The organism is Sphingomonas kaistensis (assembly GCF_011927725.1).
In the GTDB taxonomy this organism is placed as follows: Bacteria; Pseudomonadota; Alphaproteobacteria; order Sphingomonadales; family Sphingomonadaceae; genus Sphingomicrobium; species Sphingomicrobium kaistense.
This window is the reverse complement of sequence record NZ_JAATJC010000001.1, coordinates 1,783,520-1,839,397: the sequence shown is the minus strand read 5'-3', so window position 1 is coordinate 1,839,397 and position 55,878 is coordinate 1,783,520. Positions and strand designations below refer to the sequence as shown.

The following is a 55,878-nucleotide window of genomic DNA, read 5'->3' as shown; positions in this document are numbered from 1 at the left end:
TCGCCGCGCATCGCCGCAAGCTTGTCCCCGCGGTGCCCGCGGTCGATCTGCCCGAAGGCGTAATAAGCGAGTGCCCGCGCGCCCATGGTCAGCGCCTTCATCCGCAACAGCATGCGGCGGACGTCGGGATGTTCGTGGATCGCCACGGCCTCGCGGCTCGCCGCACCCGCGCGCGCCGACTGGACCCGGCCGAGCGCATACGCCACCGCGCGCTGGGTCGCCGCTTCCGCGATCCCGACCCCCTGCAGGCCGACATTGAGGCGGGCATTGTTCATCATCGTGAACATCGCCCGCATGCCGCCATGCTCCGGCCCGATCAGCCAGCCGGTCGCGCCGCCCTCATCCCCGAACGCCATGGTGCAGGTCGGCGAAGCGTGGATGCCAAGCTTGTGTTCGATCGACGCGCAGCGAAGGTCGTTGCGGCGGCCGTCGGGCAGCACCTTGGGGACCAGGAACAGCGAGATCCCGCGCGTCCCCGCCGGCGCGTCCGGGGTCCGCGCCAGCACCAGGTGGATGATGTTGTCGGCAAGGTCGTGCTCGCCATAGGTGATGTAGATCTTGGACCCGGTGATCGCATAGCTGCCGTCGCCGTTCGGCACCGCTTTGGTCCGCAGCGCGCCGACATCGGAGCCCGCCTGCGGTTCGGTCAGGTTCATCGTCGCCGGCCATTCGCCTGACACGATCCTGGGCAGATAGTCGCGCTTCTGCTCGTCGCTGCCATGCGCGCCGATCGCCTCGATCGCACCCATGGTCAGCATCGGGCACAGGGCGAAGGCAAGATTTGCGGCGTTGAGGTCTTCCATCACCGCCGCGCCGAGCGTCAGCGGAAGCCCCTGCCCGCCCGCTTCCTCCGGCGCGCTGATGGTGCCCCAGCCGCCCTCGACGAACAGGCGATAGGCTTCGTGAAAGCCCTTCGGCATTGCGACGCCCTCGGGCGACCACTTCGCACCCACCGTGTCGCCGATGCGGTTGAGCGGTTCGATCTCGCCCTCGGCATATTGCGCGGCGCCTTCCAGGACCGCGTCTACGATGTCGTGGTCGTTGGTGAGCTCATGGATGCGGGCCACGTGCTCGAGCACGAAGCGCTGTTCCTCGACCGGGCAGCGAAGCGGCATGACGATCCGTCCATTCTCTTGTGATGACCTGCGCTTTGCCATAGCGGCGGCACCATGGCGGGCAAGAGGACCGAGATACGGCCATTCGGGCCGCAAGCGATCGCCGACGCAGCCGCGCTGATCCGCGCAGGACAGACGGTCGCGGTTCCGACCGAGACGGTCTACGGCCTCGCCGCCGATGCGACCAATGCCCGTGCGGTTGCCCGCATCTACGAGGCCAAGGGCCGGCCCAGCTTCAATCCGCTGATCGTGCATGTCCCCGACCTCGCCGCTGCCGCCCGCCTCGGCCAATTGAGCGAGGAGGCCCGCGCTCTCGCCGAGCAACACTGGCCGGGGCCGCTCACCCTGGTCGTTCCGCTTGCACCCGACAGTCCGGTCGCCAGCCTCGTCACCGCCGGCCTGCCGACCATCGCCCTGCGGGTTCCGGCCCATCCCGCGATGCGCGCCTTGCTGGAGGCCAGCGGCCGTCCGCTGGCGGCACCGAGCGCCAACGCCAGCGGCCGGATCAGTCCGACCCGGGCCGAGCATGTCCTCGCCTCGCTCGAAGGGCGGATCGCGCTGGTGATCGACGGCGGTCCGTCCGCCCATGGCCTGGAAAGCACCATCGTCGCCTTTACCGGCGGCGCGCCGCGCCTGCTTCGGCCGGGACCGATCGAGATTCCCGAAGCGGCCCTGGTCGAGGCTTCACTGGTCGAGGCGCCCGGCATGCTCGCAAGCCATTATGCCCCGGCCAAGCCGCTTCGCCTGAACGCAACGGATCGCAGGCAGGGCGAATGGCTGATCGGCTTCGGGGAGGTTGGGGGCGACGTCAGCCTCAGCCCCTCGGGCAATCTTGGCGAAGCTGCAGCACGCCTGTTCGACCTGCTCCACCAGGCCGACGCCGGACCTCGCCCGGCAATCGCAGTTGCACCCGTTCCCGACATCGGCGTCGGCCGCGCGATCAACGACCGCCTCGCCCGCGCCGCAGCCCCCCGCCCCTAGGCGGCCTGGCGGTTGGACCTCAGCCGGCTGCGCCAGAACGGCAAGGCATCGTCTTCGGTCAGCGGCTTGGCAAAGAAGAACCCCTGTCCCGACACACAGCCGAGCGCCGCCAGCGTGGTTGCCAGCTCGCGGCTTTCCACGCCCTCGGCGGTGGTCGACATGCCAAGCGCCTCGGCAAGGCTCAGCACTGCCCGCACGATGGCGACGCTGTCGGGATCGATCATCATCCCGCTGACGAAGCTGCGATCGATCTTGAGCACGTCGATCGGCAGTCGCTGGAGATAGGCCAGGCTTGAGTAGCCGGTGCCGAAATCGTCCATCGCGACTCTCGCTTCCAGCGCCTTCAGGGCGTCGAACACGCGGGTCGCGCGGCGCGGATCCTGGACGATCGCGCTTTCGGTCAGCTCCAGCATCAGCCGGTCGCCGGTCAGACCGCTGTTGCGCAGCGCGCCGCCGACCATGGCCGTGATGTCGTCGCGCGCAACCTGGATGGCGGACAGGTTGACCGCGACATTGACCGGCAGCTTCTGCCCCGCTTCGGCATCCCATCCCGCAAGGGTCATGGTCGCCTTGTCCATCGCCCAGCGGCCGAGGTGAAGGATCAGTCCGCTTTCCTCCGCCACCGGGATGAATTCGGTTGGGCTGATCTCGCCGCGGTCGGGATGCTGCCAGCGGGCGAGCGCCTCGAAGCCCGAGACTTCGCCGGTCTTGAGGTTCACCAGCGGCTGATACGACATGCTCAGCTGGTCGGTTTCGAGCGCGCGGCGAAGCTCGGTTTCGATCGAGAAGCGGCGCCGGGCAAGGCTCGCCTCCTTCGGTTCGTACACTTCGGGGCGGCCGCTGGCCTTGGCCTGCTTGACCGCGAACTGGGCGCTTCGGAACAGCTCCTCGGCATCCTGGTCCGGCCCCATCAGCGCAAGCCCGATGGCGCAATCGACCTTGATCTCGAGCTCGCTCAGCCGGAACGGCGTCTGCATCGCATCGAGGATCCGGGTCGCGGCCTTGAGCGCGTCGCCGGTCCCGCGCCGAAGCGCGACCACGATCCCGAACTCGTTGCCGCCGGTCCGCGCCAGGCTGTCGCCCGCACGCAGGGCCGAAATCAGCCGCCGCGCGAAGGTGATCAGCAATTCGTCGCCGGCAAGGCTGCCCATGCTTTCGTTGATGCGGCTGAAGCGCAGCATGTCGACCACCAGCACCGCGTGGCCCACGCAGTCGCTCGCCGCGCCGCGCCCAGCCGCCTCGATCACCTCGGTAAAGGCAAGGCGATTGGGCAGCCCGGTCAGGCTGTCCCGCAGCATCTCCGCACGGAGCGTCCGTTCAGCCTGCACCTCGGCGGTGCGGTCGACCACCGACAGCAAGGCGCGCCGGGACCTGCCGACGGTCGGAAGCGGCGCCAGTTTTAAGGAATAGAATCGTGCCGCCACACCCGAACCGTCACGCATTTCGAGGTCAGCCACAGAATCATCGCCGCCGTCGAACCAGGCGGTGAGATAGCTTGCGACGAGGCCGTCGCCCGACAGGCATTGCTCGCTCAGCCCGTCGAGCGAGCCCGCGGTGGAGATCGCCACGGCGTCGCCGAAGCGCGAATTATGCGCGGAAATCCGCAATTCGCCGGCATCGCTTTCGATGATCGCGGCGGGGATCGGCAAGGCATCGAGCAGCAGCACGCCGTCGGCCCACGGAGCAGGTAATCGCTGAAGCGCGCTGCGGGTGGAGGCCGGCATGGCCCAAGCCTATGACAGGCAAGGCGTTAAACATCTGTTTCCTTGCCCGCCCGTGACGGGCTTTTGGCCGGGACGCTTGCGGCGCTTGCGCAAGGCGGCAAGAAAGGCGCCAGCCCTTTTCCTTTGTCGGAGACCCGAACACATGCGCCCATCCCTTCTGCTCGCGGCCGGCGTCGCCGTCCTCGCCACCGCTGCGACAGCCATGCAGAGTCGCGCACCGGCCCTTCCGGCGGCCGAGAAGCGCGCCCTTGCAGCGGCGGTCGCCAATCCCGCCCGAAGCGAGGCGAACCGCGCCCGCGACCAGTATCGCAAGCCGGCCGCCACCCTCGAATTCTTCGGCGTCCGCCCGCGCCAGACCGTGGTCGAACTGTTCCCCGGCGGCGGCTGGTACAGCGAGATCGTCGCGCCGTACGTCCTGAACGGCGGCGGCACTTACTATGTCGCGGCACCCAACGACCGCGGCCTCGGCGGCTTCAAGCGCCTGGTCGAGAAGGATCAGCCCCTCTACGGCCGCGCCCGCCAGGTCGTTTTCCCGGTGCGCGAAGCGGGCCAGACCGGCGTTCCCGCGGGCAGCGCCGACGTCGTCCTCACCTTCCGCAACGTCCACAATTGGGCGATGGGCGACCAGCCTTATGCCGATCTCGCGTTCAAGCAGATCTTCGCCATGCTGAAGCCCGGCGGGGTCCTCGGCATCGAGGAGCATCGCCTTCCCGAAAGCGCCGACGCCGCGCGCGAGAAGTCGAGCGGCTACCTCAAGGTTTCGACCGTCCGCCGCCTCGCCGAGCAGGCCGGCTTCCGTTACGCCGGGTCGAGCGAGATCAACGCCAACCGCAAGGACACCGCCAACTGGCCCGACGGTGTTTGGACCCTGCCCCCGACGCTTCGCCTCGGCGACAAGGACCGCGCCAAATATGTCGCGATCGGTGAGAGCGACCGGATGACCCTGCGCTTCGTCAAGCCGCGCTGAGCCGCATCGGCAAGGGGATCAGTTGCCGCTGATCCTCTTGCCGTCCGGCACCTTGGGATTGGTCTGCAGCCAGGCTTCGAGCGAGTCGAGGTCGAGCCCGCCGTCGCGCGCATCCCGGCCCTCGGCCAGCACGGTGTACCCATCGCCGCCGCTGGCGAGGAAGTTGTTGACGGTGATTCGATAATCCCGCGCCGGGTCGATCGGGCGACCGTCCAGCATCATCGCCAGGATCCGCTGACCGGCCGGCCGGTTGCGGTCGAAGCGATAGGTAAAGCCTTCGGAGGGGATCAGGATCGACGAGGTCTGGACCTTGCCGTTCACCTCGCGGAACCCCTGCTCCAGCAGCGCCTTCAGCTGCGCACCGGTCAGCGTCTTCACCACCAGGCTGTTGCCGAACGGCTGGGTCGCGAAGATCTGGCCGAAGGTGACGCTTCCGTTCGCCTGCGGCACCAGGTCGGTGCGCACCCCTCCCGAATTCAGGAAGGCGATCACCGACCCGCCCTTGTCCGCGGCGCGGGTCGCGGCAAGCTGCGCATCGGCAATCAATTCGCCCGCCGGGCTGTCGCCATCGTCGGCGTCCTTGAGCGCGGGGCCCGACAACCGGCCGACTACCCGCTCGGCCGCGGGGCGTGCGGCGGCGACATAGCGATCGACCAGTGCCTGCACCTCGGGGTCGCGCTCGGCCAGCACCGGCAGATTCTCCGCCTTGGCGCTCACCAGTTGACGGGTGGCGGGATCGAAGCGGAGCCGGATGTCGGTGACCAGGTAACCGTTCTTCCCGGCACTGGTCAGCAGCCGCGGGGCGCCGCCGGCGGCGACCTCGCAGGCATAGGCGTGGTGGGTGTGGCCGCTCACCACCACCCGGATCGCGGGGTCGAGCTTGGCGAGGATCGGCACGATGTCACCCGACAGCCCGTCGCAGCCCAACGCATCATAGACCGGCGGGACGTAGCCACCCTGATGGATCAGCAGCACGATCAGGTCCGCGCCCTCGGCCTTGAGCCTGGGCACCAGTGCGTTGGCGGTGGCGGCCTCGTCGTTGAAGGTCAGTCCGGCAACGCCCGCCGGCGTAACCAGGGTCGCGGTGTCCTTCAGCGGCATGCCGATGAAGCCGACCTTGACCGGCCCCATCTGACGGATCGCGGTTCCCGGGAACAGCGAGCTGCCCCATTCGGTGATGACGTTGGCGGCAAGATAACGGAAGCTCGCGCCGGCATGCGGTTCGACCCGGCAGGGCACCCGCGTGGTCAGCTTGGCGCAGCCGCCGTCCTGCATGCGCTTGAGTTCGGCGCCGCCCTTGTCGAACTCGTGGTTGCCGACCGCGGCATAGTCGAGCCCGGCCATGCCCAGCGCCTTGATCGTCGGCTCGTCGAGGAAATAGGCCGACACCAAGGGCGTCGCACCGATCAGGTCGCCGGCCGCCACCGTCACGCTGGTCTGCCCGGTCCGCATCCGCTTCAGGGTTGCCGCCAGCTGCGCCGCTCCGCCGGCGCGATACTTGGTGATGGTCCCATCCGGCATCGTGAGCGGTACCGCATCGCGCGGGGTCTCGAGATTGCCGTGGAAGTCGTTGAGCCCGAGGATCTGGATCTCGACCGGCCCAGCGGCGGCGACAGGAGCAACCGGCCGATCCACCGTCGCGCAGGCTGCGAGTCCAGCGCTAGACGCGAGCAGCAAAAGGCGTGAAATTCGTCCGTTCATCAAATACATCCAGTCCTTCGCGACGCTTCAGCGCCCCTACCACGAGGTACGTGACAGGCGTGAGAATCGCCTCCCACGCCACTTTCAGCGCCCATTGCGTCAGAAGCACCTTCAAGACGAGATCATTCGTCCACCCGGCCGCTCCCCAGAAGGCGAGCGGATAGAAGATCAGGCTGTCCACACCCTGACCGGCGATCGTGCTGCCGATGGTCCGCGTCCACAGGTGCCGGCCGCCGGTCCAGAGCTTCATCCGGGCCAGCACTGCCGCGTTGACGAACTCGCCCGCCCAGAAGGCGACGATGGAGGCCATGACAATCCGTGGCACCTGCCCAAAGACCTGCTCGTAGGCGCCCTGCCCGGACCAACCGGCGGCCGGCGGAAGCGAGACCACGACCCAGCTCATGAACGCCATGAACAGGAGGGCCGCGGTGCCGACCCAGATGCAGCGCCGCGCCCGGGCATAGCCATAGACCTCGGTCAGCACGTCGCCGATCACGTAGGCGACCGGAAAGAACAGGATGCCCGCCCCGAACGGCCACAGCCCGATCACCGGCAGGGTGATCTCGCTCACCTTGCCCGCGCCGAGGATGTTGGACAGCAGGAGGATCACGACGAAAGCGGCCATGACGAGGTCGAAATAGCGCAGGGGTCGCCCCTTCAGCGCGGATGCCTCGACCTTTTGCACCTCGTCCATGATCGGCCCCTTCCCCTGCGCGAGGAAGAACAAGGTGGCGCGCAGGTCAAGATCGGGGTGACGAAGGACGAGGTTGGGACTAGTCAGCGGCCATGACCGACGCCGACCTCATCGCCGCCGCCCGCGCCGCCGCGCTCAAGGCCTATGCCCCCTATTCCGGCTATTCGGTCGGCTGCGCGATCCTCAGCACCGACGGCGAACTGGTGACCGGCGCCAACATGGAAAACGCCTGCTACCGGCTCGGCATCTGTGCCGAACAGAGCGCGCTCACCACTGCCCAGCATGCGTTCGGCCTGCGGAATGTCGCTCGTATCGCGGTTGCCGGTGGCAATGGCGCAGGCGACGCGCTGACCGGCGCGCAAAGCGTCACGCCCTGCGGCGGCTGCCGCCAGGCCCTGCTCGAGGCAAGTCACCTTGCGGGCCGGGATTTCGAGATCCTTTGTGCCAGTGGCGATGGGCAGAAGGTCGAGCGGCTGAGCCTTTCGACCCTCATTCCCCACGGCTTCGGCCCGGCCAGCCTGGCGGACGCCGGCTAGGCAGGCCCGGCGGCCGCCCGCCTCGTCCTACTCGAGGTCGAGAAACACGCCCCCGACCTCATTCCCGTTGGTCCACGAAATGCGGACCATCACGAAACCCGATCGTCCAAGCTCCAGCTCCACGGTTTCGCCAACGATCAGGGCCTCGGAAACGCGGAGCCGGACCCCGCGATGCGAGATGTCGAGCACGGTCGCCGTGAGGTGCTCGCCGGCGATGACCAAAGACGCTTCCAGCCCCAGCGCTATGCGGGTCGGCCGTTGCTCGAAGTCGCCCTCGGGCGCGACCCCACTCTTTTCCGAAATCATCACACGGTCCACTGCTGCGCCATCGTCGATGACCGCCGATTTGACCCTCCCGACCGCGGCAATCTTTCCCGCAATTCTGAAAAGTGATGAAATTCGAGCCTTACCGCCCTCAGCGGTCGGCGGTGCGACCAAGCACGCGGGCCATGACCTTTGCCCGGACCTCCGCCGGCGTCAGCGCGAGATCGGCGGCACCCGACCGCGCGACCAGCTCCTTTTGCGCCCGCTGCCGCTCGGGCTCGCTTGGCCGGACCGTGTAGATCATCACCGGCGCCGCCATTCCCTGCTCGCTCATCGCCCGTGTCATCTTGAGCCCGGCCAGCCGGTCGTCACCGCGCCCGAGGTCGCTGACCACCAATCGGTAATCGTTGATCCTCAGCAGGTTCAACGCATCTTCGGTAGTGGTGGCCTGATGCACCGCGACCTTCTGCTGCTTCAGATATTCGATCTCGCGCTCGTTATTGGCCGGATGATCGTCGACCCACAGGATGGTCGCCTGCGCGTCAGGCGCGTCATGCGTGATCGGGGCGGTCTCGCGGAAGGCGACCTGCCGATTGGCGATGCCGATAGCGACGACCCCGGCGAGGGCGAGCAGCACGACAAGCAGGCTGGCCAGGAGCCACTTGCGCCCTGCTGGCCAGTCGGATTCGGCGGGCAACGGCGTGGCATCAGGTGCCACATCGCCTTCCGCTTCCGGCACGCCGCGAAGAAGATAGCCGACCCCGTAGGAGGCGACGATTTCCACCCCCGACCCATCGAGCGCCCGCCTCAGCCGACTGATCGCCTTGGCCAGCGAATTCTCGTGGACGACCTGATTGGGCCACGCAGCGGCGAGCAGCGCATCCTTGCCGACGCGCTGGCCGAACCGCTCGGCAAGCGCCTGCAGGATGGCGAAGGAGCGACTGTCGAGCTCGATCCTGCGACCTTCGACGAGCAAGGATCGGCCATCCGCGTCAAGCGCGATGCCCCGACTTTCAAGCCCCTCGACTACGCTGACGCCACCCATGGATGGCTGCGCATTCTAGGCGGGGATCGGCGCGAGTCCATGCACCCGCCAATGATGGCAGCGCAGGAAGCGTCACCTGCTCAGGCGAGCTTGATCTCGCGCAGCCGCTCCATGAGGTAGTCATGGCTGCTGATCGGCGGCCACTTGGGCTCTTCGCCCGCCGGCACGGTGCCAGGCAGCGCCTCGATGGTGAAGTCGGGGCGGAAATGCAGGAAGAAGGGCATCGAATAGCGCGCGTTGCTGGCCCTGTCGGGCGCCGGATTGACCACCCGGTGCGGGGTCGAGCGGAGCTTACCGTTGGTCAGCCGCTGCAGCATGTCGCCGATGTTGATCACGAGCTCGCCCGGCTTCGGGCTGACCGGGATCCACCGCCCGTCGCGGGTCTTGAGCTCGAGGCCTGCTTCCTCGGCACCCAGCAGCAGGGTGATGGTATTGATGTCCTCGTGCGCGCCGGCGCGGATATGCTCGCCGGTCGCTTCCTTCTGCGGCGGGTAGTGCAGCAGACGCAGCACCGAATTGCCGTCGCGGACGGTGTCGGTGAAATAATCCTCGTCGATCTCGAGGTAGCGGGCGATCGCCTTCAGCACAGTCACCCCGGTGCGGTCGAAGGTGTCGTACAGCTCGAGGAAGGTTTCCTTGAAGCCCGGCACTTCGGACGGCCAGACATTGTCGGCCATCACGTCGCGGAAGTTGTGCCCTTCCGACAGCTCGCGTCCGACGTGCCAGAATTCCTTCAGGTCGTGAGCCTTGGCGCCCTTGGCCGTCTCGATCCCGAACGGGGTGTAGCCGCGCGCGCCGCCGCTCCCCAGCGCATAGCTGCGCTTGGTTTCCTCGGGCAGCGCGAAGAACTCCTTCGCCTTCTGCTCGGCCCGGGCGATCAGTTCGTCGGGAATGCCGTGGTCGGCGAGAACGGCGAAGCCATATTCCTCGAAGCTTCGGCCCAGGTGCTGGGCGAAGGCGTCGCGGTCGACGTCGGCCTCCTTGAGGCTGACGGAGGCAATGTTGTCGGCGGTGAGCGTATCGGTCGTCATGACCCCGCCTCTACGCCGAAGCGACTGTTCCGCCAAGACTTCAGGGCAGCATGATCCCCGCCAGCGCCGCGCTCATCAGGTTGGCGAGGCTGCCTGCCAGCAGCGCCTTGAGGCCAAGCCGCGCGATCACCGGCCGCTGGTTGGGTGCAAGCCCGCCGGTCACCGCCATCTGGATCGCGATGGACGAGAAATTGGCAAAGCCGCACAACGCGAAGGTGACAATGGCGCGGCTGCGATCGCTGAGGCCCGCGGCGGCGCCCTGCGCATTGCCGAGGTCGATGAAGGCGACGAATTCGTTGAGGACGATCTTGGTCCCGAACAGGCCGCCGGCGATCCCCGCCTCGTTCCACGGCACACCGATCAAGTACATGATTGGCTGGAAGACGTAGCCGACCAGCTGCTGGAAGCTCAGGCCCTGCAAGCCGAACCAGCCGCCAACCCCGCCGAGGATGCCGTTGGCGAGCGCGACCAAGGCGACGAAGGCCAGCACCATGGCGCCGACCGCGACCGCCAGCTTGACGCCGGTCTGCGCGCCCTGGGCGGCGGCCATGATGATGTTGGCGGGCTTCTCGCCCTCTTCAAAGGTTTCGGCGATCTGCACCGTCTCGGCCGGCGGTCCGGCTTCGGCCAGCGCTTCGCCGGTGGTCGGCGAGGCGACCGGCTCGACCGGATCGGGCATCAGGAGCTTGGCCATGAGAATCCCGCCCGGCGCGCTCATGAAGGCGGCAGCGAGGAGGAACGGCAGGTAGCGGTCGCCAAGCAGGCTGGCGTAGGCCGCAAGGATGGTGCCCGCGACACCCGCCATGCCGACCACCATCAGGGTGAACAGCTTGGCCGGCGGCAGCGCGGCGAGATAGGGCCGCACGACCAGCGGGCTTTCCGACTGGCCGACGAAGATGTTGGCGGCCGAGCCCAGAGCCTCGACGCGCCCGATTCCGGTCGCCCAGCCGATCGCCCCGCCGACCCAGCGCACCACCCGCTGCATGATTCCGAGGTAGTAGAGGATCGACACCAGCGCGGCGAAGAAGATGATCACCGGCAGCGCTCCAAGCGCGAAGGTGTTGTAAAGCGCCGGATTCTTGTCCTTCGGGCCGAACAGGAATGCCGTCCCCTCCCCCGCATAGCCGAGCAGGTTGGACACGCCCGCCGCCATGCCCTGGATGACCGCCCGGCCGACGCTGTTGTTGAGCACCAGATAGGCGATCACCGCCTGCAGCGCGAACGAGGCGATCACCACGCGGGGCCGGATCGCCCGCTTGTCGCTCGACAGCAGGAAAGCAAACAGGAGAATGGCGGCGATGCCGAGCAGCCCGAAAAACTGATGCATATGTAAGCTTTCCCGCCCCCCGGCGATTTACCAGACCATGCCTTGCGTAGCGTTTGCGGCGGCTTCGTCCAGCCTGTCGATGGCTTGCGCGGGACTGTCGGCCATCAGCAGCTGCGCGCGGCGCCCCTGGCTGAGGAAGCCCGACGCGGAGACATGATCCATGAAGTCGGCGAGGCCGGTCCAGAACCCCTGGACGTTGAGCAGGCAAAAAGGCTTGGCGTGATAGCCGAGCGCATTCCAGGTCCACGCCTCGAACAATTCGTCCAGCGTGCCGATTCCGCCCGGCAGGCAGACGAAGGCGTCGCACAGCTGGGTCATGCGCGCCTTGCGCTCGTGCATGCCGGCAACCTGATGCAATTCGGTGAGGCCCAGATGCGCCACTTCCTTGTCGACCAGCGCGGCGGGAATGACGCCATGCACCTCGCCGCCAGCCTCCAGCATGGTGTCGGCGATCAGGCCCATCAGGCCGAGCCGGCCACCGCCGTAGACGAGGTCGATCTTGCGGTCGGCCATTTCGCGGATCAGCGCGACCGCGGCGTCGGCGAACACCGGATCATTGCCCGGCGCGGATCCGCAATAAACGGCGATTCGGCGGATGGTCACAGCTTCACCAGGTCGGCGAGATCGGCGACCGGCCGCGCCCCGAAGTGACTGATGATCTCGGCCGCGGCGATCCCGCCGGTCATCAGCTGGCGATCGATCGGATGGCCCTTGCACCGCGCGGCAAGGAAACCGGCTGCGAACAGGTCGCCGGCGCCGGTGGTGTCGATCACCTGCGGCACCGAAATCGCCGGGACTTCGGTAGTGAGGCCGTTCTCGAAGGCGAGTGCGCCGGCCGGCCCACGCGTGAACACCAAAGTTCGGACCTGCGTCGACAGCCGCCCGATCGCCTCGTCGAGGTCGGCGGCGCCGGCCAGTTGCAGCGCCTCGCTTTCGTTGGCGAAGATGAGGTCGATCCCGCCCGCCGCGATAAGCTTCTGGAGCGGCTCCCTGCGGCCCGGCAGGCAGACGCTTTCCGAGAGGGTGAAGGCCACCGTCCGCTCGGCGGCGTGCGCGATGTCGATCGCCCGGAACATCGCCTGGCGCGACAGCTCGGGCCCGAACAGATAGCCCTCGAGATAGAGGATCGAGGCCGCGCGCACGGCGGCTTCGTCGACGGCATCGCGCGACAGGCAATGCGCCGCGCCCGGGCAGGTGTTCATGGTCCGCTCGCCATCGGGCGTGACCAGGATCAGGCAGCGTCCGGTCGACGGCCCCTCGGTTAGCGGCGGCGTGTCGAACTTGACGCCCAGCGCCCGCATGTCGTGGGTGAAGATGGTGCCGAGCTGGTCGTCCGCGACTTGGCCGACGAACGCGACGTCCGCCCCCATCGCTGCCGCGCCGGCCATCGAATTGGCCGCCGAGCCTCCGCTCATCTCGCGCGCCGAGCCCATCGCGTCATACAACGCCAGCGCCTGCGGCTCGTCGAGCAGCTGCATGGCGCCCCGCGGCAGGTCGAAGCGGGTGAGGAAGTCGTCGTCGCAGGTCGCGATGACGTCGACCAGGGCGTCCCCCATCGCAAGGATGTCGGTCGCATGGCGCGATGATGCCGGATTCTGGGAAGGGTCCACGGAGGCGGGCGGTTAGGGGCGCGGGCGGGCGGGGTCAACCTTCCCGCCGACGCCCGCGCCCCGGCGCTCATGGCAGTTGCGCCAGCGCCGTGCGGGAATGTTCGGTCAATCCGGCGAGCACCTGATCGTGCGTACCGTCGCGTTCGGCATGGCGAAGCGGCTGGACGTTTCTGACCAAAATCTCCGCCGGGGTCGGATCGGTCGCGAAGAGTGCCATCACCTCGTCGGCAAAATCGTTCAGCGGCTGATAACCGGGGCGGGTCGACTGGCCCGGAGTCAGGTCGGTCTGCACGCCGGGCGGCGCGAGTTCGATCACCTCGACCCGCCCGCGCAGCGATTCGCGCAGCGCGACCGTGTAGCTGTGGATCGCCGCCTTGGTCGCGCCGTAGGTCGGGGTCGACATCAGGGGCACGAAGGCAAGGCCCGACGTCACGTTGACGATCGCGGCATCCGGCTTGCCGGTGAGATGATCGATCAGCGCGTTGGTCAGCCGGATCGGGCCGAGCAGGTTGGTTGCGATGGTCGATTCGGCGTCGGCCAGGTCGCGCTTCGAATCGAGCCGCTCGAACCGCATGATGCCGGCATTATTGACCAGCACGTTGATGTCGGGATGGCGGGCGAGGATCGCGGCGACGTTTGCTGCAAGGCCGTCCACGTCGTCGACGTCGAGCCGCTCGACCGCGATTCCGTCACGCCCGGCAGCCGTCTCCTGAAGCGTGTCGGTACGGCGCCCGGCGACCACCACCTTGTTCCCGGCATCATGCCAGCGCTGGGCCAGCGCGCGCCCGATCCCGGAACCACCGCCTGTGAGAAGAATGGTGTTGCCGCTGGTCTTCATGGTCGACGTTCCTTGTGCTGACGAGCGGCGGAGGTGGCCAGGCGCCCGTGAGGGTACAAGTGCGTGGCGGTTGCACTTCCCGCGCCGTTCGCTACCCCTCCCGCCCCATGAGCACCGAGAACACGCCGCTGCGTACCCTGATCAGCCCTTCCCTGTTCGCCTTTGGAATCTTCTACGGCGGCATGGTCTGCATCGCCGGCGTGCTTGGCAACAAGCAGGTCGCGCTCGGGCCGCTCGCGGTAGAGGCCGGCATCTTCGCCTTCCTGCTGCTGGTCGTCACGTCGAGCGCGATTGCCGAGCTGCATGGCCGCACCGTCGCCAACAAGCTGGTGCTGTGGGGCTTCGTGCCGCTGCTGATGTCCGCCGCGCTGACCGTGCTGGTGCTTGCGCTTCCCGCCTCGGACAAGATGGAAGCGGCGCGCCTCTCCTCCTTCGAGACGATCATGGGATCGAACCTGCGAATCTGGCTCGCCGGCCTGATCGCCTATGGCACCAGCCAGGTCCTCAACGTGACGATCTTCTCCGCGCTCAAGGGCCGCGAGGGCGGGCGCCTGCTGTATTTCCGCTCGGCGGTCGCTTCGGCCCTGAGCCAGATCGTTGACACCCTGATCTTCATCACCGTCGCCTTCTACGGCGTGTTCCCGATCGGCGCCCTGCTTGCCGGGCAGATGCTATCCAAGGTGGTGTTGTCGATTGTGTTCGTTCCGCCACTCATCCTGATGTTCGTGAAGCTCGGACGCTCAATGGACAGCCGCACGGCTTGAAAATTTGGCGTTAACCTGCTCATGCCTCGGCCGAGTCGCGGGGGTGGCGACGGGCAGATGTTGCATTGCAACAACACGGATCAGGCAAGTTGGTGGCATCCTCCGGGAGGTCACCTTTTTGTCTTAATCCAGCCCTAGCGGCCCCGGTGAACTGAACGAACACGCGTCAGTCATTCACACCATTACGGGGTATCCCACGTGAAGAAGCTTCTCCTGCTGTCGACTGCGGTCGCCTTTGTGCCGACCGCCGCCTTTGCCCAGTCCACGGGTACTCAAGAAACCGAGCGCGACACCATTGTCGTCACCGGCACCCGCAGCCAGCCCGGCACCGCCGGCGTGGTGGTCCAGGACTCGACCAAGGCCAAGGGCCTGATCACGCAGGAACTGATCGCCAAGGGCAATCCGGGCCAGTCGGTCCTGAACTCGATCAACATCATCCCGGGCGTCAACTTCACCCAGAGCGATCCCTACGGCAGCTCGGGCGGCAACATCCGTATCCGCGGCTTCGACGGCAACCGCATCAGCCTGACGCTGAACGGCGTGCAGCTGAACGACAGCGGCAACTATGCCGTCTACTCGAACCAGCAGGTCGATCCCGAACTGATCGAGCAGATCAACGTCAACCTCGGCGCGACCGACGTCGACAGCCCCACCGCCTCGGCGGCCGGCGGCACCATCAACCTGCGTACCGCCCTTCCGACCCGCGACATGCAGGTCCGCGCTGCAGTCTCGGGCGGCACCTTCAACTTCCGCCGCGCTTTCGTGCAGATCAACACCGGCGACATCACCAGCGGCGGCCTGCGCGCCTGGGTGTCGGGCAGCCGCACCAACTACGATCACTGGCGCGGTGAAGGCGAGATCCAGAAGACCCAGTTCAACACGCGCATCTATCAGCCGCTGTCGAACGGCGACTTCATCTCGCTGGTCGGTCACTACAACGAGAACCGCAACAACAACTACAACAACCCGACGCTCGCCGACCTGCGAACCATCTTCAACCTCAATGGTCAGACGGTGATCCCGACCACCTACACCGGCACGCCGGTGGTGGTTGGCGACTTCAACAAGACGCAGTGGGATCGCATCGACGACCTCGCCTTCTTCAAGGACTGCCTGTCGTCGACCGGCGCCGTGCTGTCGCGTCCGACCCCGGTTGCCGGCACCGCGCAGAGCGACCCGTCGACCTGCTTCACGCCGGGCGGCCCGCTCGCCAGCCAGGGCATCGCCAACAAGCTGACCGGTCAGATCAACCCGTCGAACACCGGCAACGTCGGCCTGCAGTCGCGTTTCACCCTCAACGACATGCTGGTCCTGACGGTCGACCCGACCTATCAGTACACGCTTGCCAACGGCGGCAGCCAGACCGCGCTGATTGCCGAGAACAGCTACCTGCTCAGCCAGGGCGTTCCGGGTTCGACCGGTGTCGACCTCAACGGCGACGGTGACCGCCTCGACACCGTCCTGCTCGGCCGTCCGTCGATCACCAACACCAACCGCGCCACCCTGGTGAGCTCGCTGGTGTTCCGTCCCAGCCGTGAGCACACTTTCCGCGTCGCCTACACCTATGATCGCGCGCATCACCGTCAGACCGGTGAGTACAGCTTCACCGGCAACGACTTCTCGGTCCTGAATCCCTTCTTCGGCCGCAACGGGCCGCCGGTGATCACCGCCGCCGGTACCGTTCTGCAGAACCGCGATCGCGTCTCGATCGCTCTGCTGAACCAGCTGTCGGGTCAGTATATCGGCCGCTTCGTCGATAACCGTCTGCGGGTTGAAGTCGGCCTGCGTTCGCCGTGGTTCGAGCGTCAGCTCGACCAGCGCTGCTTCACTCCGGCGGCCGGTGGCGGCTTCCCGGACTGCGTCCAGCCTTCGGCGATCAGCCTGACCGGTCCTAACAGCGGCCGATACCTGGTCCCGAACAGCTTCGTTCCGCCGGTCGCCGGCCTGCTCGGCACGCCGGAATATGCTCCGTTCAAGGCGACCTACAAGTATCACAAGCTGCTTCCGAACGTCGGCGCGACCTTCGCGGTCACCGACGCGATCAGCATCTTCTCGAGCTACTCGAAGGGCTTTTCGGCTCCGCGTACCGACAACCTCTATCGTCAGCCGTTCATCGGCGTGACTCCGGAGAGCACCAACAGCTACGACCTCGGTGCACGCTACGTGACCCGTCGCCTGCAGGCCGAAGCCACCGCCTGGAAGATCGACTACAGCAACCGCATCGTGTCGAGCTTCGACCCGATCACCAACATCTCGATCGACCGTAACGTCGGCAAGGTGAAGAGCTGGGGCGTGGACGCCAACGTCGGTACCCGCGTCGCCCGCTTCCTCAACCTGATCGGCAACGTCAGCTACATCAATGCCAAGCTGCAGGACGACATCGTCATCGGTGCGTTCAACTACGTGCCGGTCGCCATTCCGGCGACGCCGACCACGGCGGCGATCAGCGCCAGCACCAACACCAGCATCGTCAACGGGCTGACCTACTTCTGCAACCCGCTTCCGACCGTTCTGCCGACCTCGGGCGTGACGACCTACAACGTGTGCGCCCGCACTGGCGGCAAGCGCGTGGTCGAGACTCCGAAGTGGCAGGTCGGTGGCCGCGCCGAGATCAACTTCTCGCCGGTCGTGGTCGGTATCCAGGGCAAGTATGTGGGCGACCGCTTCGCGACCGACGTCAATGACGTCATCAGCAAGGGCTACACCTACTTCGACCTCGACGCCCGCATCGGGCTGCCGTTCATCCAGAACAACCGCAGCTACGTGCAGCTGAACGTCAGCAACCTGTTCAACGCGCGCTATTTCGGCAACCTGTCGACCAGCATCAACGCGTTCGGCTTCAACAGCAGCCAGCCGCGCTTCACTTCGGTGGCGCCGCGGGCGATCATGGCGACCCTGAACCTCGGCCTCTAAGCCAGGGCTCATTCGCAATGGATTGGGGCGCCGCTCGCAGGAGCGGCGCCCTTTTTCTTTGCCCGAGGTCTGGGTCGCGAGGCCCTTGTCTCCGCCCCACCCCTGTGGCATTCGGCCGCTCGGCGCCGAGCGGGTATGATGTAATGGTAGCCTGAAAGCTTCCCAAGCTTTACGCGCGGGTTCGATTCCCGCTACCCGCTCCAGCCGCCTGCGGTGCTTGCTCCGCCACGCCAATCCGCTACACGGCACCATGCCTGACATCGAGACGATCCTCGACGAGCTCGAGACCATCTTCGACCGCTCCGTACTCAACCTTCGCCGCGCGCTCGCCGACTATGTCCGCGACGGGATCAAGCCCGAGCCGCAGGCCCGGGCCGACGGATGCTTCGCTTATCCCGAACTGCGCCTCGATTACGATCCGGACAGCCCGCCGCCGCTTCCGGCCAGGGCCTTCGCGCGGCTGAACCAGCCCGGCATCTACACTGCCAGCATCGCCCGCCCGAAGCTGTTCCGCGACTATCTGCGGACCCAGCTGCAGCATCTCGCCGCCGATTATGACGTGAAGATCAGCGTCGGCCGGTCGGCCAGCGAAATCCCCTACCCTTACGTCCTCGACGCGGGCGACGACCTCAAGCTCGGCGGAATCCAGTCGGCCGAGCTCGGACGCTGGTTCCCGACCACCGAGCTGGTCCACATCGGCGACGAGATCGCCGACGGTGACTGGGACATGAGCCGGCACACCGCGCGTCCGCTCGCCCTGTTCGACGGTCCGCGGACCGACTTCAGCCTGGCACGGCTGCGCCATTACACCGGTACTCCGACCGAGCATTTCCAGCGCTTCGTCCTCTTCACCAACTACGTCCGCTATGTCGATGAATTCGTTCGCTTTTCGGCCGACGCACTGCGCCAGGAAGGAAGTCAGTACCAGGCGCTGAGCGTGCCCGGCGGACGCTATGACCGCGGGATGCTGGAGAATGCCGAGGCCGAGATCGCCTCGGGCTCGTGGCGGCGTTACCAGATGCCGGCCTATCACCTGATCGGGCCGAACGGCGACGACGGCATCAGCCTCGTCAACATCGGCGTCGGTCCGTCCAACGCCAAGACGATCTGCGACCATATTGCCGTGCTGCGGCCCGAAGTGTGGCTGATGATCGGCCATTGCGGCGGCCTGCGCCCGAGCCAGACGATCGGCGATTATGTGCTCGCCCACGCCTATCTACGTGACGACCATGTGCTCGACGGGATCCTCCCCGTCGAGATTCCGATCCCCGCCATCGCCGAGGTCCAGACCGCCCTGTTCAACGCTGCGGCCAAGGTCACCGGTGAGGATGAGGACAGCCTCAAGAAGCGGCTCCGGACCGGCACCGTGGTGACCACCGACGACCGCAACTGGGAGCTTCGCTACACCGACAGCGCGCTTCGCTTCAACCAGAGCCGGGCGGTCGGGATCGACATGGAAAGCGCCACCGTCGCCGCCCAGGGCTATCGCTTCCGGGTGCCCTACGGGACCCTGCTGTGCGTGTCGGACAAGCCGCTCCACGGTGAACTGAAGCTGCCCGGACAGGCCAATGCCTTTTACGAGCGCGCGATCAGCCAGCATCTGCGGATCGGGATCGAGACCCTCAACCTCCTTCGCGAGGAAGGCGACGCGCTTCACAGTCGCAAGCTGCGCAGCTTCGACGAGCCGCCCTTCCGCTAAGCCCACGAAAAAGGGGCCCGGCATCGCTGCCGGGCCCCTTCTCGATCTGGTTTGGTCAGCGTGGCTTAGCCGCGCTCACCAGCCTGCTGCTGCTGCGGAGCCGGCGGCTGGTTGGTCGCATTGGCGAGCCAGCGGCTGGTCGCGCCGCAGCTCGACGTCGCGGTGATCGGCTGACCGGCCTGGAACGGCTGGTTGTAGGGGAAGCATTCCTGTGCACCGCCGGTGCTCAGGCACAGCTGGCCGGCATTGGCGGTCCAGCTGGCGGGAACGACATTGCCGCTCGGAGTCGAGATACGGGCGGTTCCGCCCGGCTCGAACGTCACGTTGTTGACGACGCCGTTGGTTTCGACCTGGACGGTCTGGCCGACGATTTCCGAACCCGGAACATATTGCGCCGCGGCACCGCTCGCGAACAGCGTGGCGCCGGCAATTCCTGCAATCAAAGAGAACTTGGTCATGGCGGCACTCCCCACCTGTGATGAACGCATCGGATCCGCCCCCTGTTAAGTAGACGAATGCACAGGGACAAACTCGCGACCCCGGAACGAAGTTGCAAGGCTTTTTTGTCTGTCCTGCAATGATCCTGACGCTTGCCGTTGCCACCGCTCCGCCTATGGAGCCGCCAAGAGTATATTGTCGAAAGGGTTGAAGTGCAGGATCAGCATGTCGTCGTGGTCGGACTTGGCTATGTCGGGCTGCCGCTCGCCGTGGCCTTGGCCAGCCACCTGCGCGTCACCGGTTTTGACATCGATCGTGGCCGGATCGACGAGCTTCGCCGCAACGAGGACCGCACCCGCGAGGTCGAGCCCGAGCGGCTCGAATCCTCCACGCTGGTCCTGACCGACGATCCTGCCGAAGCGCGTGGCGCCGACGTCTACATCGTCACCGTCCCGACCCCCGTCGACGAATCCAACCAGCCCGACCTTCGTCCGCTGCTGTCGGCGACCCGCAGCGTCGCGGCGATGATCGACCCTGCCCGCCCCGCCATCATCGTCTACGAAAGCACCGTCTATCCGGGCGTCACCGAAGACATTTGCGGCCCCGAACTGGAGCGCGTCTCCGGTCTCAAGCGCGGAACCCATTTCCGCCTCGGCTACAGCCCGGAGCGCATCAACCCAGGCGACCGCGAGCATACCGTCGACCGAATCACCAAGGTGGTCGCCGGCGAAGATCCGCAGACAACCGCAATCCTCGGCGACATGTACGGCAAGATGAATGGCGGGCGGATCTTCCCGGCAGCGTCGATCAAGGCGGCCGAAGCGGCCAAGGTGATCGAGAACGCCCAGCGCGACATCAACATCGCCTTCATCAACGAGATCACGCAGATCTTCTCCAAGCTCGGGCTCAGCACCTGGGACGTGCTGGAGGCGGCCCGCACCAAGTGGAACTTCCTGCCCTTCGAGCCCGGCCTGGTCGGCGGTCACTGCATCGGCGTCGACCCCTATTACCTCGCTCACCGCGCCCGCGAGCTCGGCCATGAGCCGCGCATCATCCTTGCCGGCCGCGAGACCAACGACGGCATGGGCGCGTGGGTCGCCGACCGCCTTCACGAGCGGCTCGGCAACCGTGCCGGGCGGGTGCTGGTGCTCGGCCTGACGTTCAAAGAGAATGTGCCGGACCTGCGCAACAGCCGGGTAATCGACGTGGTCAACCGCCTGCGCTGGCTCGGCCACGACGTGCTGGTCGCCGATCCGCTCGCCGACCCCGCCGAGGCCGCGCACGAATATGGTCTTCAGCTGGCCGATCCCGACGCGCTGGACGACAAGGTCGACCTGGTGCTCGGCGCGGTCGCCCATGCCGAGTTCCGCGGCTGGAGCGAGGAGCGCGTGACCGCTCTGCTCAAGGACGGCGGGCAGATCGCCGACCTCAAGCGCCTGTGGCCGTGGACCAGGGAATCGACACAGGGCGCGTGGACCCTGTAATGTCCGGTCGCGCGTTGAGCTCGAGTTGATGTTGGCTTTTACTCCCGTGACCCACGTGCGGCGCGACAGCTGGCTTGGCCGCCGGCGGGTGCAGCTGCTTGGCGCCATGCTGCTGGCGGCTTTCCTGCCGCTTGCCTTCCGCCTGGTGGTCACGCCTGAAGCCCTGTGGATCTCGAGCTTCAATGCCTTCTGGGCCAATCTCGTGGCCGTCTGCCTGGCCCTTTGGCTTCGGCTCAGCGTCGAGCCTTATCCCGGCATCCGGTCGAGCCTGGTGATCCTGCCGACCTGCGCAGCGGCCCATGCGGCGGTGCTGGCCTTCTTCTTCTTCACCCGCCTGCCCTATGACCGCGTCGCCTTTGTTGCGGGCTTCCTCCTTCACGTCGCCTGGTTCTACCTGGTCTATTTCACCGTCCAGCGCCGGACCGTGCTGCAGATCGGGGTAGTCCCGCTCGGCGAATGGAAGAGCCTGGTGGCGCTGGACGGCGTCAACTGGATCAAGCTCGACGAGCCGCGGATCGACCTCGCCTCGCGCTGCAACGCGATCGTCGCCGACTTCTCGGCCGACCTGTCGCCCAAGTGGGAGGCGTTCCTTGCCGACGCGGCGCTGGCCGGAATGATCGTCTACCAAGTGAAGCCGCTGTCAGAATCGCTCACCGGCCGGGTCGAGATCGACCATCTGTCGGAAAACAGCTTTGGATCCCTGGTCCCCGCGCGCGGCTATTTCCACCTCAAGACCGTGATCGATTTCGCGGCGGTGCTCGTCGCACTGCCCGTGCTGCTTCCGATCATGCTGGTCGCCGCGGTCGCCATCGCGGTCGACGACGGCGGCCCCGTCTTCTTCCGCCAGCGCCGGATCGGCCATCGCGGCGCGCCGTTCCACGTCCTCAAGTTCCGAACCATGCGCGTCGAAAGCAAGGGCGGCCCGGTAGACGCGCGGCAGGCGGCGATGACCGGCGATCTCGATCCGCGCATTACCCGGGTCGGCAATTTCCTGCGCAAGAGCCGGATCGACGAATTGCCCCAGGTTTTCAACATCCTGATGGCGGAGATGAGCTGGATCGGCCCGCGCCCGGAGGCCGAGGTCTTGAGCCACTGGTACGTCGGGGAAATCCCCTTCTACCGCTACCGCCACGTGGTGAAGCCGGGCATCTCCGGCTGGGCGCAGACCAACCAGGGCCACGTGGCCGAGGTCGAGGACATCCACCGCAAGCTCCAGTACGACTTCTATTACATCAAGTATTTCTCGCCGTTCCTGGACCTCTTGATCCTGTTCAAGACGCTCAAGACCATGGCAACCGGCTTCGGCGCGCGCTGACCCGGCGCGCCTTCGCAAGCTGCGCCATCGCGGCTAAGGGCACGGCATGACGCAGGACATCCACATCATCGGCGGCGGGCTGGCCGGCTCGGAAGCGGCCTGGCAGCTGGCCGAAGCGGGGCTCAAGGTCCGCCTCAGCGAGATGCGCGGCGGGGGCGACATGACCCCGGCGCACGAGACCGACCGCCTGGCCGAAATGGTCTGCTCCAACAGCTTCCGATCCGACGATGCGGAGAACAATGCCGTCGGGCTGCTCCACCAGGAAATGCGCCGGCTCGGCAGCCTGGTGCTGGGCGCGGCCGATGCGACCAAGGTCCCGGCCGGTTCGGCGCTTGCCGTCGACCGCGACGAATTCGCCGCGCGGATCACGCAGGCGATCGAGGCGCACCCCAACATCACGATCGTCCGAGAACGGATCGACGCCCTGCCCGATCACCCCTGCATCATCGCCACCGGCCCGCTGACCGGCTCGGCGCTGGCCGAGGCGATCGCCGCCGAAACCGGCAAGGACGCCCTCGCCTTCTTCGACGCCATCGCGCCGATCGTGCACGGCGACAGCATCGACATGTCGGTGGCGTGGAAGGCCGCGCGCTGGGGCAAGGGCGGCGACGATTACATCAACTGCCCGCTGACCCGTGATCAATATCATGCCTTCGTCGACGCGCTGAACTCGGGCGAGAAGACCGAATTCAAGGAATGGGAAAAGGACACGCCCTACTTCGAAGGCTGCATGCCGATCGAGGTCATGGCCGAACGCGGACCCGAAACGCTGCGCTTCGGCCCGCTCAAGGGTGTTGGGCTCGACGATCCGAAGACCGGGCGCTGGCCCTATGCCTGCGTCCAGCTTCGGCAGGACAATGCCGGTGGCACCTTGTGGAACATGGTCGGCTTCCAGACCAAGCTGAAGCATGGCGCGCAGGCCGACATCTTCCGCACCATCCCGGGGCTGGAAAAGGCCGAGTTCGCCCGGCTCGGCGGGATCCACCGCAACAGCTTCATCCGCAGCCCCGACCTGCTCGACCGCCAGCTGCGCCTGAAATCACGGCCCAACATCCGTTTTGCGGGGCAGATCACCGGCTGCGAAGGCTATGTCGAAAGCGCCGCCATCGGCCTGATCGCCGCCCGCTTCGCGATTGCCGAAGCGCGGGGCGAGGAACTGGCCCCGCCGCCCAACCTTTCCGCGCTCGGTGCGCTGCTTGGCCACATCACGGGTGACGCCAATGCCGAGACGTTTCAGCCGATGAACGTCAATTTCGGGCTGATGCCGCCGCTTCCGGAACGCTTCCGGAAGGCCGACCGGAAGAAAGCCTACACCGACCGCGCGCGGGCGGCGTTAGGCGAATGGCTTGGTGAACCCGCGCCGGCCGTCGGCCAGCCCGCCGCAGTCGACGCGGTGGACGCCTAAAGCTCGACGTCTTCGCTGATCTTCTCGACCATTCCGAGGATGCGCTCGCGGACGTGGTCGGGGAGTGCAGCGGGAAGCTGCGGCACCACGTCTTCGTGGGCGAGATGGTAGCTGGAGCGGACCCGGACCAATTTCATCGACCAGCCGCCGAAGATGCGCTCGTCGGACATCCGCTCGTCGCGGATCTCGAACGCGCTGTGCCGCGGGTCGCGGCGAAGCCGCTCGACCAGATCGTCCACCGCCTCGGGCGGGCCTTCGATCCATTGCAGGAAATGCGTGCCGTTGAAGAGCAGAAGCCCACTGATCCCATCGATGCCGTTCAGTGACTGGGCGTCGTCATGGACCGAGCGCAACTGCTCGTCACTGAGGTCCAGCGCGGCAAGGCTGGTATAGGTTAAGCTCTTGAACTGCATACTTACCTTCCGGGCCGGAAGGCCCAGAACGATATAGTATCCAGCTACCTTAATGCCAACTTGCCCGCCCGTTCATGCGCCGTGGCGGAACGGGTCAGCAGCTGCACACCGCCTTGCGCTTGGGGGCCTTGGGCGCAGTCGTCGCGAACTCGGCGGCGGTCAGCCAGCCCGAACGGTCGCGATCGGCCGAGGCGAACTTGGTAACGGTCTTCACCCCCCATTCCTCGAAGCTCAGGGTGCCGTTGCCGTCCGTGTCGAGCTTGGCGAAAGCCTTGCGCCTCGGCTCGAACAATTCGGCCGAGGTGATCCGGCCGTCGTCGTCGCGGTCGGCCCGTGCGAAGCGCTTCTCCTCGCGGCTCTTGGGGCTGGCCAGCAATGGCGCTCGCGCCTCAATCGTCGGCGTGGCCGCGGCGGCGACCAGCGGGGCGGAGCGAACAACCGGCGGCGGCGCAGGTGTGGCGGACGCGGCGTCGGCCGATTTGCTGGTGTAAAGAAGAACGCCGCCCGACGTGAGAAGCAGGGCAGCAACAACGCCGGCAACAAGGCGGGTCATAGGCGACCTCCTCCTGGCAAACAGCGATCCGGCGGCGATCTTGTCCCCGTTTACGGGGCCCTCGTCAACGCCCGGTCAGGCGATGGCGGATCAGGGTCCAGCTGCGCCCCGGAGTGGCCTCGGGCTCGGGTGGCCAGAAACGCGCGGCGTCGCGCCGGCCCAGCGCGTCGAGCAGCGTCACCGGCCGCACCGGTCGGGGCGCTGGGGGTGCCGGCACCTTGCGCAGCCAGGCAGGGTCGCCCGAGCGGCGGGCGAGATCGGCCCGCGAGAAGGCCTCGCCGCCAGCGACGGCCTCGCGACCCAGCAGGCGGCCGAGCAGGACGAACAGGGCGGCACCGCGCGGTTCGGGGTCGGGCTGCTCCTCGACCACGCTCGCCCAGCCTTCCGCCAGCGCGGCGCAATCGGCACCACTCACCCCCGCGACCATCAGGTCGGAGACTACCCGCAGCAACAGGGGCTCGGGCGGCGGCGGCTGGGTGTCGAGCGCGGCCAGCTGATCGCGCCACCAGGCGAGCTTGATCGCCGCCAGCGCCGGCTGTGCCGCACCAAGCGCAACGTCAGCAAGGCGGTCGTCCAGCGCCAGGGCGGTGTCGAACGCCGAGCGACAAGATTCGGGCCAGTGCAGCCGGACGAGGTCACGATCGCGCATGGTCGCGGTCAGGCGACCGGGCGACGGGCGCGAAGCGCCTGCGCCAGCGTCCCCTCGTCGAGGTAATCGAGCTCGCCGCCGACCGGCAGGCCGTGGGCGAGCTGGGTCAGGCGGACCGGGAATTTCTCCAGCCTTTCGGCCAGGTAATGCGCTGTGGTCTGCCCCTCCAGCGTGGCATTCATCGCCAGCACCACCTCGTCGATCCCGCCGGCCGAAACCCGTCGAAGCAATTGCTCGATTCCCAAGTCCTCGGGGCGCACTCCTTCGAGCGCCGACAAGCGGCCGCCAAGCACATGGTAGCGGCCGGGAAACAGCCGCGAGCGGTCGAGCGCCCAGAGGTCCGACACTTCTTCCACGACGCACAGGCTCTTGTCGTCGCGGCGCGGGTCGGCGCAGATAGTGCAGGGATCGCGGGTGTCGACATTCCCGCAGGTCGAGCAGGTGACCAGCCGCTCCGACACGGTCTGCAGCGCGGCAAGCAAGGGCTGCAGCGCCCCCTCGCGCCGCTTCATCAGGTGAAGCACCGCGCGCCGGGCCGAACGGGGGCCAAGCCCGGGCAAGCGGGCGAGCGCATTGGCGAGAGCTTCGATTTCCTGGGAGGCCATCCTGGTTGCAGATAGGAAAAGCGGGAGCTTTCCGCCATAGGCCCGTGTCATGCGGCTCATCTTCATGGGATCACCGGCCTTCGCGGTGCCGACCCTCGACGCACTGGTCGAGGCGGGGCACGAGATCGCCGCCGTCTATTGCCAGCCGCCACGCCCGGCACAGCGCGGCAAGAAGCTGCAGCCGACCGCGGTCCAGCAACGGGCCGAAGCGCTCGGATTGCCGGTGCGGAGCCCGGAGCGGCTTCGTGCGCCGGAAGAGCAGCAAGCCTTTGCCGCGCTGGGCGCCGAAGCCGCGGTGGTCGCTGCCTATGGCCTTCTCCTGCCCCAGACGATCCTCGACGCGCCGGCGCGCGGATGCCTTAACGTCCATGCCAGCCTCCTCCCGCGCTGGCGCGGCGCGGCGCCGATCCACCGCGCGATCCTTGCGGGGGACGCGGAGACGGGGGTCACCATCATGCAGATGGAGGCCGGGCTCGACACCGGGCCGATGCTGCGGGTTGGGCGCACCCCGGTCGGCCGCAAGACCGTCGGTGGCCTGACCGATGAGCTGGCGCGGCTTGGCGCCCGCCTGATGGTCGAGGAACTGGCGCACCCCTCCCCGCCCCGAATCCAGACGCCGGAGGGCGTCACCAACGCTCCCAAGATTGCCAAGGCAGAGGCCCGCATCGACTGGACCCGCGCCGCCGCCTTCACCGAGCGGCAGGTCCGTGCCTTCGCCCCCGCGCCCGGCGCCTGGTTCGAAGCCAACGGCGAGCGGGTGAAGCTGCTCGCCGCCGACCTCATCGAAGGGGTCGGCGCGCCGCCCGGCACCATCCTCGACGATGCATTGACCATTGCCTGCGGGACCGGCGCGATCCGACCTACCGTGGTCCAGCGCGCCGGTGGGCGGGCGATGACTACGGCCGAACTGCTGCGCGGCTTTCCGCTCGGGTCCGGCACCGTCCTGCCGTGACCCGCTGGAAGCTGATCCTCGAATGGGACGGCGCGCCGTTCATGGGCTGGCAGCGCCAGGACCATGGGCCATCGGTGCAAGGCACCCTCGAAGCGGCCGCTCACCGAATGACCGGGGAAACCGTCACCGCGCAGGCCGCCGGGCGGACCGACGCCGGAGTCCACGCGCTCGCGATGGCCGTCCACGTCGACATCGCCAGGCAGGTCGACGCGCATCGCCTGGCAGAGGGCCTCAATGCGCTCCTCCGGCCGCACCCCGTAGCGGTCCTGTCCGCCGAGCCAGTGCCCGACGACTGGCACGCCCGCTTCTCCTGCCTCGGCCGCCGATACCTTTACCGCATCAGCAATCGGCGGGCACCGCTCACCCTCGACAAAGGCCGCGCGTGGCGCATCGCCAAGCCGCTCGACGAAGCCGCGATGGCCGAGGCCGCCGCACACCTCGTCGGCCTTCACGACTTCACCACCTTTCGCTCGACCCATTGCCAGTCGGACAGCCCGCTCAAGACGCTCGACCGGCTCGACGTCGAGCGCGTCGGCGAGGAAGTGCACGTCCATGCCGCCGCGCGCTCCTTCCTCCATCATCAGGTGCGCTCGATGGTCGGCTGCCTGTCGATGGTCGGCCTTGGCCAATGGACCCCCGCCGACATGAAGGCCGCGCTCGACGCCCGTGACCGCGCCGCGCTCGGCTTCAACGCCCCGGCCGAAGGCCTCTACTTCGCCGAAGCACTTTACGAGAGCCCAGCCGCTTGAGCCTGATGCCCACTTCCCCGCTGCAGATCCCGGACTTCCGCCTCTATTGGCTGGCGCGCTTCTTCGCGGTGCTCGCGACGATGGGGATGGTCGTGATCATCGGCTATCAGGTCTATGACACTGCGCGGGCCGACTATGGCATGAGCATCCGCGAGGCGTCGCTCATGCTTGGCCTCCTCGGCGCCGTGCAATTCGTGCCGCTGGCGCTGCTCACTCCCGTCGCTGGCTGGACCGCGGACCGCTTCGAGCGCCGCACCGTCGCCCGCTGCGCCAATGCGGTCGACATGCTGGTCGCGCTGACGCTTGGCCTCGTTACCTACGCCGACATCCTCACCCTCCCGCTGCTGTTCACGCTCGCGGCGCTGCACGGAGTGGCCCGGGTGTTCGTCGGCCCGTCGATGTCGGCGATCGCCCCCAACATCGTGCCGCCGGAGTTGCTGCCCAAGGCGATCGCGCTGTCGTCGATCGCCTGGCAGTCCGCCTCGGTCGCCGGGCCTGCGCTTGGCGGCTTCCTCTACGCGGTGGGTGCGCCGCTGCCCTATTGGGCGGCAACTGGCCTGATGGGCTGCGCCATCCTGCTGCTGACGCCCGTGCGCCGGATCATGCCGCCGCCGATGACCGGTCATCCTCATCCGATCCGCCAGATGATCGAGGGCCTGAGCTACGTTCGCCGCCGCCGCTTCCTGCTCGGCGCCATCACGCTCGACCTGTTCGCGGTCCTGCTCGGCGGTGCGACGGCAATGCTGCCCGTATTCGCCCGCGACATCCTGCACGTGGGAACCGAGGGGCTCGGCCTGATGCGCGGCGCGCCCGCCATCGGCGCAGCGCTGGTCGCGGGCATCTTCGCCTTTCGCCCGCTACACAACAACGTCGGGATCAAGATGTTGTGGAGCGTCGCGGCCTTTGGCGCCTTGACCGTCGCCTTCGGCCTGTCCTCCAACTTCCTCCTGAGCCTGTTCATCCTCGCCCTGCTCGGCGCGGCCGACATGCTGAGCGTCTACGTCCGCTCGAGCCTGGTCCAGCTCCACACCCCGGACATGATGCGCGGCCGGGTGTCGGCGGTCAGCGGCCTTGCGATCAGCGCCTCCAACGAGCTTGGCGAATTGCAGTCGGGACTCGCCGCCGCGCTGCTCGGCCCGGTTGGCGCAGTGGTCGCCGGCGGCGCCGCAGCCATTGGTATCGCGGGTGCGTGGTCCTATCTGTTTCCCGAACTCAGGCGGGCGAAGACCTTCGACCCGCCGCCCGAAGTGCTCGCCCAAGCAGTTGAACAGGAGAAACCTGCGTGAAGGCCGACAACATCCTCGCCACCATCGGCAACACCCCCCACGTCCGCATCAACCGGCTGTTTCCGGAAGGCGCCGAAGTGTGGATCAAGTCCGAGCGGTCCAATCCCGCCGGCTCGGTCAAGGACCGCATCGCCGTCTCGATGATCGAAGCGGCCGAGGCCGACGGCCGGCTCAAGCCCGGCGGCACCATCGTCGAGCCGACCAGCGGCAACACTGGCGTCGGCCTGGCGATGGTCGCGGCGGTCAAGGGCTACAAGCTGATCCTCGTCATGCCCGAAAGCATGAGCATCGAGCGGCGCCGCCTGATGCTTGCCTATGGCGCGACCTTCGACCTCACCCCGCGCGAGAAGGGCATGAAGGGCGCGATCGCCCGCGCCGAGGAGATCGTCGCCGAAACCCCCGGCGCCTGGATGCCGCAGCAATTCGACAACCCCGCCAACATCGACGTCCACCTGCGCACCACCGTGCCCGAGATCCTGGCCGATTTTGGTGACGATGACCGCGGCTTCGATGCGCTGATCACCGGCGTCGGCACCGGCGGGCACATCACCGCCGCCGGCCGCGAACTCAAGAAGCGCTGGCCCAAGCTCAAGGTGTTCGCGGTCGAGCCGACCTTGTCGCCGGTGATCTCCGGCGGCCAGCCCGCGCCGCACCCGATCCAGGGCATCGGCGCCGGCTTCATCCCGACCAATCTCGACATGAGCGTGCTCGACGGGGTGATCCAGGTCGCCCCGGAGGATGCCAAGGAGATGGCCCGCCGCTCGGCTCGCGAGGAAGGAATGCTGGTCGGCATTAGCTCGGGCGCGACGCTTGCCGCCATCGCGCAGAAGCTGCCGGAACTTGGTCCCAACCCGCGGGTGCTCGGGTTCAATTACGACACCGGGGAACGCTACCTATCGGTGCCCGACTTCCTGCCCGAGTGAAGTTAATTGCGGGGTAAGTCTCCGCTTTAGAGAAAGCATTAACTCGGATCGTCATAACTGGTCCTGCTCGGGAGGGGCGGCAGGAACCAGGTATGCGTCTTTCCAGGTTCAATTTTGCGGATTCGGCCGCATTGCTAACGGTTCGCGCTTCGGTGCGCGAAGCGATCACTTTTGACGTGCTTCCGCCCAAGACCGACGGCGACCGGATTCTGCAGGGCAAGCGGGTGGCGATGTGGGCCTATGCCCCGATCCTGCTTGCCGCCACGCACTTCATCGTCGGCCTGATCCTGCTCGTCCGCGAGCAAGGCAGCATGCAGGGCGACCAGCTGGCGATGGCCTTGGCGCTGGTCATCACCGCCCTGCTGTTCGACGGGTGCGCCGGCCTGCTGCTGTTCATGCGAACGCGGTTCGGACTGTCGCCGGTCGCCACGGCGCGCCTCATCCTCGGCTGGTTCAGCCTTACGGGCGTCCTGTGGATGCTGTTCGGATCGGCGGCGTATGGCGGTCTTCAGGACGCAAGCTTCCTTCCGCTTGCACTCGGCGCCGGGCTTGCCATCAAGGCGATGCTTTCGGTCGGCTGTCCGCCGGCTGCGATCATGAACGCCCTGATGGCTTCGGTCGGCGTGAACCTCTTCTCCGACGATCCCCTGATCTGCGCCGCCATTCCCCTGCTCGGCCTCCTCACTGCAGTCTATTCGATCATCATCACCCAGATGATGATCGCCAGCAGCCGCCGTCGCCTGGCAAAGGACTGGCAGGCGAAGAAGGCGCTCAATTTCGTCGAAGAGTTCGAGAACAGCGGCCGCGGCTGGTTCTGGGAAACCAATTCGTCCGGCACGCTGTCCTACGTGAGCCAGCAGCTTGCCGACGATTTCAGGACCAGTCCCGAAGCGTTGCTCGGAAGGCAGTTCACCGACCTGCTGTCGGTCGATACCGGCAAGCACGACGCCTTGCGCGAAGAGCGGACGCTGGGCTTTCACCTCCTCGCGCGCTTCCCCTTCTCGGACGTGGTGGTGCGCCCCGCCAGCGAACAGGACGTGCAATGGTCGCTGTCGGGCAATCCCGTCTTCGACGGCACCGGCCGGTTTTACGGTTTCCGCGGCATCGGCACCGATCTGACCGAGCAGCGCCGAACCGAGCATGAGATCAGCCGCCTGGCGCGTTCCGATTCGCTGACCGGGCTCCCCAACCGGGCGATGATGCGACGCACGCTCGACGAGGGCTTGCGCAACGCCAAGCACAGCCAGCGCGGCTGCGCCCTGCTGCTGATCGACCTCGACCGGTTCAAGCTCGTCAATGACACCTACGGCCATCCCTCGGGCGACGCCCTGCTCAAGCAGGTCGCGCAGCGCCTGACCCAGGTGATCGGCGAGCATGGCCGGGTCGGCCGTCTCGGCGGTGACGAGTTCAAGGCGGTGCTTCCCGGGACGACCGACGTCGACCTCCTCGAACGCATCGCTGCCGACCTCATCGAGGACGTGTCGCAGCCCTATCTGCTCGAAGGCAATCGCGTGACCATCGGCGCCTCCGTCGGAATCGCCATCGGTGATCCCGACCGGTCCTGCGCGGATTCGATGATCCGCAACGCCGACCTCGCACTCTACGCCGCCAAGGCCGCCGGGCGCGGCAGGCATCGCTTCTACGAGCCATCGATGCATTCCAACGCCGCCAACCGGCAAATGCTGGAGAACGACCTTCGCGGCGCGCTCGAACGCGACGAATTGTCGGTCGTCTATCAGCCGATCGTCCGCGCTGCCGGCGAGGAAGTGGCAGGCTTCGAGGCACTGGTCCGCTGGCAGCACAGCAAGCGCGGGCTGGTTTCCCCGACCGAGTTCATCCCGCTGGCCGAGGAATGCGGAATGATCGGCCCGCTCGGCGAATGGGTTCTGGTCGAAGCGCTGCAGGCGTTGCGATCATGGCCCGCCGACCAGCGGCTCGCGGTGAACCTTTCGCCGGTCCAGTTCAACGATCCCCGCCTCGTGGACATGGTCGCGGCGGCCCTCGCCGTTTCGGGCGTCGATCCCGCCCGGCTCGAGCTGGAAATTACCGAAGGCGTCTTCCTGACCGACTGTGACACGACCGAGGCGACGTTCACCCGCCTAAAAGAGCTCGGTGTCCGGCTGGTGCTGGACGACTTCGGCACCGGCTATTCTTCGCTCGGCTATTTAAAAAAGGCGCCGTTCGACAAGATCAAGATCGACCGCAGCTTCGTCCGCGGCGCGGGCTCGGACCAGAGCCGTAACGCCGCCATCATCCGAGCCATCGTCACCCTCGCCGAGAATCTCGGCATGGATACCGTCGCGGAGGGGGTCGAGACCGACGAGGAACTGCAACTGATGCGCGACCTCGGGGTCAGCGAGATCCAGGGCTTCATCTTCGGACATCCCGTCGCAATCGAAGAGGCGATTGCCCTCGCCCAGGGCAAGGTCGTCACCACCGACGGCAGCCTGTTCCTGCGCGATCCTCGCCAGCGGATGATGCGCCGCGCTCTGATCGGCGTTGACGGAGAAGTGGTCGAAGTCCGCCTGCGCAATATCTCTGCGATGGGCGCGCTGGTGGAATGCTCGCAGGCCGTTACACCGGGCCGCTCGATCACCATGGACATCGTCGGCGTCGGCCCGGTCAGCGGCACGATCCGCTGGGCCCAGCGCGACCGGTTCGGCATCCGTTTCAAGGAAGAGTTCGACCTCGACCGGCTGTCCGGAGGCGATCCGCTGGCGGCGCCTTCCGTGCCTTTGCCGCCGCAGGTCGGACGCAACGCGCGATGAGAGTGCTGAAAAGGCTTGGCAAAGCTGGCTCGATTCGGCATGTGGGCACGGAATCTGGGAGTTGGTTTGACATGAAGAGTTTTGCTGCACGCCTGGTCATCATGACCGGTGCTGCCACGATGTTGGTGAGCGGGCCTGCCGCTGCGGCTGTTCAGTCCCAGTCGGCTGCCTATAGCCCGTGGGCGGCGCTTTCGGCTTTTGCCGCCCCCGCTTCCAGCCAGGCGCTTTGCGGCGCGGCCGCTGCTTCTGCCGCCGGCGCGGCCATTTCGGCCCAGTCCGGCACCCCCGGTTGTGTGTTCCCGACCCTCGACGCCCCGGCGCCGGCTCCGGTCGCTGAAACCGCTCCGATCGCTACTCCAGCCGCGGTTGCGGCTGGCGGCGGCGTCGGCATCCTTCCGCTGCTGGTTGGCCTTGCCGCCCTCGGTGGCCTCGCCGCACTGCTGCTCAGCAACGGTGAAAGCCAGACGCAGATCTCGGTCAGCCCGTAATCGCGCTGGCCTTGCCAGAAACCAGATGAGCCCCGGCCTCACCGCCGGGGCTTTTCTTTTGGGTGCCGTCCCGCTCTCGCCTTCCCCTATCCGCTTGGCTAAGCGTCCGGGCATGGGGGAACCAACAAGCCAAGAACGCACACTGGCGGAAACCGCAGCCGAGGCCTGCAGCCTTGACGAGGTCCGCTCCTGGTGCGCGATCAACAGCGGTTCGACCAACCTGTCCGGGCTCGAGCGGACCGCCGCGCTGCTGGCCGACCGCCTGTCGACCCTGCCCGGCACGCTGACCTTGCGCGATCCCGATCCGGTGACAGCGCTGGATGCCGCCGGACGCGAAATCGCGCTTGCGCATGGCAAGCACCTCCATCTCGTCGTCCGACCCGGCGCTCCGCGGCAAATGCTGCTGACCGGCCACATGGACACCGTCTACGGCGCGGACCACCCGTTCCAGACCGTCCGCGATCTGCCCGACGGTCGCGTCAACGGTCCAGGAGTGGCCGACATGAAGGGCGGCCTCGCGGTGATGATCGCCGCCCTGCAGGCCTTCGAGCGGCATCCCGGCGCCGGTACGGCCGGTTACGAGGTCGTGATCAATAGCGACGAGGAAGTCGGGTCCGCCTCCTCCGCCTCGCTGATCGCGCAGGCCGCGCGCGGCAAGTTGGCGGCGCTGACCTACGAGCCTTCGGCGCTTCCCGACGGGACCCTTGCCGGAGCTCGTCCGGGCTCGGGCAATTTCTCCTTCCACATCCGCGGCCGGTCGGCCCACGCCGGTCGCAATCCCGAGGAGGGCCGCAACGCCGTGACCGCGGCGGCCGAGCTCGCCCTCGCGCTTGAAGCGCTTCGCCGCGACGGGCTCAGCGTCAACGTCGCGCGGCTCGACGGCGGGTCGCCCAACAATGTCGTGCCCGACCTTGCGATCCTCCGCGTCAACCTGCGTCCGCGCACGCCCGACCTCGAGGCCGCCGCCAGGGCCGGCATCGCCGCCGCGGTGCGCCAGGTCGCCGCGTCGCGCGACGTCGGGGTCCACGTCCACGGCGGTTTCGGCCGCCCGCCCAAGCCGCTCGATCCGCCCGCGCTCAAGCTGTTCGCACTGGTCGAGCAGGCCGGCCGCGACCTGGGGCAGACCATCGCCCGCAAGGATAGCGGCGGGGTCTGCGACGGCAACAACATCGCCGCCTGCGGCGTGCCGGTGGTCGACACCATGGGCGTGCGCGGCGGCGCCATCCACAGTGAGGAGGAATATCTGATCCCCGAAAGCCTCGGTGAGCGCGCAGCCCTGTCGGCGCTGGTCCTCGCCCGCCTCGCCGGAGGCGCGCTGTGAGCTTCCGCATCCGCCCGGCCACCCCGGACGATTTCGACGCCATCTACGAAATGGCCAAACTGACCGGCGGCGGCTTTACCAACCTCCCCGCCGACAAGGGCACCCTGGTCGCCAAGCTCTCCAAGTCCGAAGCCGCGTTCGACAAGACCGAGGAAGCGCAGGGCAACGACTGCTTCATCTTCGTGCTCGAGGATCCCGTCGCCGGGATCATCCGCGGCACCTGCCAGGTGTTCGGAATGGTCGGCACGTCACAGGCCTTTTACTCCTACCACCTCTCCACCCTCACCCAGTGGAGCCCGGAGCTCGGCAAGACATTCCGCAACCAGATGCTGACCCTGACCACCGACCTTGAAGGGTCGAGCGAGGTCGGCGGCCTGTTCCTCCACCCGCAGCTTCGTGCCGGCGGCTGGGGCATGCTGCTCGCGCGTAGCCGCTACCTGTTCATCAAGGCCCACCGCCAGCGCTTCGGCGACCGACTTCTGGCCGAGCTTCGCGGAGTGATGGACGAGGCCGGCAATTCGCCCTTCTGGGACGCGCTGGCCGGGCGCTTCTTCGACATGACCTTCCCCGAGGCCGACGGCTTCAATGCGGTGAACGGCACCCAGTTCATCGCCGACCTCATGCCCAAGACGCCGATCTACGTTTCGATGCTGCCCGACAGCGCCAAGGCCGTCATGGGCCAGCCGCACCCGACCGGCCGCGCCGCGCTTCGGATGCTGCAGGAAGAGGGCATGACCTTCGACCGTTACGTCGACATCTTTGACGGCGGCCCGACCGTCACCGCCCCGACCGACCAGGTCCGCTCGATCCGCGAATCCGCGGAGGAAACGGTGGTCGAGATCGGCGGCGAGCCCGGCAAGACCAAGGTCCTTCTTGCCGCCGGCCGCCTGCGCGACTTCCGCTGCGTCCGGGCCGAAGTGCGGCGGGTGGGCCGCAAGGGCATCGCCATCAGCCGCGAAGCCGCCGACCTGCTCGAGATCGAGACCGGCGCCAGGGTGCTGATGGTCGGCCGATGAGCGTGCGCGAGATCAATTTCGACGGGATCGTCGGTCCCAGCCATAATTACGGCGGGCTCAGCCTCGGCAACCTCGCCTCGGCCCGCAACCTCGGCAAGGTCAGCAAGCCGCGCGCCGCCGCGCTACAGGGACTGGACAAGATGCGCGCCAACCTCGCGCTCGGGCTGACGCAGGGGATCTTCCTGCCCCAGCCCCGCCCGGCCCGCGCCTGGCTGGCCGAGCTCGGCGTCACGCCCGAAGCGGCCGAGCCCGCCCTGCTCGCCAATGCGATGAGCGCCAGCGCGATGTGGGCCGCCAATGCAGCAACCGTCAGCCCCGGCCTCGACACCGGCGATGGACGCACCCACCTCACCATCGCCAACCTGCGCACCATGGTGCACCGCAGCCACGAATGGCCGGCGACCCTGGCCCAGCTTCGCCTCGCCTTTGCCGACCCGGCCTTCACCGTCCACGGGCCGGTCCCGCCGACCTTCGGCGACGAAGGGGCGGCCAACCACATGCGGCTCTGCGCATCGCACAATCGGCCGGGGGTCGAGGTTTTCGTCTACGGCCTGTCGGGAGGCCCCTTCCCTGCCCGCCAGCACCTCGAGGCGTGCCGGGCGATTGCCCGCCGCCACCGCCTCGACCCTGACCGCACCCTGTTCGTCGCCCAGTCGGAGCAGGCGATCGCTGCCGGCGCCTTCCATAACGACGTAGTCGCCGTCGCCAACGAACGGGTGCTGTTCGCGCATGAGCAGGCCTTCGCCGACCGCGACGCCTTTCTCGCCGAACTCGAAACCAAATTCCCCGATCTCGAACTGGTCGAGGTCCCCGCCGCCGACGTCAGCCTTGAGGAGGCGATCCGCTCCTACCTGTTCAACGCCCAGCTGGTCACCCGCCCCGACGGCGGCAACAGCCTGATCGTGCCCGAGGAAGTGCGCGAGACGCCGGCGGTGTGGAACTGGCTCGAACGCCACCTTGCCGGCAACGGAGCGATCCGCGACGTCAGGGTGGTGGACGTCCGCCAGTCGATGGCCAACGGCGGGGGCCCGGCCTGCCTGCGGCTGCGGGTGGTGTGCGACCCTGCCACCGTCGACCCCCGCTTCCTGGTCGACGAGCAGAAGCTCGACCGGCTCGGACAGGTCATCGCGCGCAGCTGGCCGGAGGAGATTGCGGTGGCGGATCTCGGTGCCCCGGCACTGATCGCCGCCATCGAGCAGGCGCGAGCCGAATTGCTGGGCGCCTGCGGCCTCGACGAGTTGATCTAGGCCCGGACTAAACGAGTCCCGCTGCCTTCAGGCCGGCATCGACCAGGTCGCGGGCGGCGGCATTCGCTTCCAGCAGGGGCAGGCGAAGCTCTTGCGGAAAGCCGGGCCGTACGCGCCCAAGGGCATATTTGGCTGGCCCCGGCGAGGCATCGGCGAACATCGCATCGTTCAGCAGGTAGAGCCGGTCGGCGAGGTCGCGCGCATCGTCCCAGCGGCCCTCCGCAGTCGCCTTCTGGAGGTCAGCGCACAGCCGCGGCGCGACATTGGCGGTGACCGAGATGCACCCCACCCCGCCATGGGCGTTGAAGCCCAGTGCCATGTCGTCGTTGCCCGACAGCTGGCAGAAGTCCGTCCCGCAGGCGAGCCGCTGCGCCGTCACCCGCGCCATGCTTCCGGTTGCGTCCTTGATCCCGACCACGCCCCGCAGCCGCGCCACTTCGGCCAGCGTGTCGACCGCGATGTCGGCGACGGTACGCGAGGGCACGTTGTAGACGACGATCGGCAAGTCGCATCCCTCGCTCAGCGCGCGGTAATGAGCGAGGATGCCGGCCTGGCTGGGGCGGTTGTAATAAGGCACGACCACCAGCGCCGCGTCGGCCCCGAGTTCCTTGGCGACGATCATCTTGCGCAGGCTCTCGGCGGTCGAATAGCTCCCGCAACCCGCGATCACCGGCACCCGCCCCGCCGCCGCTTCGATCGTCGTGCGGACCACTGCCGCATGCTCGTCGGCGCTCAGCGTCGGGACTTCGCCGGTCGTCCCGCACGGGACCAGGCCGCTCGACCCTTCGGCCACTTGCCACTCCACCAGGTCGCGCAGGGCGGCCAAATCGACCTCCCCTGCGGTGAACGGTGTCACGAGAGCGGGGATCGACCCGGAGAACATGCAGGCTTCCTCTATTTTACTTGGCCGCTGCGACTAGACTGGCGCGGCGTTTGTTCAGCGGTTGATAAGGACCAATAGCCGAAGATGTCCAGCATGCGACGAGTGGCTTATCTCCTTCCCCTGATACTGGTCGCTCCGGCGACCGGATCGGCCCAGCTGACACCGGTATCCCCGGCGCCGGCGCTCGCCCCGGTCAATGACGTCGGCTACGCGCTGAACGACTGGCGGCGGCTGCGGCAGGGCGGCAACTGGTCGTTTGCCGATTACGCCCGCTTCCTGGTCGCTTATCCCGGCTGGCCCGGCGAATCCGCGATGCGCCGTTCAGCCGAGCGGGCGATGCAACCGGGCGAGAATGTCGCCACCGTTGTCGCCTTCTTCCGGACCCAGCAGCCGACCACCGCCGGCGGCTTTGCCCGCCTTGCCGAGGCCTATGCGGCGCAGGGCCGGTCGGTCGAAGCGCTGCTTGCCGCGCGCCGCGCCTGGAGCGCGTCGGGACTGTCGGCGGTCGACGAAATCGCCCTTTACCAGCGGTTTGGGGGCAGCTTCACCACCGCCGACCACGACCAGCGGGTCGACCGACTGCTGATCGACCGTGATCCGACCGACGCGGCACGCCTGCTCGCGTCGACCAGTGCCGCCCGCCGCCCGGCATTCGCCGCCCGCATCGCCATGCAGCAGCGCGCGCCCGACACCGAGGCGCTGTATAATGCGGTGATGGCCCGCGTCACCGAGGACGCCGGGTTGATGCAGGACCGGGCCCGCTACCTGCGCGAAGCCAATTGGCAGGCGGCGGCGCGCCAGCTGCTGGCGCGACCGCACCGTTTCACCTCGCTCCCGGTCGATCCCGGCAAATGGTACGAACTGAAGCGGATCGTCGCGCAGGAAGCCTATGCCGACCGCCAGTACACGCTTGCCTATGATATCGCCCGACAGGTCGACGACGCGCTTCCGGTCGGCAGCGACCTCGCCGCCCAGCCGCTGCAGGTGCGCGACGAATATACCAACCTCACGTGGCTCGCCGGCACCGTCGCGATCCGTGCGCTTGGCCGCCCGGCCGATGCCGTCGCCCTGTTCGACAAGTATAGCGAAGGCGGCCGGTCGCTTCAGGTACTGACCAAGGGTGCCTATTGGGCCGGCCGCGCCGCCGCCCAGGCCGGCCAGCTGCAGAATGCGACCGCGCACTTCAGCAAGGCCGCGGCTTATCCCGACCTGTTCTACGGTCAGCTCGCGCACGAACGGCTGGGCCGCGCAATTCCCGTACCGCTCGGCTCGCCCCAGATGCTGGTCACGCCGGCGCAGCGCTCCACGTTCCAGGTGAAGCCACTGGTCCGCGCGATCCGCCTGCTCGGCTCGCAGGGCCGCCGCGACGAGCAGGCCCTGTTCGTCCGCGCCTTGTCCGAGGCCCTGGACAATGACAGCGACCGCCTGCTCGCGACCGAGTTGTCGAGCCAGGTCGGACGGCAGGACCTGTCGGTGTGGACTGCCCGTTCCTCGCGCAACGGCGGCTCGCCCTTCTACTTCCGCGCCGCTTATCCGACCCTGCCGGGCGGGATCAGCGAAGAATATCTGTGGAGCATCAGCCACGGTATCACCCGCCAGGAAAGCTCGTTCGACCGTACCGCGGTCAGCGGCGCCGGCGCACGGGGCATGATGCAGCTGATGCCGGCCACCGCACAGGAACAGTCGGGCAAGGTCGGCGTGGGCTACGACTTCGGTCGTCTGACGTCCGATCCGTCGTACAACGTGATGCTTGGTTCGTCCTACTTCCGGCGGCTGCTGAACCAGTGGGACGGCAATTACGTGCTGGCGGTGGCGAGCTACAATGCGGGCGCCGGAAACGTGCGCAAATGGGTCAATCGCAACGGCGATCCGCGCGCGCCGGGGGCCGACGTCGTTGCCTGGATCGAGGACATCCCCTTCTCCGAAACGCGCGGCTACGTGCAGCGGGTGCTGGAAAATACGGTGGTCTACGACCGGATGAACCCGCGTGCGGTAAGCCCGCGCCAGCTCAGCCACTTCCTCGGTAAGGCCCGCGTCGGCTAAGCCACCGGGATGAGTGATCGTCCCCGTTTCATCACCGCCGAAGGCTTTGCGCGGATCCGCGCCGAATATGAGCAATTGTTCGGCAGCGAGCGGCCCAAGCTGGTCGAGACGATAAGCTGGGCGGCCGGCAATGGCGATCGCTCGGAGAATGGCGACTACATCTACGGCCGCAAGCGGCTGCGTGAGATCGACCGTCGGCTGGGTTACCTGTCGAAGGTGATGAAGAACGCCAAGGTGGTCGATCCCGCCAGCCAGCCCGATCGTGACGTGATCCGCTTCGGCGCGACGGTGGAGCTGGCCGACGAGGACGATGCCCGCCGCACCCTTACTCTTGTCGGAGACGATGAAGCGGACGCCGGCGCGGGGCGAATCGCGTGGGGCAGCCCGATGGCCCGGGCGCTCGTCGGCGCGCGAGTCGGTGACGAGCGGATCGTTCGCTTGCCGGCGGGCGAAAAGAGCTGGGAAGTGATCGCGATCGCCTATCCCGAGGGTGCGATTCGCGCCACCTGAGCGCCCTCACCGCGGCGCCCCACAACAAAAAGACCGCAACCCTGGGGCTGCGGCCTTTCGATTAGCGTCGTATCGGCGGATCGATGGCGCCGGGCAGCGGCACCACCGATCCTTTCCTTCAGGCGAACTGGGGAATGACCGTCTCGCGGCGGCGGCGGCGCATGGCCCCACCGACCGCACCGAAGCCGACCAGCATCAGCGCCCAGGTGCCCGGCTCGGGAACCGCGGTGGTGACGCTCGTCGAGCGATACAGGACGGCGTTCGAATAACCCTGCGTGTCGGTCAGGCGGATCGAACCGGCCGGCACGTTGTCCCACAGGTAGAAGGCCGAAACATTGCCCTGCGGACCCGGGACGTTGCCCCAGTGGAAGCCGATCAGCACCTGCCCGCCGGCAGTCGCGAGGAGGTTGTTCAGGGCGGTCAGGTCACTGCCCGACACGACCTTGCCCGCATCCTTCAGGGCGTTCCAGTCGACGGTGTAGTTGCCGCTGCCGATCAGCAGGTTGATCGCGCTCTGCTGCAAGGCGACGTTGTCGGACTGGCCGCTGAACTGGTTGTCCGAATAGTAGCCGGCACACTTGTCGGCAGGCGGAGCGAGCGGACCGGACGCGCAACCCACGCTCGAACCGACCTCGACGGTGGCGGAGGCCGGGGTGGCGAGGGTGGCGGCGGCGATTGCAGCGATGGAGAGAGCGAGCTTTTTCATGACCGGGTTCCTTTAATCTCGGTCGCTTGTTAACTCGCCTTTAAATTTCTCGCAATTCAACAACTGTGGTTAAAAGTTCCTTCGAGTCCCGATTCAGTACATCACACGAGTTCTGCGGCATCGAAACAACAGTTGTTCAGGCCTGCGCGGATGTTCTCGTCAGCTTCTTGATCTCGTCGCGGAAGCGGAAGCGGAGTGCCGACCAGTCCTCGTCCATCGCGACCTGCGTCACGGGCAGCAGTCCAGCACGGGTGATTCGCTCCCATCCCGCGTCGCGGCTGAGGTCGGACAGGATCGACCCGCTTTTCTTGGGATAGGCGAGCCACAGGTGCCCACCGCGCCGGTAGGATGGCAGGACCTCGTCCGCCGCCTCGCCCAGTGCGGCACGATCGCGAACGAATGCGAGGAGGAATTGCGGCTCCCCTCCAACCGTGACTGGGGACAGCTGCGGGGCCCGCGAATCGGGCACCCGCCACACCAGCGCCGTCACGCCGGATCTGTAGCCGAGCTTGTCGAGAAGGCTTTTCATCGCCTCCCCGTTAACACGGCCGAGGCCGCTGCCTCAGCCCTTCGGACCGTCGCCGACGATCCGGATGCTGAGTTCCTTGAGCTGCTTGGCGCTGACCTCGGCCGGCGCGTTCATCATCAGGTCCTCGGCCTTCTGATTCATCGGGAAGACCACCACCTCGCGGATGTTGGGCTCGCCTGCCAGCAGCATGACGATCCGGTCGATCCCCGGCGCCGACCCGCCGTGCGGCGGCGCGCCGAACTTGAAGGCATTGATCATGCCCGAGAAGTTCGTGTCGACCTGCTCCTGCGTGTAGCCGGCGATCTCGAACGCCTTGTACATGATGTCCGGGCGGTGGTTCCGGATCGCGCCGCTGCTCAGCTCCACGCCGTTGCAGACGATGTCATACTGCCAGGCAAGGATGTCGAGCGGGTCCTTGGTCTCCAGCGCTTCAAGTTCGCCCTGCGGCATCGAGAAGGGGTTGTGGCTGAAGTCGACCTTCTTGGCGTCCTCGTCATATTCGAACATCGGAAAGTCGACGATCCAGCAGAAGTCGAAGCGGTTCTCGTCGATCAGGCCGAGGCTGTTGCCGACCCGGGTGCGGGCGGCGCCGGCGAGCTTGGCCGCCTCCAGCTCCTTGCCCGATGCCGCGAAGAACAGTCCGTCGTCCGGCCCCAGGCCGAGTTCGGCGGCGAGCTTGTCCATGCCCTCGGTGCCATGGTTCTTGGCGATCGGGCCGCCCCACTCCCCGCCCTTGCGGGTCGCATAGCCGAGCCCGGCATAGCCTTCGCCGCGGGCCCAGTCGTTCATCTCGTCGAAGAACTTGCGGCTCTTGTCGGCGGTGTTCGGAGCCGGGATCGCGCGGACGAAGCCGCCCTTGCCGACGATGGTCGAGAATAGGCCGAAGCCCGAGCCCTCGAAATGGCTGCCGACGTCGCTGATGACGATCGGGTTGCGCAGGTCTGGCTTGTCGCTGCCATACTTCAGCATCGACTCGCGGTACGGGATGCGCGGGAACGCGCCCTCGGTGACCTGCCGCTCGCCAGCGAATTCGCGGAACACGCCGGCAAGGACGGGCTCGATGGCGTTGAACACATCATCCTGCGTGACGAAGCTCATCTCGAAGTCGAGCTGGTAGAATTCGCCTGGGGACCGGTCGGCGCGGGCATCCTCGTCTCGGAAGCAGGGCGCGATCTGGAAATAACGGTCGAAGCCGGCAACCATCAGCAGCTGCTTGAACATCTGCGGCGCCTGCGGAAGCGCGTAGAACTTGCCCGGATGCACCCGGCTCGGGACCAGATAGTCGCGCGCGCCCTCGGGCGACGAGGCAGTCAGGATCGGGGTCTGGAACTCGGTAAAGCCCTGTTCGACCATCCGGCGGCGGATCGACGCGATGACGTTCGAGCGCAGCATGATGTTGGCGTGCAGCCGCTCGCGGCGCAGGTCGAGGTAGCGGTAGCGGAGGCGGATCTCCTCCGGATATTCCTGTTCGCCGGCCACCGGCATCGGCAGTTCGGACGCGCTGCTCTGCACCGTGATGCCGCGGGCGTAGACCTCGATATCGCCGGTCGGCAGGTTGGCGTTGCTGGTGCCCTCGGCGCGCGCCTTCACGTTGCCGTCGATGGTGACCACGCTCTCGACCCGAAGCCGCTCGAGCACCGCAAGCGCCGGGCTGTCGCTGTCGGCGACGACTTGGGTGATGCCGTGATGATCACGAAGATCGACGAACAGCACGCCGCCATGATCGCGCTTGCGATGGACCCAGCCCGAGATGCGGACGTCGCTGCCGACGTCGGAACCGCGGAGCTGGCCGCAATGGTGGGAGCGATAGGCGTGCATGGTGCGTCGTCCGGATGAGGTCGTCATGACGGTGAATGGATGGCGCGGCGCTTTCCCCAGCCCTCCCCTTTTGTCAACTTGAAGACACCCCGCTACAGCCCTGCCAACATGAAGATTCATCCCCTGATCACCGACAGCGCGGAGCTTGCCGCGCTGGTCGATCGCCTCTCCGCCCATGACTTCGTCGCCGTCGACACCGAGTTCATGCGCGAGAATACCTATTGGCCCGAACTGTGCCTGATCCAGATCGCCTCGGTCGACGAAGCGGCGGCGATCGATCCGATGGCCGACGGGCTCGACCTCAAGCCGCTGTGGGACCTGCTGGTCGACAATGAGGACGTGCTGAAGGTCTTTCACGCCGGCGGCCAGGACCTCGAAATCGTCCACAACGTGACGGGCAAGACGCCGCAGCCTTTGTTCGACACCCAGATCGCCGCCATGGCGCTCGGTTACGGCGAGCAGGTGGGCTACTCGAACCTCATCGAGTCCATGCTCGGCCACGCACTCGACAAGGGCGCGCGCTTCACCGACTGGAGCCGCCGTCCGCTCGACAAGCGCCAGATCGACTATGCGATCGGCGACGTCACCCACCTCGCGACCATTTTCCCGCGCATGGTGAGCAAGCTGCGTAAGACCGGCCGCGGCCTGTGGCTGGACGAGGAGATGGAGCGGCTGGCCGATCCGTCGAGCTTCGCTTTCGATCCCGAGGATGCCTGGAAGCGCCTCAAGCTGCCGAGCCGCAATCCGCAGGTCCTGGGCCGGCTTCGCGCGCTCGCTGCCTGGCGCGAGAAGGAAGCCCGCGGCAAGAACCTCCCGCGCGGCCGCATCGTCAAGGACGACACGCTGGCCGACATCGCCGGCCATCCCCCCAAGACGCAGGAAGACCTCGCCAAGGTGCGCGGGCTGTCGGCGGGGTGGCGCAACAACGACATCGGTGCGCGGCTGATGGGCGCGCTGGAGCATGCCCAGCCGCTCGGCCCCGACGAATTGCCCGAGCGCGGGCCGAGCCGGCCGGGCCTGACCAAGGACGGTGCGCTGGTCGCCGACCTCCTCAAGCTCCTGCTCAAGATCAAGGCCAAGGAAAGCAATGTCGCGGCCAAGCTGATCGCCCGCTCGGACGAGCTGGAGGCCTTGGCTGCCGGCGTCCGCAAGGACCTCGCGATCCTGAATGGCTGGCGGTTCGACGAATTCGGCCGTGATGCGTTGGACCTGGTGGAAGGGCGGCTGGCGTTCGCGACGCTGAACGGCAAGCTCAAGATGACCAGGACGCAGGAAGAGGAAGCGGCATGATGAAGCTGATGGCGATGGGGATTGGAGCAGCCCTGCTCGGCGCCTGCGCGACGGTGGGACCCGCCGCGCCGGCCGGCGGCACCTGCAGCAACGACAATCTCCAGCAATTCGTCGGCCAGGCGGCGACCGCAGAGGTTGGCGCACAGATCCTGTCGACTTCGGGCGCGAAGACCCTGCAGTGGGTCGCGGCCGGCATGATGGTCACGATGGAGTTCCGCGCCGACCGCGTCCGGGTCCAGCTCGACGAGCAGAACCGGATCCAGCGCGTTACCTGCGGCTAGGCCAGCTCCAGCCGCGCCGTCAGCCCCATCAGGTTGGCGAGCTGGCGGTGCCGGCGGGCGACGATGTCGCTGTAAAGCCGCTGGTCCTTGCGCGCGAGGCGAAGCACCACGTCGCCTTCGTCCACCTCGATATGGCAGCGCGCGAGCAGCTTCTCGGTCCCGCCCGACAAGCGCTGGGCAAGCCGGATCGCAGCGCCCCATTGACCGGCATGGTCGAGCACCCGCTGGTCGACCAGCTGCGCAAGGCTCTGGTTGAACGGTCCGTCGCCGCCGAACGCCGACCACAAGGTCCGGCCGATGATGGTCCGGCCCTCGGCGTCGATCCCGACCCAATTGCCATGCACCCCCATGTCGACTGCCCACAAGGCGCGGAAGTCCGGATGCGCTTCCCACCCGACGTCGGCGAGCAGGCAGGCGGCCAGCCGAAGCCGCCGCGCGGCGTCGTCATCGTCGGGAAAAAGCGGCGCGATCCATGCGTCCAGCTCGGCTCCGTGATCCCCGAACCGCCCCAGCTTCTCGCCCGCCTCAAGGGCGGCAGCCAATAAAGGGTCTTCGGCCCGGTGCTCCTCTGCCAGATGATCGTAGAGCAAGCCTTCGCGCAGGCCGTAGGCGCTGGCCACCGCACGGGCAGGCTCGAGCACGCGGAACAGCGCATCGAGCACGGCGGCGGCCGGTCGCGCGGTCTGGGCGCGGGTGGTCGACAGGCCGAAGCGCTGCTTCAATTGTTCGGGCGAGGTCTTGCGGATCAGGTCGCGAAGTTCGCGTGCGCGGTCAGCCTCGATCGCATGGCCGTGGACCACGTGCAGCGGCGAATTCGCTTCCTGCTGGTCAAGCTGGGCAAAGGCGCGGAACGAGCCGCCCACCAGATACAGCGTCCGCTCCGCCCCGGCGGCGAGGATGGCCGGCGGGATCGCCTTGCGCAGCGTCGCGGCGAGGCTCTTGGCGCTCGCCTCCGTGCCGACCCGCAGCACGCCCAGCGGCAACGAAATGCCCGCCCCCGCCTTGCCGTTGGCAACCGGCGTCAGTTCGAGGCTTCCACCACCAAGGTCGGCGACCACGCCCTTGGCGTGTGGGATGGCGGAGATCACCCCCAGCGCCGCAAGCCGCGCTTCCTCCTCGCCGGTGATGACCTTGGGCTCGACCCCGGCCTTGCGCGCCCGGGCGAGGAATTCGTCGCCATTCTCGGCATCGCGCACCGCCGCCGTGGCCACCACGTCAAGACGCTTCAGCTTCATCTCGCGCGCGAGCAGGCGAAACCGCGCAAGCGCCTCGATCGCTTGGTCCATCGCCTTTTCGGACAATTGCCCTGTCGAGGCGAGCTCGCGCCCGAGCCCGGCCGAAACCTTTTCGTTGAACAGGGTCGAAGGGACCCGCTCCGACCCGGCATAAGCGACGAACCTGATCGAGTTGGAGCCGATGTCGATGATCCCGACCGGGCCGAAAGAGCGCTTTGCCATATTCTTGTTCTACCCGCCCTGTTCCAGCTTGAGTTTCGGCACCTTTCTGCCTTCGAGCGACTGCCCGCGACCGGAAAGCGATGGATTGGTCATGAAATAGGTGTGGAGGTTGAAAGGCTTCTTGTCGCCCGCGACGCGGCGATACTGGCCGCTGCTTCCGTCCAGCAGCCAGCTCTGCTGATTGTCGATCAGGTTGGCAACCATCACCTGTTCCAGCACCTGCGCGTGGACGGTCGAATTCTCGAGCGGCACCGCGACCTCGACCCGGCGATCGAGGTTGCGCGGCATCCAGTCGGCCGACGAAATGAACAGCCGGGCCTTGCCATGCGGAAGACGCGCCCCGTTGGCGAAGCACCAGATGCGGCTATGCTCGAGGAAGCGACCGACGATCGACTTCACCCGGATGTTGCTCGACAGACCGGCGATACCCGGACGAAGGCAGCAGATGCCGCGGATGATCAGCTCGATCTTCACCCCCGCCTCGCTCGCCTCGTATAGCTTTTCGATGATCCGCGGGTCGACCAGGCTGTTCATCTTGGCCCAGATCGCGGCGGGCTTGCCGGCCTTGGCATTGGCGATTTCGGCATCGATCCAGGCGTTCAACTTCTCGCGCAGGCTGACCGGGCTCATCACCAGCAGTTCGAGGCCCTTCGGCCGGACGTAGCCGGAGATGAAATTGAACAATTTGGCGGCATCGCGCGCCGCCCGCTTGGATGCGGTGAAGAAACTGAGGTCGGTGTAGAAGCGCGCCGTGGTCGGATGGTAGTTGCCGGTCCCGAAGTGGCAGTAGGTGCGGAACGAGCCGCCCTCGCGCTTCACCACCATCGACACCTTGGCGTGGGTCTTCCACTGGGTGAAGCCATACACCACCTGCACGCCTGCCCGCTCCAGCCGGCTTGCCCAGAACAGGTTCTGCTCCTCGTCGAAACGGGCCTTCAGCTCGACCACCGCCGTCACCGACTTGCCCGCCTCGGCGGCTGCGACCAGCGCGTCGATGATCGCCGACTGCTTGCCCGCGCGGTACAGCGTCTGCTTGATCGCCACCACGTCGGGATCGCTCGCCGCCTGACGCAGGAAGGCGACCACCACGTCGAAGCTCTCATACGGGTGGTGGACCACGAAATCCTTGTCGCGGATCGCCGCGAAGCAGTCGCCGTCATGCTCCTTCACCCGCTCGGGGAAGCGCGGCTTGTAGGTCGCGAAGCGGAGCGCGGCGTGGCCCTCGACATCGACCAGTTGCTGGAGGTCAGCGATCCCGATCACCCCCGAATTCTCGGCAATCAGCGCATGCTCGGCCCCGACCCCTTCGCGCACGAGGTTCTCGAGGTCGAGCGGCGTCCCGCTGGTGAATTCGAGCCTGATCACCCGCCCGCGGCGGCGCTGCTTGATGGCCGAGCGGAAGGTCCGGACAAGATCCTCCGCATCCTCCTCGATCTCGATATCGGTGTCGCGCAGCACCCGGAACGCCCCAGCCGCGACCAGTTCGAAACCGGGAAACAGCACGTCGAGGTGTGCCGCAATCGCCGCGTCGATCGAGATGAACCGGGTCTGCGTGCCCGGAAGCTGGAGAAAGCGCGGAACCGAAGGCGGGATCATCAGCACTTCGCTGACCGGCTCCTTGTCCGCGCTGTCGACCATCGCGAACACCAGGGCGTAGCCAAGGTTGGGCACGAACGGGAACGGGTGCGAGGGGTCGACCGCCTGCGGGGTCAGCACCGGCAGGATCTGCTCCGACAGGAAGGTGCGAAGCCACTCCCGCTCAGATTCGTCGAGGTCGGCAGCGCCGACCACCTCGACCCCCGACTGGCCGAGCAGGTCGGCGAGCACCAGCCAGGTCTGCTGCTGCTCGGCGATCAGCGCATCGGCCTCCTCGCTGATCCGCTCCAGCTGTTGCGCCGGGGTCTGCCCGTCGTAGCTGCGCTCCTCCAGCCCCTCGAGCTGTTGCTCCTTCAGCCCCGCGACCCGCACCGAAAAGAATTCGTCGAGGTTGGACCCGCTGATCGACAGGAAGCGGAGTCGCTCCAGCAACGGATGCGCAGGATTGGCGGCTTCCTCCAGCACCCGGCGGTTGAACGCCAGCCACGACATCTCGCGGTTGAAGTAACGGCTTTGCCCTTCCTTCAAGTCGACGGTCCTGGTTTCGGCCGGCGCGTTCACTCCTCCTGCCCTCCCTCGATGATCCCGCCGCTGATCAACGCGCGGCGGACCGTTGGCAGGCTCAGCCTGGCGTTGGCGGCGATGGCGAAGCGGTCGATCGCCTCGACCACCCGCTCCGCGGTCCAGTAATCGCGCGTCACCCGATCGCCGACATAGCGCAGCGCCTCGTCAGGCAGGTGCAGACCGCGATCGGCGAACAAGCGGCGGATCAGCGCGGCGAACAGGGCGTCGTCGGGCTGCTCGATGGTCGTCACCGGGGTGATCGCCAGCCGGGTGCGGAGGTCGGGCAAGCTCACCTCCCACCTGGGCGGTGCGTGGTCGGCAACCATTACCAGCGGGCGGCCGGTCTCCTGCGCCTGGTTCCAGGCATGGAACAACGCTTCCTCGTCGTGGCGATCGGCGGGATCGAACAGCCGCCCGCCAACCCGCGCCACAAAATTGCGCGCGAGGAGCGAGCGGCCGGAGCGGCGGGGCCCGGTAAGGATGGTCGAGCGCACCGGCCAGCTCGACCAGCGCTGGAAATGATCAAACGCGGCCTGGTTCGCCGCGCTGACGATGAACCGGCTGTCGTCGCTCCCCTGCGGCCAGTCGAGCGGGAGCGCGATCTGGTCGGGGCCCCTCACTTCATTCCCCCGGCCGGTTGGTCGCGACGGGGGTGATCGGCTCGGGCGCCGGGCGCTGCGGCTGCGGCTGCGGCTGCGGCTGAGCCGGCTGCGGCTGCGGCTGCGGTGGCGCGGGTTGGGGCGGAGGCGGCGCATAGCCGGTGATGGTGAACACCCCGCTTGCGCTGCTGGTCTGCCACCCGCGGGCGTTCAGCGCCGCGGCAAGCTGCGCGGGCGAGCCGCGGTAGCGCACCACCAGCACCTGCGCGCCGATTTCCTGCACCGAGCGGACACCCGGGATCGAGCGCAGCCAGCCGACCGGCGAGTAAGGCGAGGTGACCGCCATCTGGATCAGCTGCTCGACCGGCGCAGCCTCCGTGACTTCCTCTTCGACGATCTCCTCGACCGGCGGCGGCGGCGGCAACAGGCTCCGGTCGGGTTCGAGCCCGCCGGACGCCAGCCACGAAGTGTAGAGCGCGTCCATCCGCTGCACGCCTTCGGCCATCATCCGCGGCATTTCGGCGCTGTTTTCGGCACGCAGGGTGAAGCTTCCGAGCAATTTCTGGTCGGCCCCGAAGCTGCCGGTAAAGGTCGCGACCGAAGGCCCGCCCGGATACAGACGCCTGACCTGCGCGGTCGCGACCAGCACGTCGGCGGCGCCATAGAAATCGACCAGGTTGCGCCACATCTCCCGGCCCGGCCGGCGGACCTGCGACGCAGTGGCGAGCAGCGGATCGATCCCCTGACCCGAGATGCGGGCATAATCGATCGCACTGTTGGCGGTGCGATATTCGGCCCATGCCCGCTGCCACGGGTTCCGCAGTTCGACCGTGGTCGCGGTTCCACCGCTGACCATCACCGGGATCAGCAGCATCGGCGCCGAGCGACTCACCGGGCCCTGCGCGCCCAGCAACGCGGCCGAGCGCGAGCGGTCGAACAGTACCTGCAGGGTGGCGATGTAGCGGCCGGGCGCAATCCGCTCCTCCTCGATCGCGATCGAGCTGACGATCCCGTCGAGGGTCGAATCGGGCAGCTTGGGCGCCTCACCCAGCGGCCGGTTGTGCATCTTGGCCCACAGGGCAGCAAAGCCCTGGCGTTGCGCAAGCCGCCATCCGGCCAGCCGCGCGCTTTCCGCATCCTTGGCGGCGACGTCGACCTTGATCCCGCCGATTTCCAGCGTGCTGGCGCTGTCGATGGGCGGAATCCCGCGGTCCCCGCTCTCGAGCTGAGCGAAGACGGCGGTGCCGAGCCCGAACGATGCGAGCAGCAGGACCAGAAGGGTGCGCAAGGGAAGGCGCGGCATGACGGCGCCCTCAAAGCAGCTTGGGGCTCGATTTCCAAGGCTCTTCTCGGCTAGGCGGTGCCAATGGGGCTGACTTACGAAGAGGCGGGCGTCAGCATCGCCGCCGGCAACGCGCTTGTGAAAGCCATCGGACCGCTCGCCAAGGCGACGCGGCGGCCAGGTGCGGACGCCGATCTGGGCGGCTTCGGCGGCTTCTTCGATCTCAAGGCGGCAGGCTTCGTCGATCCGTTGCTGGTGGCTGCCAATGACGGGGTCGGGACGAAGCTCAAGCTTGCGATTGACCTCGGGCGGCACGAGGGCGTGGGCATCGACCTCGTCGCCATGTGCGTCAACGACCTCGTCGTGCAGGGCGCCGAGCCGTTGTTCTTCCTCGACTATTTCGCCACCGGCAAGCTCGACACCGGGGTTGCCGAAGCGGTGGTCGCCTCGATCGCGCAAGGCTGCCTCACCGCCGGCTGCGCGCTGATCGGCGGCGAAACGGCGGAAATGCCCGGCATGTACGCTCCGGGCGATTACGACCTTGCCGGCTTCTGCGTCGGCGCGGTGGAGCGCGGACAGCAATTGACCGGCGCTGACATCCGCCCCGGCGACCTGTTGCTCGGCCTTGCCAGCAGCGGGGTCCATTCCAACGGTTTCAGCCTGGTCCGCCGCCTGATCGAGGTGAACGGCTGGAAGCTCGACCGCCCGGCCCGCTTCGATCCCGAGCGGTTGCTCGGCCAGATGCTTCTCGAGCCGACTCGCATCTACGTGAAGAGTCTGCTTCCGGAAATCCGCGCGGGTCGCATCCGTGGCCTCGCCCATATCACCGGCGGCGGACTGCTCGAGAACATCCCGCGGGTCCTCCCCGACGATTGCCACGCGGTGGTCGACGCCGACAGCTGGGCGCTTCCGCCGCTGTTCGCCTGGCTCCAGGCCGGCGGCTCCATCGAGCCCGAGGAACTCGCCCGCACCTTCAATTGCGGCATCGGCATGGTCGTGGTGGTCGCGCCCGACCAGTCCGACGCCGTCACCGAGGCGCTGGTAGCGGCAGGCGAGACGGTCCACCGCATCGGCCGCATCGAGCAGGGCCAGCGCGGCTGCACCGTTCGCGGTCCCGACGAAAGCTGGAGCGCTCGCGGCGCCTGGAGCGCCACTCACAACCATGGCTGACCGCGCGCGGGTCGCCGTGGTCATCTCGGGCGAGGGCAGCAACATGGCCGCCCTGCTCTACGCCAGCCGCCTGCCCGATACGGCGACCGAGATCGTGCTGGTCGCCTCCAACAACCCCGACGCCGCCGGCCTCGCGCTCGCCGAGGCGGAAGGTGTCCCGACCTGGTCGCTCAGCCACAAGGGCCTGACCCGCGAAGCCTTCGACGACGCGCTGGACGACGCCCTCACCGCCGCCCGCCCCGACGCCGTCGCGCTGGCCGGCTACATGCGCCTCCTGACCCCTGCCTTCGTGGCGCGCTGGCGGGGCCGCCTGCTCAACATCCACCCTTCGCTGCTTCCCAAATATCGCGGGCTCGACACCTACGCCCGGGCACTCGACGCCGGCGACAGCCATGCCGGCTGCACCGTCCACCTCGTCACCGAGGATGTCGACGCGGGGGAGATCCTGGGCCAGGTCGCCGTCGCCATCCGCCCGGGCGATACGCCCGACACGCTCGCGGCCCGCGTCCGCTTGGCCGAACACCAGCTCTACCCGGCTACCCTCGCCGCCTATGTCTCGCGCTTTCAGGATGCGGCGTGGATCGAAGCCCGGCTCGACGAGCTTGCCTCACCCCTTCCCGAAGTGTCCCGCAAGACCAGCCACGGCAGCCCCGGCTGGGCCGTGGGGTCGGAGAAGTCGGCCAAGCTGTTCGCCATCCTCGCCGACCGCCACCACGGCGAGGATGCCATCGGCCTGCTGGTCAAGGCCAGCGGCGCGGACGAGATGACCGGCCTGATCGAGGCCCGGCCCGACACCTATTACTGGCCCAAATATTATGGCGCGAGCGGCTGGCTCGGCTTCAAGCTCAATCGCCGCGACACCGATTGGGACGAAGTCGGCGAGTGGCTTCAGCGCAGTTGGCGTGCCTGCGCCCCGCCGCGCCTGACCAGGCTGATGCGCGCGGCGGACGAGTTCTGACCCTTCTTCAAGCCCTTGCCTGGGCGGTGTTCATCAACGCCTGGACCTTCTTCCGCTTCCGGCAGGACAAGCAGCGCGCCGGGCGCGGCGAGTGGCGCGTCTCGGAAAGCGAGCTTCTCTCGCTCGCCTTCCTCGGCGGCACACCGGCCGCCTTCGCGGCACGCCACCTGCTCCGCCACAAGACGCGCAAGCAGCCCTTCTCCACCCAACTCTGGCTGATCGCCGCGGTCCAGGCCGGCGGGTTGGCCTGGCTTGCCGCTACTTGATAGTGCCGAGCCGCTTGCCGTTGGTCAGCGCGCGCAGCACGCCGATCCGGGCGCGCAGCTCGGCCGCTTCGGCGCTGCTCAGCCCGCCGGCGGCATAACGTTCTTCCAGCATCGCGACCTCGCGGGCTTCGCGGCGCAGCTCTTTCGCCTGCCTCTTCGACAGCGAGCCCTCGTCACGACCCTTGCGGACATCGCGGCGGACGTGGCCGAGGTCGGCGCTGGTCACCGGATTATAGGCCGGCAGCGCGCGCGGCTGGGGCGGCAGGCTGCCGACGATCGGGCCCGAAGCCACCAACAGTGCCAGCGTCAGCTCGATCATCACCCTGTCTCCTGCCTTGCGTTCAGCGGAAAAGGTCATTTCGCCGCTGAACCAAAGATGAAGAAGGCTGCCTATGAAAAAGGCCCGCCGGATCGCTCCAGCGGGCCTCTTTCAATTCAAAATACCTGGCGTCAGCCGACGATCTCTTCCGGCTTGAAGAAGTAATCGATCTCGATCTTGGCATTCTCGTCCGAGTCCGAACCGTGCACCGAATTGGCTTCGATCGACTCGGCCAGTTCCTTGCGAATGGTGCCGGCGTCGGCATTCTCGGGGTTGGTCGCGCCCATGATGTCGCGGTTGCGCTTCACGGCGTCCTCGCCTTCCAGCACCTGCACGACGACCGGGCCCGAGATCATGAACGACACCAGGTCGTTGAAGAAGGGACGCTCGCGGTGGACGCCGTAAAAGCCCTCGGCCTGGTCCTTGGTCATGTGGATGCGCTTGGACGCGACGACGCGCAGGCCGGCTTCCTCCAGCATCTTGGTGACCGCGCCGGTCAGGTTGCGGCGGGTGGCATCGGGCTTGATGATCGAGAAGGTGCGCGTGACGGCCACGGTTAGGCTCCGTTGATTGAGGTGGGTAAGGAAAGGATTGCGCGCGCCCCTAGCGGGAGGGGGCGGATCAGGCAAGGACTCAGGCCTTGCGCGTCCAGCGCCCGTCCTCGCGCGCCCAGTAGTTGCGCTCGACCCCGTCGCGGCCCGACAGCAGCTTCCAGGCCTGTCGCGCCTCGGTGAGATTGGCCTCGTCGAACAGGTGGAACGCCCGCTCGAAGGTCAGTGCCGCCTCGCGCCATTCGCCGTCGGCGACCAGCAGGTTGCGAGCGCCATTGGCCGGGTCGGGCGTGGTCGACAGCAGGATCGGCTGGCGCGCGTCTTCCCCTTCCCCGGCGACGCCATGGGCAAGGAAGTCCGTCTCGCCCTGGTCCCACAACAATCGGTCGAGCCGCGCCAGCGCATTCTCGTCGCTCATCACCACCAGCAGCCGTTCGCCGCCCTCGACGACCTTGGCGGCGATACTCGCCACCACCTCGTCGACGGGCGCGCCGGCCAGCTGGTAGAAATCGACCCTCACTCGGCCGTCAGCTCCACGAAGCGGTCGAGCAGGCGCACGCCATATCCGGTCGCGCCCTTGTCGAAGGTGGTGCCGGGCTTGTCGCTCCACACCATGCCGGCAATGTCCAGGTGCGCCCATTCGACGCCCTCCTCGACGAAGCGCTGAAGGAATTGCGCCGCGGTGATCGAACCGCCTTCGCGCGGGCCGACGTTCTTGATGTCGGCGATCGGGCTGTCGATCAGGCGGTCATAGGCGTCACCGAGCGGCATCCGCCACAATTTCTCGCCGGTTTCGGTGGCCGCAGCGGAAAGCTCGCCCGCCAGCGTGTCGTTGTTCGAGAACAGGCCGCCATGCTCGGTCCCGAGCGCAATCAGCATCGCGCCGGTCAGCGTGGCCAGGTCGACCAGCCGCTTCGCGCCGCACTCGCGCTGGGCGTAGGTCATGACGTCGGCCAGCACCAGGCGCCCCTCGGCGTCGGTGTTGATCACCTCGATCGTCTGCCCGTTCATCGAGGTGACCACGTCACCCGGCCGGGTCGCGGCGCCCGACGGCATGTTCTCGACCAGCCCGCACAGGCCGATCACGTTGGCCTTGGCCTTGCGGCTGGCGAGCGCGAGCATGGCGCCGGCGACCGCGCCGGCGCCGCCCATGTCCCACTTCATCGATTCCATGCCGGCCGCCGGCTTGATCGAGATGCCGCCGGTGTCGAAGGTCACGCCCTTGCCGATCAGCGCCAGCGGCTTGTCGGTCTCGTGCCCACCGCCGTTCCAGCGCATGACCAGAAGCCGCGGTTCGCGGATGGTGCCCTGGTTGACGCACAGGAGCGAGCCCATGCCGAGCTTCTCCATCTCGGCCTGGCTTAGCGCCTCGATCACCAGCCCGGTGCCTTCGGCCGCCTTCTTGACCCGCTCGACGAAGGTCTCGGCATAAATGATGTTGGCGGGCTCGGTGACCAGTTCGCGGGTCAGCTTGATCCCGGCCAGCACGCCTTCGTAGCGCTCCGTCCAGCGTGCCTCGGCCCCGGACGGCGCACCGACGATCACCACCTCGTCGACCGTCGGCTTCTGCTTCTCCTTCAGCTTGGTCCGATAGCGGTCGTAGCGCCACGCCCGCGCCGCCGCGCCCAGCGCCAGCCGGGCCGCGGCATCGGCGTCGAAGCGGGTGCCGCTGAGGTCGATCACCAGGCTCTTCTCGCCCGAGGTCAGAAGCCGGCCGACCGCCGCTCCGCCCAGCTTCTCGGCCGCCGCGCCGTCGCTTCCGCTGCCGATTCCGATCAGCACCAGCCGCCGGACCTGCGACCCGCCGTTGCCGCCGGTCCAGCTTTCCGCCACCGCGCCCGCTTCGCCTTCGAAACGCTGCCCGCGTGCCGCCGCTTCCACCGCCGCCCGGTTGTCGCCCAGCGAGGCAAGGTTGCCGCGCTCGGTGCCGGCAACGGGGAGGACCAGGGCGAAGCTGCCCGAAGGAAGGGCGTCGGCGAAGCGGATCTGCATGGGGATTGTCACTCGCAGCTAGGGAAGAGGGGTTGCCGCGTCCTTAGGCCCGCGCCCCCCGCGCTGCCAAGCCCGTTGCCCCGCGTTGCGAAGGCTGCAATAGGCTGGCTCTTCAGGGCTCACTGACGGATCAAGGCAGACAAACAGGGTGCGATACGGCGTCACGGCCTGGACGGCGCTTCCGCTGGTCCTCGCACTCGGTGCGCCGGCCGCTGCGCAGCAGGGGGGAATTGCGCCCTCCGT

The 55,878-nt window shown here is 67.4% G+C and carries 54 protein-coding genes and 1 tRNA gene (2 of these 55 only partly in view); 27 read left to right on the top strand and 28 right to left on the bottom strand.

Annotated elements, in window-relative coordinates:
* Positions 1 to 1,115 carry the 5' portion of an acyl-CoA dehydrogenase family protein gene (locus GGQ97_RS08960; protein ID WP_168068880.1) on the bottom strand. The gene continues 562 nt to the left of window position 1, outside the view, so the window shows 1,115 of its 1,677 coding nt (coding positions 1-1,115); it begins with the start codon at positions 1,113 to 1,115; the stop codon falls past the left edge of the window.
* A gap of 54 nt (positions 1,116 to 1,169) precedes the next feature.
* Between GGQ97_RS08960 and GGQ97_RS08955 the strand changes: the two genes are divergently transcribed.
* The gene (locus GGQ97_RS08955; RefSeq protein WP_168068878.1) at positions 1,170 to 2,096 is read left to right on the top strand and encodes an L-threonylcarbamoyladenylate synthase; all 927 of its coding nucleotides are present in this window, start codon (positions 1,170 to 1,172) and stop codon (positions 2,094 to 2,096) included.
* Here the strand turns inward: GGQ97_RS08955 and GGQ97_RS08950 are convergent.
* Positions 2,093 to 3,820, bottom strand: a complete 1,728-nt coding sequence (locus GGQ97_RS08950) for a putative bifunctional diguanylate cyclase/phosphodiesterase (protein WP_168068876.1) — start codon at positions 3,818 to 3,820, stop codon at positions 2,093 to 2,095. The two genes, GGQ97_RS08955 and GGQ97_RS08950, sit on opposite strands and share 4 nt — an antisense overlap.
* Positions 3,821 to 3,962: 142 nt before the next feature.
* On the opposite strand from GGQ97_RS08950, the gene GGQ97_RS08945 reads away from it, so the two are divergent.
* Positions 3,963 to 4,787 (top strand): class I SAM-dependent methyltransferase, encoded by an 825-nt coding sequence (locus GGQ97_RS08945; protein ID WP_168068874.1) that lies wholly within the window; start codon positions 3,963 to 3,965, stop codon positions 4,785 to 4,787.
* A gap of 18 nt (positions 4,788 to 4,805) precedes the next feature.
* Here the strand turns inward: GGQ97_RS08945 and GGQ97_RS08940 are convergent, their stop codons facing one another.
* Both GGQ97_RS08940 and GGQ97_RS08935 read right to left on the bottom strand, forming a co-directional pair.
* Entirely contained in the window at positions 4,806 to 6,422 is a 1,617-nt protein-coding gene (locus tag GGQ97_RS08940; RefSeq protein WP_168068872.1) for a 5'-nucleotidase C-terminal domain-containing protein, read from the bottom strand.
* Between the two features lie 25 nt (positions 6,423 to 6,447).
* Positions 6,448 to 7,182, bottom strand: coding sequence for a queuosine precursor transporter (locus tag GGQ97_RS08935; protein WP_168068870.1), 735 nt, complete (start codon positions 7,180 to 7,182; stop codon positions 6,448 to 6,450).
* Positions 7,183 to 7,274: 92 nt separating this feature from the next.
* On the opposite strand from GGQ97_RS08935, the gene GGQ97_RS08930 reads away from it, so the two are divergent.
* The gene (locus GGQ97_RS08930) at positions 7,275 to 7,718 is read left to right on the top strand and encodes a cytidine deaminase (protein ID WP_168068868.1); all 444 of its coding nucleotides are present in this window, start codon (positions 7,275 to 7,277) and stop codon (positions 7,716 to 7,718) included.
* A gap of 27 nt (positions 7,719 to 7,745) precedes the next feature.
* Here GGQ97_RS08930 and GGQ97_RS08925 read toward each other — a convergent pair whose 3' ends face one another.
* From GGQ97_RS08925 to GGQ97_RS08895, 7 genes are all read right to left on the bottom strand, one after another.
* A complete protein-coding gene (locus GGQ97_RS08925; protein WP_168068866.1) occupies positions 7,746 to 8,024 on the bottom strand; it encodes a PilZ domain-containing protein in 279 nt (92 codons plus the stop codon).
* A 109-nt stretch (positions 8,025 to 8,133) separates the two neighbouring features.
* Positions 8,134 to 8,958 (bottom strand): winged helix-turn-helix domain-containing protein, encoded by an 825-nt coding sequence (locus GGQ97_RS08920; RefSeq protein WP_168068864.1) that lies wholly within the window; start codon positions 8,956 to 8,958, stop codon positions 8,134 to 8,136.
* Positions 8,959 to 9,107: 149 nt separating this feature from the next.
* Complete coding sequence (locus GGQ97_RS08915; protein ID WP_168068862.1) at positions 9,108 to 10,058, bottom strand: isopenicillin N synthase family dioxygenase; 951 nt, start codon at positions 10,056 to 10,058, stop codon at positions 9,108 to 9,110.
* A 40-nt stretch (positions 10,059 to 10,098) separates the two neighbouring features.
* Complete coding sequence (locus GGQ97_RS08910) at positions 10,099 to 11,385, bottom strand: NupC/NupG family nucleoside CNT transporter (RefSeq protein WP_168068860.1); 1,287 nt, start codon at positions 11,383 to 11,385, stop codon at positions 10,099 to 10,101.
* Between the two features lie 27 nt (positions 11,386 to 11,412).
* Positions 11,413 to 11,988 (bottom strand): TIGR00730 family Rossman fold protein, encoded by a 576-nt coding sequence (locus tag GGQ97_RS08905; protein WP_168068858.1) that lies wholly within the window; start codon positions 11,986 to 11,988, stop codon positions 11,413 to 11,415.
* Complete coding sequence (locus tag GGQ97_RS08900; protein WP_342448497.1) at positions 11,985 to 12,995, bottom strand: adenosine kinase; 1,011 nt, start codon at positions 12,993 to 12,995, stop codon at positions 11,985 to 11,987. Before GGQ97_RS08900 ends, GGQ97_RS08905 begins: the two co-directional genes overlap by 4 nt.
* 67 nt (positions 12,996 to 13,062) lie before the next feature.
* A complete protein-coding gene (locus GGQ97_RS08895) occupies positions 13,063 to 13,833 on the bottom strand; it encodes an SDR family oxidoreductase (protein ID WP_168068856.1) in 771 nt (256 codons plus the stop codon).
* A 107-nt stretch (positions 13,834 to 13,940) separates the two neighbouring features.
* On the opposite strand from GGQ97_RS08895, the gene GGQ97_RS08890 reads away from it, so the two are divergent.
* The 4 genes from GGQ97_RS08890 to GGQ97_RS08875 all read left to right on the top strand — a co-directional run bounded on the left by GGQ97_RS08890 (position 13,941) and on the right by GGQ97_RS08875 (position 19,209).
* Complete coding sequence (locus GGQ97_RS08890) at positions 13,941 to 14,597, top strand: queuosine precursor transporter (protein ID WP_168068854.1); 657 nt, start codon at positions 13,941 to 13,943, stop codon at positions 14,595 to 14,597.
* Positions 14,598 to 14,795: 198 nt separating this feature from the next.
* The gene (locus GGQ97_RS08885) at positions 14,796 to 17,510 is read left to right on the top strand and encodes a TonB-dependent receptor domain-containing protein (protein ID WP_168068852.1); all 2,715 of its coding nucleotides are present in this window, start codon (positions 14,796 to 14,798) and stop codon (positions 17,508 to 17,510) included.
* A 129-nt stretch (positions 17,511 to 17,639) separates the two neighbouring features.
* Positions 17,640 to 17,713, top strand: a tRNA-Gly gene (locus GGQ97_RS08880).
* A gap of 47 nt (positions 17,714 to 17,760) precedes the next feature.
* Entirely contained in the window at positions 17,761 to 19,209 is a 1,449-nt protein-coding gene (locus GGQ97_RS08875) for an AMP nucleosidase (RefSeq protein ID WP_168068850.1), read from the top strand.
* Between the two features lie 65 nt (positions 19,210 to 19,274).
* Here the strand turns inward: GGQ97_RS08875 and GGQ97_RS08870 are convergent, their stop codons facing one another.
* Positions 19,275 to 19,667: a hypothetical protein gene (locus GGQ97_RS08870; protein ID WP_168068849.1), complete on the bottom strand. Its 393-nt coding sequence runs from the start codon at positions 19,665 to 19,667 to the stop codon at positions 19,275 to 19,277.
* 192 nt (positions 19,668 to 19,859) lie between these two features.
* Between GGQ97_RS08870 and GGQ97_RS08865 the strand changes: the two genes are divergently transcribed.
* From GGQ97_RS08865 to trmFO, 3 genes are read left to right on the top strand one after another with little or no spacing between them, the layout of a single operon-like run.
* Positions 19,860 to 21,131 (top strand): nucleotide sugar dehydrogenase, encoded by a 1,272-nt coding sequence (locus tag GGQ97_RS08865; protein ID WP_168068848.1) that lies wholly within the window; start codon positions 19,860 to 19,862, stop codon positions 21,129 to 21,131.
* A gap of 28 nt (positions 21,132 to 21,159) precedes the next feature.
* Entirely contained in the window at positions 21,160 to 22,446 is a 1,287-nt protein-coding gene (locus GGQ97_RS08860; protein ID WP_168068847.1) for a sugar transferase, read from the top strand.
* Between the two features lie 46 nt (positions 22,447 to 22,492).
* Complete coding sequence (trmFO, locus tag GGQ97_RS08855; RefSeq protein ID WP_168068846.1) at positions 22,493 to 23,851, top strand: methylenetetrahydrofolate--tRNA-(uracil(54)-C(5))-methyltransferase (FADH(2)-oxidizing) TrmFO; 1,359 nt, start codon at positions 22,493 to 22,495, stop codon at positions 23,849 to 23,851.
* Here trmFO and GGQ97_RS08850 read toward each other — a convergent pair.
* The 4 genes from GGQ97_RS08850 to recR all read right to left on the bottom strand — a co-directional run bounded on the left by GGQ97_RS08850 (position 23,848) and on the right by recR (position 26,071).
* Entirely contained in the window at positions 23,848 to 24,264 is a 417-nt protein-coding gene (locus tag GGQ97_RS08850; protein ID WP_168068845.1) for a BLUF domain-containing protein, read from the bottom strand. The genes trmFO and GGQ97_RS08850 overlap by 4 nt on opposite strands.
* Before the next feature lie 94 nt (positions 24,265 to 24,358).
* The gene (locus GGQ97_RS08845) at positions 24,359 to 24,817 is read right to left on the bottom strand and encodes an EF-hand domain-containing protein (RefSeq protein ID WP_168068844.1); all 459 of its coding nucleotides are present in this window, start codon (positions 24,815 to 24,817) and stop codon (positions 24,359 to 24,361) included.
* Positions 24,818 to 24,881: 64 nt separating this feature from the next.
* On the bottom strand, positions 24,882 to 25,466 hold the full coding sequence (locus tag GGQ97_RS08840; protein ID WP_168068843.1) for a hypothetical protein: 585 nt from the start codon (positions 25,464 to 25,466) through the stop codon (positions 24,882 to 24,884).
* Between the two features lie 8 nt (positions 25,467 to 25,474).
* Entirely contained in the window at positions 25,475 to 26,071 is a 597-nt protein-coding gene (gene recR, locus GGQ97_RS08835) for a recombination mediator RecR (protein WP_168068842.1), read from the bottom strand.
* Positions 26,072 to 26,120: 49 nt separating this feature from the next.
* Between recR and fmt the strand changes: the two genes are divergently transcribed.
* The 9 genes from fmt (at position 26,121) to GGQ97_RS08790 (ending at position 36,821) form a co-directional block, all read left to right on the top strand.
* Positions 26,121 to 27,023, top strand: a complete 903-nt coding sequence (gene fmt / locus GGQ97_RS08830) for a methionyl-tRNA formyltransferase (RefSeq protein WP_168068840.1) — start codon at positions 26,121 to 26,123, stop codon at positions 27,021 to 27,023.
* Positions 27,020 to 27,772, top strand: coding sequence for a tRNA pseudouridine(38-40) synthase TruA (truA, locus tag GGQ97_RS08825; protein WP_168068838.1), 753 nt, complete (start codon positions 27,020 to 27,022; stop codon positions 27,770 to 27,772). The genes fmt and truA overlap by 4 nt, the downstream gene beginning before the upstream one ends.
* Positions 27,773 to 27,777: 5 nt before the next feature.
* A complete protein-coding gene (locus tag GGQ97_RS08820) occupies positions 27,778 to 29,058 on the top strand; it encodes an MFS transporter (protein ID WP_168068836.1) in 1,281 nt (426 codons plus the stop codon).
* Positions 29,055 to 29,981, top strand: a complete 927-nt coding sequence (cysK, locus tag GGQ97_RS08815; protein ID WP_168068834.1) for a cysteine synthase A — start codon at positions 29,055 to 29,057, stop codon at positions 29,979 to 29,981. Before GGQ97_RS08820 ends, cysK begins: the two co-directional genes overlap by 4 nt.
* A gap of 92 nt (positions 29,982 to 30,073) precedes the next feature.
* Positions 30,074 to 32,749, top strand: a complete 2,676-nt coding sequence (locus GGQ97_RS08810) for an EAL domain-containing protein (RefSeq protein WP_168068832.1) — start codon at positions 30,074 to 30,076, stop codon at positions 32,747 to 32,749.
* A 71-nt stretch (positions 32,750 to 32,820) separates the two neighbouring features.
* On the top strand, positions 32,821 to 33,237 hold the full coding sequence (locus GGQ97_RS08805) for a hypothetical protein (protein WP_168068830.1): 417 nt from the start codon (positions 32,821 to 32,823) through the stop codon (positions 33,235 to 33,237).
* Positions 33,238 to 33,349: 112 nt separating this feature from the next.
* Positions 33,350 to 34,558 (top strand): hydrolase, encoded by a 1,209-nt coding sequence (locus GGQ97_RS08800; RefSeq protein ID WP_168068828.1) that lies wholly within the window; start codon positions 33,350 to 33,352, stop codon positions 34,556 to 34,558.
* Positions 34,555 to 35,574 (top strand): arginine N-succinyltransferase, encoded by a 1,020-nt coding sequence (locus GGQ97_RS08795; protein WP_168068826.1) that lies wholly within the window; start codon positions 34,555 to 34,557, stop codon positions 35,572 to 35,574. The genes GGQ97_RS08800 and GGQ97_RS08795 overlap by 4 nt, the downstream gene beginning before the upstream one ends.
* Entirely contained in the window at positions 35,571 to 36,821 is a 1,251-nt protein-coding gene (locus GGQ97_RS08790) for an N-succinylarginine dihydrolase (protein WP_168068824.1), read from the top strand. The genes GGQ97_RS08795 and GGQ97_RS08790 overlap by 4 nt, the downstream gene beginning before the upstream one ends.
* A gap of 7 nt (positions 36,822 to 36,828) precedes the next feature.
* Here the strand turns inward: GGQ97_RS08790 and dapA are convergent, their stop codons facing one another.
* A complete protein-coding gene (gene dapA / locus GGQ97_RS08785) occupies positions 36,829 to 37,704 on the bottom strand; it encodes a 4-hydroxy-tetrahydrodipicolinate synthase (protein ID WP_168068823.1) in 876 nt (291 codons plus the stop codon).
* A gap of 93 nt (positions 37,705 to 37,797) precedes the next feature.
* Here dapA and GGQ97_RS08780 point away from each other — a divergent pair, with 93 nt between their 5' ends.
* Both GGQ97_RS08780 and greB read left to right on the top strand, forming a co-directional pair.
* Positions 37,798 to 39,747, top strand: a complete 1,950-nt coding sequence (locus GGQ97_RS08780; RefSeq protein WP_168068821.1) for a lytic transglycosylase domain-containing protein — start codon at positions 37,798 to 37,800, stop codon at positions 39,745 to 39,747.
* A 9-nt stretch (positions 39,748 to 39,756) separates the two neighbouring features.
* Positions 39,757 to 40,257 (top strand): transcription elongation factor GreB, encoded by a 501-nt coding sequence (greB, locus tag GGQ97_RS08775; RefSeq protein WP_168068819.1) that lies wholly within the window; start codon positions 39,757 to 39,759, stop codon positions 40,255 to 40,257.
* Positions 40,258 to 40,375: 118 nt separating this feature from the next.
* Here greB and GGQ97_RS08770 read toward each other — a convergent pair whose 3' ends face one another.
* The 3 genes from GGQ97_RS08770 to aspS all read right to left on the bottom strand — a co-directional run bounded on the left by GGQ97_RS08770 (position 40,376) and on the right by aspS (position 43,310).
* Positions 40,376 to 40,963 (bottom strand): PEPxxWA-CTERM sorting domain-containing protein, encoded by a 588-nt coding sequence (locus tag GGQ97_RS08770; protein WP_168068818.1) that lies wholly within the window; start codon positions 40,961 to 40,963, stop codon positions 40,376 to 40,378.
* 136 nt (positions 40,964 to 41,099) lie between these two features.
* Complete coding sequence (locus GGQ97_RS08765) at positions 41,100 to 41,492, bottom strand: hypothetical protein (RefSeq protein ID WP_168068816.1); 393 nt, start codon at positions 41,490 to 41,492, stop codon at positions 41,100 to 41,102.
* Positions 41,493 to 41,525: 33 nt separating this feature from the next.
* Positions 41,526 to 43,310: an aspartate--tRNA ligase gene (aspS, locus tag GGQ97_RS08760; protein WP_168070902.1), complete on the bottom strand. Its 1,785-nt coding sequence runs from the start codon at positions 43,308 to 43,310 to the stop codon at positions 41,526 to 41,528.
* Positions 43,311 to 43,418: 108 nt separating this feature from the next.
* On the opposite strand from aspS, the gene rnd reads away from it, so the two are divergent.
* Together rnd and GGQ97_RS08750 are read left to right on the top strand one after the other, a co-directional pair.
* Positions 43,419 to 44,600, top strand: coding sequence for a ribonuclease D (gene rnd / locus GGQ97_RS08755; RefSeq protein ID WP_168068815.1), 1,182 nt, complete (start codon positions 43,419 to 43,421; stop codon positions 44,598 to 44,600).
* The gene (locus GGQ97_RS08750; RefSeq protein ID WP_245197923.1) at positions 44,597 to 44,881 is read left to right on the top strand and encodes an I78 family peptidase inhibitor; all 285 of its coding nucleotides are present in this window, start codon (positions 44,597 to 44,599) and stop codon (positions 44,879 to 44,881) included. The genes rnd and GGQ97_RS08750 overlap by 4 nt, the downstream gene beginning before the upstream one ends.
* On the opposite strand, the gene GGQ97_RS08745 is transcribed toward GGQ97_RS08750, so the two are convergent.
* Genes GGQ97_RS08745 through GGQ97_RS14355 form a run of 4 tightly spaced genes read right to left on the bottom strand, consistent with a single transcriptional unit; the run spans position 44,878 to position 50,400 of the window.
* Positions 44,878 to 46,338, bottom strand: a complete 1,461-nt coding sequence (locus tag GGQ97_RS08745; protein ID WP_168068813.1) for a Ppx/GppA family phosphatase — start codon at positions 46,336 to 46,338, stop codon at positions 44,878 to 44,880. The genes GGQ97_RS08750 and GGQ97_RS08745 overlap by 4 nt on opposite strands.
* Before the next feature lie 9 nt (positions 46,339 to 46,347).
* Positions 46,348 to 48,495 (bottom strand): RNA degradosome polyphosphate kinase, encoded by a 2,148-nt coding sequence (locus tag GGQ97_RS08740; protein ID WP_342448496.1) that lies wholly within the window; start codon positions 48,493 to 48,495, stop codon positions 46,348 to 46,350.
* Positions 48,492 to 49,118: an HdaA/DnaA family protein gene (locus GGQ97_RS14665; RefSeq protein WP_342448495.1), complete on the bottom strand. Its 627-nt coding sequence runs from the start codon at positions 49,116 to 49,118 to the stop codon at positions 48,492 to 48,494. The genes GGQ97_RS08740 and GGQ97_RS14665 overlap by 4 nt, the downstream gene beginning before the upstream one ends.
* Before the next feature lies 1 nt (position 49,119).
* Complete coding sequence (locus tag GGQ97_RS14355) at positions 49,120 to 50,400, bottom strand: heavy-metal-associated domain-containing protein (protein ID WP_245197922.1); 1,281 nt, start codon at positions 50,398 to 50,400, stop codon at positions 49,120 to 49,122.
* A gap of 63 nt (positions 50,401 to 50,463) precedes the next feature.
* On the opposite strand from GGQ97_RS14355, the gene purM reads away from it, so the two are divergent.
* The 3 genes from purM to GGQ97_RS08720 are packed head-to-tail and all read left to right on the top strand — an operon-like array spanning position 50,464 to position 52,773.
* Positions 50,464 to 51,549: a phosphoribosylformylglycinamidine cyclo-ligase gene (gene purM / locus GGQ97_RS08730; RefSeq protein WP_168068810.1), complete on the top strand. Its 1,086-nt coding sequence runs from the start codon at positions 50,464 to 50,466 to the stop codon at positions 51,547 to 51,549.
* Entirely contained in the window at positions 51,542 to 52,507 is a 966-nt protein-coding gene (gene purN, locus GGQ97_RS08725) for a phosphoribosylglycinamide formyltransferase (protein WP_168068809.1), read from the top strand. Before purM ends, purN begins: the two co-directional genes overlap by 8 nt.
* A 26-nt stretch (positions 52,508 to 52,533) precedes the next feature.
* Positions 52,534 to 52,773 (top strand): DUF1294 domain-containing protein, encoded by a 240-nt coding sequence (locus GGQ97_RS08720; protein ID WP_342448494.1) that lies wholly within the window; start codon positions 52,534 to 52,536, stop codon positions 52,771 to 52,773.
* On the opposite strand, the gene GGQ97_RS08715 is transcribed toward GGQ97_RS08720, so the two are convergent.
* The 4 genes from GGQ97_RS08715 to GGQ97_RS08700 form a co-directional block, all read right to left on the bottom strand.
* A complete protein-coding gene (locus GGQ97_RS08715; protein WP_168068807.1) occupies positions 52,766 to 53,092 on the bottom strand; it encodes a hypothetical protein in 327 nt (108 codons plus the stop codon). The two genes, GGQ97_RS08720 and GGQ97_RS08715, sit on opposite strands and share 8 nt — an antisense overlap.
* A gap of 131 nt (positions 53,093 to 53,223) precedes the next feature.
* The gene (gene ndk / locus GGQ97_RS08710; protein WP_168068805.1) at positions 53,224 to 53,646 is read right to left on the bottom strand and encodes a nucleoside-diphosphate kinase; all 423 of its coding nucleotides are present in this window, start codon (positions 53,644 to 53,646) and stop codon (positions 53,224 to 53,226) included.
* Positions 53,647 to 53,725: 79 nt separating this feature from the next.
* Positions 53,726 to 54,163 carry a DNA polymerase III subunit chi gene (locus GGQ97_RS08705; protein WP_168068803.1) on the bottom strand — a complete coding sequence of 146 codons (438 nt, stop codon included), beginning with the start codon at positions 54,161 to 54,163 and terminating at the stop codon, positions 53,726 to 53,728.
* Positions 54,160 to 55,635 (bottom strand): leucyl aminopeptidase, encoded by a 1,476-nt coding sequence (locus tag GGQ97_RS08700; protein WP_168068801.1) that lies wholly within the window; start codon positions 55,633 to 55,635, stop codon positions 54,160 to 54,162. The genes GGQ97_RS08705 and GGQ97_RS08700 overlap by 4 nt, the downstream gene beginning before the upstream one ends.
* Positions 55,636 to 55,783: 148 nt before the next feature.
* Here GGQ97_RS08700 and GGQ97_RS08695 point away from each other — a divergent pair, with 148 nt between their 5' ends.
* On the top strand, positions 55,784 to 55,878 hold the 5' portion of the coding sequence (locus GGQ97_RS08695) for an LPS assembly protein LptD (RefSeq protein WP_168068799.1). Its footprint extends 2,185 nt past the window's final position; only the first 95 of its 2,280 coding nucleotides appear in the window; it begins with the start codon at positions 55,784 to 55,786; its stop codon lies beyond the right edge, outside the window.

Bases quoted from the DNA above. Each gene is read 5' to 3' on its own strand.
- GGQ97_RS08955 (WP_168068878.1), top strand. From the start codon at position 1,170: ATGGCGGGCAAGAGGACCGAGATACGGCCATTCGGGCCGCAAGCGATC.
- GGQ97_RS08950 (WP_168068876.1), bottom strand. From the start codon at position 3,820: ATGCCGGCCTCCACCCGCAGCGCGCTTCAGCGATTACCTGCTCCGTGG.
- GGQ97_RS08945 (WP_168068874.1), top strand. From the start codon at position 3,963: ATGCGCCCATCCCTTCTGCTCGCGGCCGGCGTCGCCGTCCTCGCCACC.
- GGQ97_RS08935 (WP_168068870.1), bottom strand. From the start codon at position 7,182: ATGGACGAGGTGCAAAAGGTCGAGGCATCCGCGCTGAAGGGGCGACCC.
- GGQ97_RS08930 (WP_168068868.1), top strand. From the start codon at position 7,275: ATGACCGACGCCGACCTCATCGCCGCCGCCCGCGCCGCCGCGCTCAAG.
- GGQ97_RS08925 (WP_168068866.1), bottom strand. From the start codon at position 8,024: ATGATTTCGGAAAAGAGTGGGGTCGCGCCCGAGGGCGACTTCGAGCAA.
- GGQ97_RS08915 (WP_168068862.1), bottom strand. From the start codon at position 10,058: ATGACGACCGATACGCTCACCGCCGACAACATTGCCTCCGTCAGCCTC.
- GGQ97_RS08910 (WP_168068860.1), bottom strand. From the start codon at position 11,385: ATGCATCAGTTTTTCGGGCTGCTCGGCATCGCCGCCATTCTCCTGTTT.
- GGQ97_RS08895 (WP_168068856.1), bottom strand. From the start codon at position 13,833: ATGAAGACCAGCGGCAACACCATTCTTCTCACAGGCGGTGGTTCCGGG.
- GGQ97_RS08890 (WP_168068854.1), top strand. From the start codon at position 13,941: ATGAGCACCGAGAACACGCCGCTGCGTACCCTGATCAGCCCTTCCCTG.
- GGQ97_RS08875 (WP_168068850.1), top strand. From the start codon at position 17,761: ATGCCTGACATCGAGACGATCCTCGACGAGCTCGAGACCATCTTCGAC.
- GGQ97_RS08870 (WP_168068849.1), bottom strand. From the start codon at position 19,667: ATGACCAAGTTCTCTTTGATTGCAGGAATTGCCGGCGCCACGCTGTTC.
- GGQ97_RS08860 (WP_168068847.1), top strand. From the start codon at position 21,160: ATGTTGGCTTTTACTCCCGTGACCCACGTGCGGCGCGACAGCTGGCTT.
- trmFO (WP_168068846.1), top strand. From the start codon at position 22,493: ATGACGCAGGACATCCACATCATCGGCGGCGGGCTGGCCGGCTCGGAA.
- GGQ97_RS08850 (WP_168068845.1), bottom strand. From the start codon at position 24,264: ATGCAGTTCAAGAGCTTAACCTATACCAGCCTTGCCGCGCTGGACCTC.
- GGQ97_RS08845 (WP_168068844.1), bottom strand. From the start codon at position 24,817: ATGACCCGCCTTGTTGCCGGCGTTGTTGCTGCCCTGCTTCTCACGTCG.
- GGQ97_RS08840 (WP_168068843.1), bottom strand. From the start codon at position 25,466: ATGCGCGATCGTGACCTCGTCCGGCTGCACTGGCCCGAATCTTGTCGC.
- recR (WP_168068842.1), bottom strand. From the start codon at position 26,071: ATGGCCTCCCAGGAAATCGAAGCTCTCGCCAATGCGCTCGCCCGCTTG.
- fmt (WP_168068840.1), top strand. From the start codon at position 26,121: ATGCGGCTCATCTTCATGGGATCACCGGCCTTCGCGGTGCCGACCCTC.
- GGQ97_RS08820 (WP_168068836.1), top strand. From the start codon at position 27,778: ATGCCCACTTCCCCGCTGCAGATCCCGGACTTCCGCCTCTATTGGCTG.
- GGQ97_RS08810 (WP_168068832.1), top strand. From the start codon at position 30,074: ATGCGTCTTTCCAGGTTCAATTTTGCGGATTCGGCCGCATTGCTAACG.
- GGQ97_RS08805 (WP_168068830.1), top strand. From the start codon at position 32,821: ATGAAGAGTTTTGCTGCACGCCTGGTCATCATGACCGGTGCTGCCACG.
- GGQ97_RS08800 (WP_168068828.1), top strand. From the start codon at position 33,350: ATGGGGGAACCAACAAGCCAAGAACGCACACTGGCGGAAACCGCAGCC.
- GGQ97_RS08790 (WP_168068824.1), top strand. From the start codon at position 35,571: ATGAGCGTGCGCGAGATCAATTTCGACGGGATCGTCGGTCCCAGCCAT.
- dapA (WP_168068823.1), bottom strand. From the start codon at position 37,704: ATGTTCTCCGGGTCGATCCCCGCTCTCGTGACACCGTTCACCGCAGGG.
- GGQ97_RS08780 (WP_168068821.1), top strand. From the start codon at position 37,798: ATGCGACGAGTGGCTTATCTCCTTCCCCTGATACTGGTCGCTCCGGCG.
- greB (WP_168068819.1), top strand. From the start codon at position 39,757: ATGAGTGATCGTCCCCGTTTCATCACCGCCGAAGGCTTTGCGCGGATC.
- GGQ97_RS08770 (WP_168068818.1), bottom strand. From the start codon at position 40,963: ATGAAAAAGCTCGCTCTCTCCATCGCTGCAATCGCCGCCGCCACCCTC.
- GGQ97_RS08765 (WP_168068816.1), bottom strand. From the start codon at position 41,492: ATGAAAAGCCTTCTCGACAAGCTCGGCTACAGATCCGGCGTGACGGCG.
- aspS (WP_168070902.1), bottom strand. From the start codon at position 43,310: ATGCACGCCTATCGCTCCCACCATTGCGGCCAGCTCCGCGGTTCCGAC.
- rnd (WP_168068815.1), top strand. From the start codon at position 43,419: ATGAAGATTCATCCCCTGATCACCGACAGCGCGGAGCTTGCCGCGCTG.
- GGQ97_RS08750 (WP_245197923.1), top strand. From the start codon at position 44,597: ATGATGAAGCTGATGGCGATGGGGATTGGAGCAGCCCTGCTCGGCGCC.
- GGQ97_RS08745 (WP_168068813.1), bottom strand. From the start codon at position 46,338: ATGGCAAAGCGCTCTTTCGGCCCGGTCGGGATCATCGACATCGGCTCC.
- GGQ97_RS14355 (WP_245197922.1), bottom strand. From the start codon at position 50,400: ATGCCGCGCCTTCCCTTGCGCACCCTTCTGGTCCTGCTGCTCGCATCG.
- purM (WP_168068810.1), top strand. From the start codon at position 50,464: ATGGGGCTGACTTACGAAGAGGCGGGCGTCAGCATCGCCGCCGGCAAC.
- purN (WP_168068809.1), top strand. From the start codon at position 51,542: ATGGCTGACCGCGCGCGGGTCGCCGTGGTCATCTCGGGCGAGGGCAGC.
- GGQ97_RS08715 (WP_168068807.1), bottom strand. From the start codon at position 53,092: ATGATCGAGCTGACGCTGGCACTGTTGGTGGCTTCGGGCCCGATCGTC.
- GGQ97_RS08700 (WP_168068801.1), bottom strand. From the start codon at position 55,635: ATGCAGATCCGCTTCGCCGACGCCCTTCCTTCGGGCAGCTTCGCCCTG.